At 50.9% G+C, this 57,671-nt stretch carries 41 protein-coding genes (2 of these 41 cut by a window edge); 22 read left to right on the top strand and 19 right to left on the bottom strand.

Annotated elements, in window-relative coordinates:
* Positions 1–1,792, top strand: partial view of a S9 family peptidase gene (locus J0A65_RS10570; RefSeq protein WP_206594142.1) — the 3' portion only. Its footprint begins 539 nt before the window's first position; the window shows 1,792 of its 2,331 coding nt (coding positions 540–2,331); its start codon lies beyond the left edge, outside the window; the stop codon is at positions 1,790–1,792.
* Positions 1,793–2,182: 390 nt separating this feature from the next.
* Positions 2,183–3,145 (top strand): hypothetical protein, encoded by a 963-nt coding sequence (locus tag J0A65_RS10565; RefSeq protein ID WP_206594141.1) that lies wholly within the window; start codon positions 2,183–2,185, stop codon positions 3,143–3,145.
* A gap of 123 nt (positions 3,146–3,268) precedes the next feature.
* On the opposite strand, the gene J0A65_RS10560 is transcribed toward J0A65_RS10565, so the two are convergent.
* The 3 genes from J0A65_RS10560 to J0A65_RS10550 form a co-directional block, all read right to left on the bottom strand.
* Entirely contained in the window at positions 3,269–3,751 is a 483-nt protein-coding gene (locus tag J0A65_RS10560) for a cupin domain-containing protein (RefSeq protein ID WP_206594140.1), read from the bottom strand.
* Between the two features lie 10 nt (positions 3,752–3,761).
* The gene (locus tag J0A65_RS10555) at positions 3,762–4,244 is read right to left on the bottom strand and encodes a DUF2267 domain-containing protein (protein ID WP_206594139.1); all 483 of its coding nucleotides are present in this window, start codon (positions 4,242–4,244) and stop codon (positions 3,762–3,764) included.
* Between the two features lie 168 nt (positions 4,245–4,412).
* Entirely contained in the window at positions 4,413–5,534 is a 1,122-nt protein-coding gene (locus J0A65_RS10550) for an FAD-dependent monooxygenase (protein ID WP_206594138.1), read from the bottom strand.
* 100 nt (positions 5,535–5,634) lie between these two features.
* On the opposite strand from J0A65_RS10550, the gene J0A65_RS10545 reads away from it, so the two are divergent.
* A complete protein-coding gene (locus J0A65_RS10545) occupies positions 5,635–6,576 on the top strand; it encodes a LysR family transcriptional regulator (RefSeq protein WP_232849873.1) in 942 nt (313 codons plus the stop codon).
* 213 nt (positions 6,577–6,789) lie between these two features.
* Here the strand turns inward: J0A65_RS10545 and J0A65_RS10540 are convergent, their stop codons facing one another.
* The 8 genes from J0A65_RS10540 to J0A65_RS10505 form a co-directional block, all read right to left on the bottom strand.
* Positions 6,790–7,974 (bottom strand): ABC transporter permease, encoded by a 1,185-nt coding sequence (locus J0A65_RS10540; protein WP_206594137.1) that lies wholly within the window; start codon positions 7,972–7,974, stop codon positions 6,790–6,792.
* Position 7,975: 1 nt separating this feature from the next.
* Positions 7,976–9,133: an ABC transporter permease gene (locus J0A65_RS10535; protein ID WP_206594136.1), complete on the bottom strand. Its 1,158-nt coding sequence runs from the start codon at positions 9,131–9,133 to the stop codon at positions 7,976–7,978.
* Positions 9,130–9,843, bottom strand: a complete 714-nt coding sequence (locus J0A65_RS10530) for an ABC transporter ATP-binding protein (protein WP_206594135.1) — start codon at positions 9,841–9,843, stop codon at positions 9,130–9,132. Before J0A65_RS10530 ends, J0A65_RS10535 begins: the two co-directional genes overlap by 4 nt.
* A 59-nt stretch (positions 9,844–9,902) precedes the next feature.
* Entirely contained in the window at positions 9,903–10,916 is a 1,014-nt protein-coding gene (locus J0A65_RS10525; protein WP_206594134.1) for an efflux RND transporter periplasmic adaptor subunit, read from the bottom strand.
* A 185-nt stretch (positions 10,917–11,101) separates the two neighbouring features.
* The gene (locus J0A65_RS10520; protein WP_206594133.1) at positions 11,102–13,171 is read right to left on the bottom strand and encodes a S9 family peptidase; all 2,070 of its coding nucleotides are present in this window, start codon (positions 13,169–13,171) and stop codon (positions 11,102–11,104) included.
* Positions 13,172–13,337: 166 nt separating this feature from the next.
* Positions 13,338–15,302 carry a glucans biosynthesis glucosyltransferase MdoH gene (gene mdoH, locus J0A65_RS10515; RefSeq protein ID WP_206594132.1) on the bottom strand — a complete coding sequence of 655 codons (1,965 nt, stop codon included), beginning with the start codon at positions 15,300–15,302 and terminating at the stop codon, positions 13,338–13,340.
* Complete coding sequence (locus tag J0A65_RS10510; RefSeq protein WP_232849872.1) at positions 15,274–16,875, bottom strand: OpgD/OpgG family glucan biosynthesis protein; 1,602 nt, start codon at positions 16,873–16,875, stop codon at positions 15,274–15,276. The genes mdoH and J0A65_RS10510 overlap by 29 nt, the downstream gene beginning before the upstream one ends.
* A gap of 429 nt (positions 16,876–17,304) precedes the next feature.
* Entirely contained in the window at positions 17,305–18,240 is a 936-nt protein-coding gene (locus J0A65_RS10505; RefSeq protein ID WP_206594131.1) for a LysR family transcriptional regulator, read from the bottom strand.
* A 122-nt stretch (positions 18,241–18,362) separates the two neighbouring features.
* Here J0A65_RS10505 and J0A65_RS10500 point away from each other — a divergent pair, with 122 nt between their 5' ends.
* From J0A65_RS10500 to J0A65_RS10485, 4 genes are all read left to right on the top strand, one after another.
* Positions 18,363–21,086, top strand: coding sequence for a TonB-dependent receptor (locus J0A65_RS10500; protein WP_206594130.1), 2,724 nt, complete (start codon positions 18,363–18,365; stop codon positions 21,084–21,086).
* Between the two features lie 43 nt (positions 21,087–21,129).
* Positions 21,130–21,990, top strand: coding sequence for an N-formylglutamate amidohydrolase (locus J0A65_RS10495; protein ID WP_206594129.1), 861 nt, complete (start codon positions 21,130–21,132; stop codon positions 21,988–21,990).
* On the top strand, positions 21,983–23,371 hold the full coding sequence (locus J0A65_RS10490; RefSeq protein ID WP_206594128.1) for a YfcC family protein: 1,389 nt from the start codon (positions 21,983–21,985) through the stop codon (positions 23,369–23,371). Before J0A65_RS10495 ends, J0A65_RS10490 begins: the two co-directional genes overlap by 8 nt.
* Before the next feature lie 210 nt (positions 23,372–23,581).
* The gene (locus J0A65_RS10485; RefSeq protein ID WP_206594127.1) at positions 23,582–24,778 is read left to right on the top strand and encodes a serine hydrolase domain-containing protein; all 1,197 of its coding nucleotides are present in this window, start codon (positions 23,582–23,584) and stop codon (positions 24,776–24,778) included.
* 107 nt (positions 24,779–24,885) lie between these two features.
* Here J0A65_RS10485 and J0A65_RS10480 read toward each other — a convergent pair whose 3' ends face one another.
* A complete protein-coding gene (locus J0A65_RS10480) occupies positions 24,886–27,231 on the bottom strand; it encodes a TonB-dependent receptor (protein ID WP_206594126.1) in 2,346 nt (781 codons plus the stop codon).
* Between the two features lie 279 nt (positions 27,232–27,510).
* Positions 27,511–27,975: an Lrp/AsnC family transcriptional regulator gene (locus J0A65_RS10475; protein WP_206594125.1), complete on the bottom strand. Its 465-nt coding sequence runs from the start codon at positions 27,973–27,975 to the stop codon at positions 27,511–27,513.
* A gap of 115 nt (positions 27,976–28,090) precedes the next feature.
* On the opposite strand from J0A65_RS10475, the gene J0A65_RS10470 reads away from it, so the two are divergent.
* The gene (locus J0A65_RS10470; RefSeq protein WP_232849871.1) at positions 28,091–29,059 is read left to right on the top strand and encodes a nucleoside recognition domain-containing protein; all 969 of its coding nucleotides are present in this window, start codon (positions 28,091–28,093) and stop codon (positions 29,057–29,059) included.
* A 115-nt stretch (positions 29,060–29,174) separates the two neighbouring features.
* On the opposite strand, the gene J0A65_RS10465 is transcribed toward J0A65_RS10470, so the two are convergent.
* From J0A65_RS10465 to J0A65_RS10455, 3 genes are all read right to left on the bottom strand, one after another.
* Positions 29,175–32,366 carry a DEAD/DEAH box helicase gene (locus tag J0A65_RS10465; RefSeq protein ID WP_206594124.1) on the bottom strand — a complete coding sequence of 1,064 codons (3,192 nt, stop codon included), beginning with the start codon at positions 32,364–32,366 and terminating at the stop codon, positions 29,175–29,177.
* Between the two features lie 103 nt (positions 32,367–32,469).
* Positions 32,470–33,225 carry a type 2 periplasmic-binding domain-containing protein gene (locus J0A65_RS10460; protein WP_206594123.1) on the bottom strand — a complete coding sequence of 252 codons (756 nt, stop codon included), beginning with the start codon at positions 33,223–33,225 and terminating at the stop codon, positions 32,470–32,472.
* Positions 33,226–33,297: 72 nt separating this feature from the next.
* Positions 33,298–33,735 (bottom strand): nucleoside deaminase, encoded by a 438-nt coding sequence (locus tag J0A65_RS10455; protein WP_206594122.1) that lies wholly within the window; start codon positions 33,733–33,735, stop codon positions 33,298–33,300.
* Between the two features lie 157 nt (positions 33,736–33,892).
* On the opposite strand from J0A65_RS10455, the gene J0A65_RS10450 reads away from it, so the two are divergent.
* Together J0A65_RS10450 and J0A65_RS10445 are read left to right on the top strand one after the other, a co-directional pair.
* Positions 33,893–34,096 (top strand): hypothetical protein, encoded by a 204-nt coding sequence (locus J0A65_RS10450; protein WP_206594121.1) that lies wholly within the window; start codon positions 33,893–33,895, stop codon positions 34,094–34,096.
* Positions 34,097–34,103: 7 nt separating this feature from the next.
* A complete protein-coding gene (locus J0A65_RS10445) occupies positions 34,104–34,898 on the top strand; it encodes a hypothetical protein (RefSeq protein ID WP_206594120.1) in 795 nt (264 codons plus the stop codon).
* 2 nt (positions 34,899–34,900) lie between these two features.
* Here J0A65_RS10445 and J0A65_RS10440 read toward each other — a convergent pair whose 3' ends face one another.
* Entirely contained in the window at positions 34,901–36,121 is a 1,221-nt protein-coding gene (locus J0A65_RS10440; protein WP_206594119.1) for a M24 family metallopeptidase, read from the bottom strand.
* A gap of 244 nt (positions 36,122–36,365) precedes the next feature.
* Here J0A65_RS10440 and J0A65_RS10435 point away from each other — a divergent pair, with 244 nt between their 5' ends.
* From J0A65_RS10435 to J0A65_RS10395, 9 genes are all read left to right on the top strand, one after another.
* A complete protein-coding gene (locus tag J0A65_RS10435; protein ID WP_206594118.1) occupies positions 36,366–37,031 on the top strand; it encodes a GntR family transcriptional regulator in 666 nt (221 codons plus the stop codon).
* 99 nt (positions 37,032–37,130) lie between these two features.
* On the top strand, positions 37,131–39,869 hold the full coding sequence (gene prsT, locus J0A65_RS10430; protein ID WP_206594117.1) for an XrtA/PEP-CTERM system TPR-repeat protein PrsT: 2,739 nt from the start codon (positions 37,131–37,133) through the stop codon (positions 39,867–39,869).
* Positions 39,870–39,967: 98 nt separating this feature from the next.
* Positions 39,968–41,053 carry a collagen-binding domain-containing protein gene (locus J0A65_RS10425; RefSeq protein WP_206594116.1) on the top strand — a complete coding sequence of 362 codons (1,086 nt, stop codon included), beginning with the start codon at positions 39,968–39,970 and terminating at the stop codon, positions 41,051–41,053.
* A gap of 173 nt (positions 41,054–41,226) precedes the next feature.
* Positions 41,227–41,514: a hypothetical protein gene (locus tag J0A65_RS10420; protein ID WP_206594115.1), complete on the top strand. Its 288-nt coding sequence runs from the start codon at positions 41,227–41,229 to the stop codon at positions 41,512–41,514.
* The gene (locus tag J0A65_RS10415; protein WP_206594114.1) at positions 41,511–43,094 is read left to right on the top strand and encodes a PepSY-associated TM helix domain-containing protein; all 1,584 of its coding nucleotides are present in this window, start codon (positions 41,511–41,513) and stop codon (positions 43,092–43,094) included. Before J0A65_RS10420 ends, J0A65_RS10415 begins: the two co-directional genes overlap by 4 nt.
* Positions 43,094–43,426, top strand: coding sequence for a DUF3325 domain-containing protein (locus J0A65_RS10410; protein ID WP_206594113.1), 333 nt, complete (start codon positions 43,094–43,096; stop codon positions 43,424–43,426). The genes J0A65_RS10415 and J0A65_RS10410 overlap by 1 nt, the downstream gene beginning before the upstream one ends.
* 63 nt (positions 43,427–43,489) lie before the next feature.
* The gene (selD, locus tag J0A65_RS10405) at positions 43,490–44,527 is read left to right on the top strand and encodes a selenide, water dikinase SelD (protein WP_206594112.1); all 1,038 of its coding nucleotides are present in this window, start codon (positions 43,490–43,492) and stop codon (positions 44,525–44,527) included.
* Positions 44,528–45,610, top strand: a complete 1,083-nt coding sequence (mnmH, locus tag J0A65_RS10400; protein WP_206594111.1) for a tRNA 2-selenouridine(34) synthase MnmH — start codon at positions 44,528–44,530, stop codon at positions 45,608–45,610.
* Positions 45,611–45,747: 137 nt separating this feature from the next.
* The gene (locus J0A65_RS10395; RefSeq protein ID WP_206594110.1) at positions 45,748–48,480 is read left to right on the top strand and encodes an insulinase family protein; all 2,733 of its coding nucleotides are present in this window, start codon (positions 45,748–45,750) and stop codon (positions 48,478–48,480) included.
* Here the strand turns inward: J0A65_RS10395 and J0A65_RS10390 are convergent.
* The gene (locus tag J0A65_RS10390; protein WP_206594109.1) at positions 48,458–50,581 is read right to left on the bottom strand and encodes a winged helix-turn-helix domain-containing protein; all 2,124 of its coding nucleotides are present in this window, start codon (positions 50,579–50,581) and stop codon (positions 48,458–48,460) included. The two genes, J0A65_RS10395 and J0A65_RS10390, sit on opposite strands and share 23 nt — an antisense overlap.
* Before the next feature lie 310 nt (positions 50,582–50,891).
* Here J0A65_RS10390 and J0A65_RS10385 point away from each other — a divergent pair, with 310 nt between their 5' ends.
* Together J0A65_RS10385 and J0A65_RS10380 are read left to right on the top strand one after the other, a co-directional pair.
* Positions 50,892–53,903 (top strand): TonB-dependent receptor domain-containing protein, encoded by a 3,012-nt coding sequence (locus tag J0A65_RS10385; protein ID WP_206594108.1) that lies wholly within the window; start codon positions 50,892–50,894, stop codon positions 53,901–53,903.
* A gap of 103 nt (positions 53,904–54,006) precedes the next feature.
* Positions 54,007–55,071, top strand: a complete 1,065-nt coding sequence (locus J0A65_RS10380; protein WP_206594107.1) for a metallophosphoesterase — start codon at positions 54,007–54,009, stop codon at positions 55,069–55,071.
* A gap of 26 nt (positions 55,072–55,097) precedes the next feature.
* On the opposite strand, the gene J0A65_RS10375 is transcribed toward J0A65_RS10380, so the two are convergent.
* On the bottom strand, positions 55,098–56,300 hold the full coding sequence (locus tag J0A65_RS10375; protein WP_206594106.1) for an anhydro-N-acetylmuramic acid kinase: 1,203 nt from the start codon (positions 56,298–56,300) through the stop codon (positions 55,098–55,100).
* A 227-nt stretch (positions 56,301–56,527) separates the two neighbouring features.
* Between J0A65_RS10375 and J0A65_RS10370 the strand changes: the two genes are divergently transcribed.
* Positions 56,528–57,671, top strand: partial view of a TonB-dependent receptor domain-containing protein gene (locus tag J0A65_RS10370; protein ID WP_206594105.1) — the beginning only. It continues 1,580 nt past the right edge of the window; only the first 1,144 of its 2,724 coding nucleotides appear in the window; its start codon is at positions 56,528–56,530; the stop codon falls past the right edge of the window.

The raw sequence follows: 57,671 nt of genomic DNA, 5'->3' as shown, positions 1-57,671 counted from the left end.
AAAGCTGATGTTTGCTAAGTTCTCTCCCGACAGCAGCAAAGTGGCTTATGTACGAGACAACAATATCTACATGGAGCAGGTGGGCAATAAAGCCGTTACCGCACTTACCACCGATGGCAATGACACCCTGGTAAACGGTAACTTTGACTGGGTGTATGAGGAAGAGTTTTCTATCCGTGACGGTTTTCGCTGGAGCCCGGACAATCGCGCTATTGCATACTGGCAGTTGGATACCAGCGAGGTGAAGTACTTCACCATGCTGAACAACACCGAGGCCTCGTATCCTACTTTGACTCGCTTTCCTTACCCCAAAGCTGGAGAAACCAATTCAGCGGTGAAAGTTGGGGTGGTCAGTATCGAGGATGGTAAAACCCGCTGGGCAGAGCTTGGGGGGGACAACAGAGATCGCTATATTCCGCGTATCAGTTGGGCAGGAAACGGCAACACTTTGTTGATTCAGGATGTGAACCGCCCGCAAAGCCAGAACAAGGTTTGGCTGTTTGACTGGCGGCAGAATCAATTAAACAAGATTCTGGAAGACAAAGACGAAGCCTTTCTGGAATGGTTCTATGAAGCCAAATGGTCCAAAGACGGCTCGTTCTTTATCTGGCATAGCGAGCGGGATGGCTGGCGCCATCTGTATCGGGTCTCTCGGGATGGAAAACAGATTATCGACCTGACTCCCTGTCAGTTTGATATTGTCGATATGCTGGCTCTGAATGAAGCGCAAAATGTGCTGTACTTCACCGCTTCACCGGATAATCCCTCACAGCGTTACTTGTATCGCACCAAGCTGGATGGTTCCAGCAAACCGCAACGCGTTACCCCTGCCGAGTTTGAAGGCAGCAACAGTTACTATATGTCTGATGATGCGTCATGGGCCATGCATTCCTATTCCAAATTTGGTCAGCCGCCGGTTAAGCAGATTATCAAGGTGGCCGAGCATGCTCCTGTGATTACCCTGGTAGATAATCAGGAGCTAAATGCCAAACTGGCAGAGCAAAGCTTGCCCCGCCATGAATTTTTCAAAGTGAATGCCCGCGATGGTTTGGAACTGGACGGCTACATTCTGTTCCCGGCCAATATGGATCCCAGCAAAAAGTACCCTATTGTGTTTTATGTCTATGGTGAACCCTGGGGATCCACAGTGCAGGACCGTTGGGGTGGCAGTGGTTACTTGTATCAATCGCTGCTGACGCAGCGCGGCTTTATTGTCGCCTCGGTAGACAACCGCGGCACCCGCGCACCTAAAGGGCGTGACTGGCGTAAGTCGATTTACAAGAAGATTGGCTCAGTGACAGTACGTGACCAGGTAGACGCCCTGGATGCCATGGCCAAGCGTTGGTCGGTAATTGATAGCAACAGAGTTGGCGTTTGGGGGCATTCTGGGGGCGGTAGCTCTACCCTGAATCTGTTGTTCCGCCATGGCGACAAGTTCCATGTGGGCATTGCCTCAGCACCCGTGCCGGATATTCGTCTGTATGACACTATCTACCAGGAACGTTATTCAGGTAATCCCAATACCGATCCTGACAGTTATGACAATACCTCGCCTATTACCTTTGCCAAGGATTTGAGCGGCAAGTTGTTGCTGATTCATGGCACAGGTGACGACAATGTGCATTATCAGGGCTCGGAAAAACTGATTAATGAATTGGTGAAACACAATAAACAGTTTGAGTTTTTCGCCTATCCAAACCGTACCCACCATATTGGTGCGGATAAGGCCACGGCCCTGCATTACTACAGCATGATGGCGGCCTTTCTGGAAAAGCACTTACTGATTAAATAAGGTGCTGGCGGGTATGTCGTTAACTAGACGGCATACCCGCATACTTAGTCAATATCAGGACGCGAGCACGCCAACATAGATACCATTTTCAAGTAACAGATCTTTTTCAGAGTCGAACAACAAGTGTTGCTTGTCTCTTACTTTGTCAAACAGCTTGGTAATACGCTGATCTTCACTTCGATACTGGTTTAAGTATAAAAGCCTGGCGCACAGCTCCGATTAATGAATGGTATTATTTTTTTAAGTTAGCGGTGCTAAATTGCTAAGCAAAACGTAATCAAGGGAAAGGAATAACAAGATTACGAAAACGTCATTTGACGGTCAGATGTTTTTTTATAAATTCTTGATTCCCTAGCGAGAGGGATTTAGTAAAATTTAGAAGGAACTTTTATGAAAAAAATAATTTTTTGTTTGGCGTTTAGTATTTTACCCCTAGTGTTTTTTTCTTCGAATGCAAGTGCATTGGGAACTGAGTTTGATTTCCTTAAAGTATGTGATGATTGTGCTAACCCTGCTGCTATAGCTAAATCCGTTGCACCTAGATATTCAGGTCGAGGTGGGGATGAGCTGGGGAATGAAGAAGAACCAGGAGAAGCTGAAGAATACAGTGTTATTGTTGTCGACGGTGTGCGGAATAAATATTTCACCTATGAACTTAGTGTTACATACGATCGTGTGGTAGCAACAGAAATAGAAGTCTTTAACTATCAAAAATCAGCTGCAGAAAAAGCACTTAGATATTTTAATATAAAGCACAAGTTGTTGGCCGCGCTGCATCGCAACTATACACCAAGTGCTGTTGCCTCCAACTCTCTATCCTCTTCTAGTTCTGCACCAGAACGAGATTGCTTAAGCCCAGGGGACATATACAGCAGTATGATGTGTCAAAGCCTCTATATTGATGATATTAAGGCAAACATACTTCAAGGAGAAGTCAGTACTTGGCAGAGTATTGTTAGACAGCTAAAGACCGAAGTTGAAGTAGCAATTGGTACACTGAAAGTCACTGCAAAGTATGAAAAAGATACCAATACTGTTTTTTATCATTTGCCGAACGGAGCAATTGTAGCCTTTACTCTGAATGATTCCGGTACGGGAGTTATTGCTATGGATACCGCAAACAGTGTTTATTCCTCAGGAAAAACTCTGGATTTCTGGCTTAGACAGGATGGGGTTAAAGAAGGGAGAGCTGTGGATGTTGAGGAATGGCTGGAGACTCATGATTGCAGTGTAACTGGGGGGGGACTGATTGCTAACTATATTTACACTGTCCATGTTGACTCCAATGGCGGTATTTATATTGATACTCACTCAGAATTTGAAGAAGTTGAGTTGGAAGTAGAATGTAACTGATAGTTGAGATCTCATTTTCCAATTAAAGCTATCTATTAGCGAAGGCTGAGCTGATAGATAGCTTTTCTATATCAAGGTATGCAGTTATTGGACGGCATACCCGCTGTTTCTAGTTGTTTACCGTTATACTTTCTTACCCGCTATCGGTTCACTGATCGCCTGCATATCCACCAGATTCCATGGCATATCCTTATTGCGATAAATGCGCTTTTGCTGATGGGGGTAGTCGGCCACATCATGATCGGTGCGCTGTCCTGCCACAATGCATTTCAAGGTGCTGTTGCCATTATTTATCAGCTTATGCGGCTTGCCGCCGGCCCGGTAGCCGATAAAGTCGCCTGGGTAGACATTATGGCGTTCCTCACCAATCCAGGCCTCGGCCTGCCCTTCAAGAATGTAAACGCACTCATCTTCATAATAGTGGACATGAAACTCCGTGGTTTCATGGCCAGGTTGCACTTGGATAATATGAAACCCCAAGCCGGTCAGGCCGGTTAAATCCCCCAGCGACTTATTCACCCGCTGCGCGTTTTTATTTAGAAAATGGGTTTTATCAATACCCTGGAAGGCATCAATTTCCTGTTTGGTGAGCAGGTATTTATCCATGATGTCGCTCCTATTCATCCCGACATTGAATTAGCAAAGGGCGTTTGCATAGTGATTTTTTCATCGTATCAGCATCGACAAACCAGAATTGGTAAGCCTGTACACTGATTTGTTTAAGAAATTCATCCAACTTATGTTCATCCACATTCTTGCGTAGCGCTATAGCAACAGCCTGGTGGGCAGTCTCGGGAGAGAAGTTATGCACTCTGCGTACACTTCTAATTTCATCGATCAGATTTTCTTGATCTGTGAACTTTCGAAGAGGTTGTTCAGCGTCCCAGTCGGCGACAAACAAAGCACGAATTCCAGGAGGCAGTATATTTGCAAAGCGAAGCGCGTCTGTAATGGTTAGGCGGCACCTAAACGCATTTAGCACGCCTACCACCATATTCCAGGCCATATTAGTGGTAGGCAGGTCTGCTGCATCTCGAGCATCCAGCATAAAACGTTCAAATTGTTGATTAGCATGAAAATAATCAGGGGGAATTGGCATAACGAGTTCCTTATGTAATGCAACGCGAAACATCCTTAAGGCTGGCGCGCTATTTTAATTCCAGCCTCAAGGTAGCATGTTTTTGGGGCAGCATACTAATGGCCCAGGAAGCTAAACATTTCCACCAGGAATCTCCGTCAACTGTGCAGTGCGAAATGAGCGTTAGTGTCAGCTAATTGGCAAACCCGACATCCATACACTGACAATATCCTGCAATGACTGCTTTACCAGGCCGGCCTGAGTATTGGCGGTGGCTGGGTTAAAAATCAAATTGGCCAGGGCCCGGCCGCTTAGCTGAATACGGCCGGTTTTATCTTGTCGTCTTAGCTGAAACTGTTGCAGCAGGCTTTGGGTGTCGGGTATTGCCGTCATGCATTCTGCCAAATGCCAGGCATCTTCCAAGGCCTGACAAGCACCTTGGCCTGAGGTGGGGAGCGAGGCATGGGCAGCATCACCAATCAACAAGACATTCTGTCGATACCAGCAAGGAAGGGGGTCTAAATCATGCACAAATATGGAGCGGATAGATTGCGGTTCTGCATATTCCTGCATGAACTGCACAGCGGCGGGCCAGTGGGCAAAACGCGCTTTTAACCGGGGAAGCGCAAAGGCTGGGGCATCAATGTCCCCAAGCGGCATTTGCCAGGCCGCAGCCCAGTAGGCGCAGGTATCGCTGACCGGCACAATGCCAAAGCGCTGCCCGTCGCCACAATAATCTAAGATGGCTGAGGGGCTAAAGGTCTGTTGGTGATAGTGGCTGATACCAATGATATTGATAAAGCCCTGATAAACGGGGCGGGCATGCGGCGCAACATAATAACGGGCGGCAGACTGCATACGGCCGTCCGCGCCAATCACCAAATCATAGTGTTGGCGTAGCATTGCCAGTCGGGATTGGTCGATGGGTTGGTTATCGGTCAGCGCAATATTGGCCTGTTTGCAGGCCTCAATTAACACCGCCATTAAATCCTGACGCAGAATAGTCAAACTGGGGAAACCGCTGAGTTGCTTAAGCTCAGCGATGGGCAGTGCGGTCATTTCATTATTGTCAGGACTTATACGTCGCATCCAGCCGGGCTTACCACTTCTGGCTTCAATCGCGGACAGCAGGTCCATTTTTGCCAGTACAAAGGTGGCATTGGGCCACAAGGTAACGCCAGCACCCATTTGCGCGTCTAGTCTTTTACGTTCAAACACCTGCACCTTATGGCCCTGACGACAGGCCAGTAAAGCAAAGGCAAGACCGGCGACGCCGGCACCAATAATGGCGATTTTTTTAGGTTGTTGCATATGGAGCAGCTCTTAAGTGAATAGCAGGGTATAGTATTCATGCTGATTTTTATGGGATAAATTGGCGGTAATTGAATTGATAATCCCGTTTGGTGGGTTAATGCTGCTTGAGAAAATAGAACTGGCCTGGCTGTTTAGTTTTAAGCAGGTATTCGAACATAAAAGCTTTAAGCAGGCGGCTTTCGCACTGAATCTGCCGTCGTCCAATGTCAGCCGTCATGTGGCGCTGCTGGAAGAGGCGTTAGGTTTGCGCTTACTTGAACGCACCACCCGCAGAATGTCAGCCACCGAAGCGGGTAGCGCCTTGTACGAGCAAGTGCTGCCTATGTTGGATGCCATGGATAGCCGCCTGGTGGAGATTAGCGCGCAAGGTAATGAGGTGGCCGGGCACCTTAAGCTGTTAATGCCGGACTTGCCGCTATTGGCCAAGTGGCTGGCAGAGTTCTGTGTGCGACATCCCAGGCTTAGCTTAAGCTGCGATACCAATCTGGCGCCTACTCAGGGGCTGGAAGATGGTGTGGATCTTCTACTACAATACGGCCGCGGCCCCTTACCGGATAGCGCCTGGGTAGCCAAGGAACTTGCGCGCTGGCCAAGCAGGGTGGTAGGGGCTCCGCATCTGGTGGCCCGCTATAGCCCCCAGCTCAGCCTTGGCCGGTTTAAGCAGCTACCCTGTATTACCAGTTTAAGCGCGTTAAACGGCACGCCCTGGATATTCAAAGATGGCCGCGCGACTTTCACGCTGCCGGTATATTCTGCCTACCGGGTAAACAGCGCGCACCTAGCTAAGGAAGCGGCGCTAGCTGGTCTGGGATTTGCCATCTTGCCGGCGATAAGTTGTCAGAATGAGTGCCAGCAGGGGCAGCTACAAGAAGTGGTGCTGGAAAAAGATCCCGAAGATCTGGTGTTGTACGCAGTCTTTAATGGCCGCCATAAAACCGCTCGTAAGGTCACAGCTCTGTTGGACTTTCTCACCGACAAAACCAGCGCGTTACCACCATCCGCCTGGACGTCCTGGTCTGCACAAGTACAAAAGGGCTAGTGCGCCTGACAGTGTCCACCAGCACCTGTTTTGGGGTTTTTTAACGGTCATTATATTGTGCCCAGGAACAGAAGGAACTAAACACCGCTGAGGTGGAAGCCTTCCTGACGAGTTTGTTTACCTGTGAGCGCGAAGATTCTTTGGATGAACTAAAAAAGCCAGTTTGGTGACAAATGTGAGGGGTAGGGCGGGTAAAACCCGCCCCTGGTTTTTTTATCCTCTTGATTGAAAAGCTACCGCCACCGGTACGCTAGTGGCTCGCCAGGCAGGGAAAAAGCCGCTGATAAAGCCGATAAACAGCGCCAGCCAAATGCCCTGCATAACCAACTGACCTGTCATCTCAAAGCTGAACACCACTTGGGTAAAGCTGCCTCCCAGGGTGGAGGCACTTAAACCGTCAAACAGCAAGAATGCCGCCAGTGCCCCCAGCACTCCGCCAAACAGCGCCAGTACCAGGGCTTCTGCCATGGTGCCGATAAAAGCCGACAGGTTGGAAAATCCAATGGCCCGCAAGGTGGCAATTTCCTTGGCCCGGTCGGATACCGAGGTATACATGGTATTCAGCGCGCCAGCTAAAGCGCCTAACGCCATCACCGCACTGATAACCCGCCCGAAAATCGCCATATAGCTTAGGCCCTCGCCTTGTACGGCAAAGTAGTTGGCTTCTGTTTGTACTTCCTGATTCAGGCGTGGCTCATTTTTGATATAGGCTTGGATGTCTTCCAATCTGGCATCCGCCGTCAGTTTCGCCCGCACCGATTGATAGCTGCTACCGCGGTTATACAGGGTTTGGATAACCTTGGCGTCAGCCCACAGTTCACTTTCAAAAACATTTCCGCCGGTGCTGAATACCCCAACCACAGTCCAGCGGTTTTTGCCAAAACGCACTTCTTTGCCTAGTTCAAAGCCTTCAAACTGACGCAGTACCCCTTCACCGACAATCAGTTCATCGGTACCAGGCGTAAACAATCGCCCCTGCACTATCTTGAAGTTATTGCGCAGTGCCAGCCCTTGTTGCTCTATACCCCGCAAGGGAATATTGGCATCTGTGCCGCTGCTTCTTTTGGTGCCGTCGACTATCACATACAGCTCGGGTGAGACCAGTTTACCGTTTTCGTCGCTGGCAATGCCTGGTGCTTCACGTAGTAGATCCACCTGTTCCTTCATCACTGAGCTATTCAGTTCCGCGGCAGAGCCAGTACGGATAAAAAAGGCCACATCTTCCTGACCAGCGCTTTGCAAGGTGGCTTCAAAACCCTTAGCCATGGCCAGAAAGGCGAGCAGTACGGCAACCACTACGGCACTGGCCAAAACCATGGCCAGTGACATCCATAAACGGCGGGGCAGGCTTTTAATATTCATGCCGATCACGGCACTGGATTGTGCAAGTAAACTCATATTACCCCCTGGCAAATGCGGTGATGATGTTAAGGCGCAGCGCCTGGTACGCCGGCGCAATACCGGTAATCAAACCAAGCAGTAGCATGTAGCCTAAAGCCTGCAGCACTATATCCGGCCCCAAAACCAGGTTAGGTAAAAAACGTGCCATCATCTGTGAGAGCGCACCCACCACTAGATAAGCCGCGCCAAGACCTAACAAACCGCCGATAAAGGCCAGCAGGCAGGACTCGGTGAGGATCATGCGAAAGATTCGTGGTGAAGAAAATCCCAGGGTTTTCAGCACGGCAATCTCGCCGGTGCGCTCACGGATGGCCAGTACCATGGTATTGCCGACCAGCACCAGAATGGTAAAGAAGGCCATAAACACCACGCCAAAGATAATCAGGCCGATATTGCCAATTTGTTCAATAAAGGCCTTGTTAAAGGCTTTTTCCGTGCTGGTATCTGTCTCTGCCTGGGAGTTAGCGAAGCTTTCATCTATGGCGTTTGCCACTTGCTCATTAAGCGCCGGGTCATCGGTGGTCAGGACTATCCAGCCCACATAATCCCCACCCCAGCTTTGAGTCTCCATAAAGTACTTGTAGTGAAAGACCATATAGCCGGTATCGACTTGTGGGTCGCTGGCGGTAAAAATGCCTTCTACTACTAAATCCCAGGTTTGACCGCCGTTCTTGTTAGAGAAGATATTCGAGGACACCGGAATACGATCACCTATCTGCCAGTTATTAACCTTAGCCAGACGCTCGCCTACCATTACCCCAGCTTGATTTTGCAGCCAGTTGGCTTTTTGCTCCGGGGCTACCACTAGCTCTGAATACACCTCGAAGTAGCTGTCAGGATCCACGGCCATAGTCACGACCTGATTAGCGGGTTCCTGGTAATAACCGCCAAACCAGTTAGCAAATGTCACCTGGTTTACGCCTTCTATGCCACTGACTTTATTGACATAGGCGTAGGGCAGGGACTGAGTAAAGTTGATTTTATTAAACACCACCAAACGGTTATCCGCCGACATCTCTACCCCGGAATTCAGTGCGCCCTGCAAAGCCGTGACCGCACCGAAAATCAGGAAGGCGATAAAGATGGCGAAGCTGGTGAGAAACAGCCGCAATTTCTTGCGGGTCAGGTTTTTGTACACCAGATAGAGATCCTTCATGCGGATTTCTCCTGCAACTCCGGTTCGTCTTTACCCACAAACTGACCTTTATCCAGGTGCAAGGTATGGGTGGCATGGCGGGCAGCGGCCGGATCGTGGGTGACCATGATGATAGTCTTGCCAAACTCTCGGTTGAGCAGTTGCAGCATTTCCAGAATTTCATCGGCGGTTTGGCGATCCAGATCCCCGGTGGGCTCGTCACACAGCAGTAACTTGGGGTCAGAAACCACGGCGCGGGCAATGGCTACCCGTTGTAGCTGCCCACCGGACATCTCGCTTGGCATATGCTTAGCCCTGTCTGCCAGGCCAACCAGTTGCAGTGCGGTGTCTACCCGTTGCTGTCGTTGCTTGCTGCTTAGGCTGGTGAGTAGCAGTGGTAGTTCGACGTTTTTGGCGGCGTTGAGCATCGGCATCAGGTTGTAAAACTGAAAGATAAAGCCGATGTTGTTGGCCCGCCATTTGGCCAGGTCGCCTTCGCTCAGGCCGTCAATACGCGCGCCGTCAAACACAATTTCGCCGCCTGTGGGCTGGTCAACTCCGCCAAGCAGGTTGAGCAGGGTGGTCTTCCCCGAGCCAGACGGGCCCATAATGGCCAGGAAGTCGCCGCGCTTGATGGTCATATTCAGGTCATCAAAAATACTGATGGTTTCCTTACCTTTTTTGAAACGCTTAGCGACCGCTTTTAATTCAAATAGATTGTCGTCACTCATGCTGTTGTCCTGTTTTTGCTGTGTATTTATTGGTCGTTTGATAGGCGTCGCTATCGACATCAACTTTTCATAAAAGCCACTTTAACGCCCATATCCGGCAGGATTCTGGGGTCTTTCTCTTCAATACGGATACGCACCTGCACTGTGGCTTTGGCTCTGTCGGCTGTTGGTATGATGGCAATCACCGAAGCGGGGATGCGCCAGTCAGGGTAAGCATCCAAAGTGGCTTCAACCTGCTGACCGGCGCTAATCCTGCCAATAAAGGCTTCATTAACATCCACTTCTATCTCCAGAGAGTCCATATCCACTATGGTGCAAATACCAGTGCGGGTGAAACCACCGCCGGCTGATGTGGGGGCAACAATTTCACCAGGCTGGGCATTTTTGACCGTCACTACGCCGGAAAACGGCGCGCGTATGGTGTGGTCTTCCAAGCGTTCCCGCTGGCTTTGACTTTGTAGTTTGGCCACTTCAATTTCAGCCGCCGCGCTTTGCAGATTGGCCGCCAGGCTTTGCACCCGGGTTGCTGCACCGGTGCGTTCGGCCTCACTGGAATAACTGTTGTTATTGATACGCAACTGATTGCGCTTGGCTTCTTCCAGGTCAGCTGCCAAGGCGTTACGTCTGGCTATCAACGCCTGCACTTGTGCCTCCGCCAACTTAAGTGCTGTGCTGGCAAGAGCGCTGTCTAATCGGGCCAGTACATCACCTTGCTGCACTGCCATGCCTTCTTCCACATTTACTTCGGTGATAAGACCCATTACCTCGGCGGAAACCGTGGCCATACGGCGGGCGGTAATGTAGCCGGAAGAGTTCAGTATGCTGTTGCTTTCAACCTTGGCCTTCGCGGCCGGTGGGGCTTTTAGGTCTTCGGCCTGAGCCGGAGTAACGGCTGTCGTGGCGCTTTGTACCGGCGCGGGCTGAGCCTGGCCAAACAGGCTCGTCAGCCAGAAGGTCAGGGCGGAGCTGGCCAATATCGCCAGCAGCAAATGCCAGAGGCTGAGACCTTTTTCTGAGTGCTTGTCTTGTGGATCAATCTGTAACTGTTTTAGAAGCGCGCTTTTATCGTTCACCTGCAGTCCCGGTGTTTTTTTGTACATCCTGTGTGCAATGATTGCACAGTTAAAAACAAAGAAAAAATAGGCCAGAAGTCACTTTTTACATTTTGTCTGTTCAACAGGGCTTACGAAGGCGGGATTGGCGGGGCTATAGGACTGAAACGAGCAATAAAAAAGACGCCATAGGCGCCTTTTACGAATTAGGCCTTGTCGGCCGGTTTTTGTTTGTCTTTGACTGCCTTGAGCTTGGCAGCATGGTCAATCTCGTAGTCAGGCATCTGAGTTTTGCCATCGATTAGATAGTTATCCATCCAGCGCATCAGGCGCAGACTGTAGTCGTACTGCGCAGCCGCTTTGCGGTTACCATGGCCTTCACCCGGGTAGTACACCAGGCGCACATCCTTGCCTTGCACTTTCATATAGCGATATAACTCCATAGACTGTGCAGGGTGAACACGTGGGTCATCCTTACCATGCATAATCAGCAGCGGAGTCTTGGACTGGCCGGCCCAGTAAATAGGGCTGCGCTCCAGGTAATATTGCCACTTATCCCAGGGGTAAGAGCGCGCATGAACCAGGAACATCTCATTGGAAATATCTGTAGTACCGAACTTGGATAGCTGGTTGGTCACGCCAACAAACATCACGCTGGCGGCAAAATGCTCAGTCAGCTTAGTGGCAGCCCAGGCAGAAGCATAACCACCGTAAGAACCACCGGTGATGCCGACGCGTTTGCTGTCAACCAGGCCCATGCCAACCAGATGCTGCTTAAAGCGCACCAGGTCGTTAAATTCCTCACCGGCATAGTCGTTCTGACCCAGCTTGGAGTAGTCCACGCCTTTGCCGGTTGATCCGCGGTAGTTAGGGTAGAACACCGCGTAGCCACGGGCTGCACCCATTTGGCCGGGGCGCGAGTAGTTGGTCAGCCAACCGTCTTTGTCATGGCTTTCCGGGCCGCCGTGTACCGACATAATCAGTGGGTAGCGGGTGCCTTTCTGATAGTCCAGGGGGTAGATCAGCACGCCGTCCAGTTCCACGCCATCTTCGGCGGTAAAGCGGATCGTCTCCTGCTTAGCCAGACGCTTTTCCGCCAACCAGGGATTGGAGTCTGACAGGCGTTTGGCCTTGCCGGAACGGATCACAAAAACTTCATTTGGGTGGGCATAGCTGTTGGCGCGCAGGGCAATACTCTTGTCTGAGTCAGAGATACTCAGGCCGGAGGCAATAAACTGACCTTCCTTCACCAGCTTTTTGTACTTGTTGCTACCGGGTTTGATAGTGGCAACAAAGTTCTGAGTGCCGACTTCAGCGATGAAGTTCAGGGTCTGGGTCTTGTGTGACCATTCGATATCGCTGATATGGCCTTTAAAGTCGGGCAGCCAGTCTTGCACTTTGCCGCTTTTAGCATCGGCCAGGTACAAACGGCCGGTAGCCGGGTCATGTTTGTCCTGGGCACCTAAGATAGCGATATAGCGGCCGTCGGCAGACAGTTCTGCTTCGCCTAATTTACCTTCGGTAGCGAAAGACAGGCTGACTGTCTGTTTGGCCAGATCAAACAAATGCCATTGCGACTTCATATACTGGTCATCAATCAGCGCGCTGGGCTGAGTTTTAACCAGCAAAGACTGACTATCTGCGGCCCAGTTTACATCGCCCACATAGTCCTGGATGGCCAAGGCGTCGGGATTAAGGTTGTCGCCAGCTTTGTCCAAGGACAACACAAACAACTGTTGATTGGTCAGGCCCAGCTCATAAACTTCAGCCATAAAACCGAGCTTTTTCAGCTCCTTTTCAGACTTGTCAGCCGCTGGCTTGGCTAGCAGTGCAATCTGTTTGTTATTCGGAGCGAGCTTATAGCTGCTGATGTTGCGGTCTTTCAAACTCAGCACACGTTGGGCCTGACCGCCATCAACCGGAATCTGATACAGGCTGGTGAACTTGTCGTCGCCCATCTTGGCCAGAAAATAAATCTGTTTACCGTCGGCAGACCACTGCAACTTACCGATATTTACCTTACCGGTGATAAAAGCGCGTTCCTGGCCTTTGTCATCTACCAGATACAGCTCGGCGTAGTTACTGCCGTTTTCTTCCACGTACAACTCGCGGGGCACGGAACGGGTAAAGGCAATCTGTTCACCATCAGGGCTGATGCTGGTTTGCAGCACGGATTGCAGGGTGGGAATATCGTCGATGCTGATGCGATCTTCGGCCAGTGCACAGGCACTGCCCAGGCCCAGAGTCAGGGCCAGCAGGGATTGAGTTATTTTCATTGTTAACCTTTTATTGGCTTCTGCGTTAGCGGCGGCAAGTTTACTCACCGCGCTGGGTGAACTCCAGTTTTTGCGGCCAGGGACTCGACTGGGCAGACCAATTGATCAAAGGTCAACAGGCTCTGGTTAAAATAAAAACGCCGCTAACTAGCGGCGTCTGTTTGAACTAGCGGTTTACACTGACCAATACCTCGGGGGTATCGGCCGTATCGAAGCTTTGCATCGGCATATCGCGCCATTGTTCGGTGGGGAGTATTGGCGTAAAAGCGATTTGCGACGGCTGCTGTGGCATATTGGCCAAACGCAGGCGCAACTGCTTTAGTTCTGAGGGTTCCACTGCTTCGCTGGGGCTGATAAACAGGCCATGCAATCTGGCCCAGCGACCAAGCTCCAGGCTGCTGGAATAGCGCACAATAGGCGCAGCCAGAATCACCCCGGTAAATACCGGCACCATCCACCAGAACATCAGCGGCGCAAACAGGTAAGTGACCACTGCCCACAGCACCGCAATTGCACTTGCTAATGCGGTACGTTTAAAGGCTTCATGCCAGCTTAGCATGCGCCCTTCACGTTCCTGGGCATTCCAACTGACCTGATAGCCCAGGAATACACTGAGGACGAAAAACGCATGATAAACCATCATCAGTGGGGCAATCAGCAGGGCAAACAAGGCTTCCGCCAAGGCACCGGACAACAGTGCGCGGGCACCGCCAAACTCTGCGCGGCGCTGTTTTAAGGCCAGTAACACACCTAGTACTTTAGGAAACATCAACAACACCACTGTACACATCAGCAAAGCGTTAATCAGGCCGGTTTCGGCCACTTGCCAGTTGGGGAACAGTTGATAGGTCTGCGTGAAATAATCATTGTCTGTGGTGGCACGAATCAGCGCATCTGCCGAGCTTAAACTTAACATCAGCATCCATAGCAACGAGGAAATGTAGGCCAGTGCACCAAACAGAAAATGCAAACGGTTGGTCAGATGCAGACCGCTGCCGGTCAGAAGACCCAAATGTTGAATATTACCTTGTACCCAACGACGGTCGCGGGTGGCGTAATCAAGGATGTTGCAGGGCACTTCCTCAAAGCTGCCGCGTACTTCGGTCAGCAGGAATACATCCCACCCTGCACGGCGCAGTAACGCGGCTTCGACAAAGTCGTGGCTGAGAATATCGCCGCCAAAGGGCGCCGGACCGTTTAAACGGGGCAAACCACAATGCTGCATAAAGGCGTCCATGCGGATGATGGCATTGTGACCCCAGTAGTTGGCACTGTCGGTTTGCCAGAAGGACAAGCCGGTGGCCAGCATTGGGCAGTAGAGCTCGGAAGCGAACTGCAGAAAGCGACCAAACAAGGTGGTTTGGCGAACCGGAATAGGCACGGTTTGGATCAGACCCACCTTAGGGTTTTGTTCCATGCTGTGCACCAGCTGTAACATGGCCTGGCCGCTCATCACGCTATCCGCGTCCAGTACAATCATATGCTCATAGCGATAGCCGAAACGCTGGCAGAACTCTTTGAGGTTACCCACCTTACGCTCGCTATTTTTCTCGCGGCGACGGTAAAAGGCGTGTTTGCCCAGCTCGCCCAGACGCTGCTGCATGGCATGCCAATGGTCCAGCTCGGCTTGGGCCATATCCACATTGCGGGTGTCACTGAGCATGTACATATCAAACTGCGCCAGATGCCCGGTTTGTGCCAGTTGGCGCAGGCAGGTTTCAAAACCGGCCATAATCCGGCGGGTATCTTCGTTGTAAACCGGCATCACCAAGGCAGTGCGCTGCATAGGGGCGCCGCAGTCTTCAGGCAGCGCTAGGTTGCGTTTGAGACTGAGCGGGTCAATACGTAGCCATTGCAAGGCAAAGCCTATTACCGCGCTCCAAAAAGCGCAGACAATCCAGCTAAAGACGATGGCAAACAGCACCAGCAGGGTGGTTTCCAATCCAGTCAGGCCATTGGCCTTAAGGATGTGAGTCATCATACTGATACCGGCCACCGCACTGGTGCTGACCAGCAGGAAGAACAACCATTGGCGCAGCGCCTTGTGGTTAAGCAAAATCTGCCAGGGGGCTGACGAGTTACCGACCTTGGCGGCCTCAGACTTATTTGAGGTCAGTTGGATTCCAGACATAGTTCCATACCTCGCTTAGGGTTTCGTTACGTAGTTTCAGTTGCAGGCGCATATCCACCGGTTTTTGGTCGGCAGGCTTAAGTTTGAACGACACGCGCCACTGGCCGTTTGGCAGCTTGTGTACTGTCAGGTCGCGATGGCTGCCGGCCGACAGTTGCAAGGCGGCATCAATGGGCTGCGCGCTGTCCAGTTTGGCGAGAATCGGGGCGGCAAAGTCCACCACAAACTGCCGCTCGGCCTTGGTTGGTGCATTGTGTTCGCCGGGCAAGGCTGACCAGCCTATGCGGGTACTGACCACTTGCGCCAGATGGTGTTCCGGGCGCTGACTGTCGAAGGTCGACAGGCGGTAGCTGAACTCGCGCTGTTCACCGGCTTTCAGCGGAGTTTCCGGCACCCAGTAGGTGACAATATTGTCATTGGTTTCGTTGTTAGTGGGGATCTCCGCTATTTCCAGGCGGCCCTTGCCCCAGTTGCCTTGTGGCGCTATCCACATGCTAGGGCGCTGGTGGTATTTGGCTTCGCTGTCCTGGTAATTAACAAAGTCACGGTCACGTTGCAGCAAACCAAAGCCCTTTGGATTTTCATCCGCCAGGCTGGTTACCTGCAGATGACGTGGGTTTTTCAATGCGCGCCAGATCCACTCGCCGTGGGCGGTTTGCATCAGCACGCCGTCGGAGTCATGGATTTCGGGACGAAAGTCATCCACATGGCGAACTTTGTTCTCACCATAAAAGAACATACTGGTCAGCGGGGCAATGCCGAGCTTCTTGACATCCTGACGGGCAAACAGACGCGCAGTCACTTGCATATGAGTGTCGCTACCTGGCGACAATTCAAAGCGGTAAGCACCGGTAACTGCTGGACTGTCCAGCAAGGCAAAGAACACCAGCTTAGTGTCATTGGGCTCAGGTTTAACCAACCAGAAGCGCTTAAAGTGCGGGAACTGCTCGCCGCTGGTTTCGGCGGTATCAATGGCCAGGCCGCGGGCCGACAGGCCATAAACTTGGTTAGGACCTACCAGACGAAAATATGAAGCGCCTTGGAATACGGCCACCTCATCTTTGTAATCAGGGCGGTTCAGTGGGTAGTGTACTCTGAAACCCGCATAGCCTTTCCTGTTAGTGCTCTGGCTGGCCAGCGGTGCAGCTTCGGCATCGTAATTAAACTGACTGGCACTAAACGGCAGCAGTTTGTTCATGCCGTCGTTATTCACTTCTTCAATTTCTACCGGCTGTTGATAAAGAAAGCCGGGGTGGAAGAATTGTACTTCGAATAATGACTGTTCATTCCATAGCGCCTGGTCGGGCTTGAAGCGAATAGCCCGGTACTGCCGATAGCTCATGGTTTTCCAGCTTTCTGGTAGGTCGGGCTCATCCCGGCTGTAGCTTTGTGCCGCGAGATTTTGAGCACGCTTGCTCATCAGGTCAAACAGCACTTGTTCGTTGCTTTTGCCCTGGTTGGTGGTGGCCTGTTGAGCGCGCACACTGGTGGTAAGTATCAGCAAAATTGCCACAACCAGCCCAACGCTGAGAAAGGCGCGATTTCGCAATTCATTAAATTTTGGCTTACTCAAGTTAACTACCCCCGAGTCGTTAATAAGGCCCTGAATCCGGACCGAAAGAAGAAAAAAATGCAGTTGGCAGAGATAGAGCAAGAAAAGATCCAACTATGAAAACAGGTCTGAATATCAGCCCCTTTATGCTGATTTATCCATCTATTTATTAGTTATGTGACTGTAATTTATGAAGAATAATATTTCTGGGTGATGGAGGGTATCCGCTGCTGGACGTGCTGGCGAGGCCCGCTGGGCAAAAATGACTGTGTAATTCTGTCGTCTGGTTGAGACAGAATTACACACTGCTTGTTAGATACCTCGAAAGTGGTCTGTTAGCTGGCTCGCCGTCATACCTCACTAGCGCGACGCACTAGCCTTACAGACCAATGAGTCATTGGCTGGCAGCTATTGTCGGGTTGTCTCAAAAAAGCGACAGTTTCTCAGCTGTTAAAGCGTGGCCAGGTAATCGGCCTGCATGTCACTGAATGCGCGCTGGCAGTGTTCAAAAAAGGCCTGGCTAAGACGGCTCATAGGCGCATGAGCCGAGGTAATAAAACCATATTCGTAAATCAGCGTTGGCTTAAAGGGGATAAGCAGCAGATTGCTGTCCGCATATTGTCTGGCCAGCATATCGTTAACTATGGCCACGCCCAGATTACGTTTGGCAAAAGTGCAGGCGATGGCCACGGTGTGGGTTTCCAGTTTGACCTTCATCGGCACTTTGGCCTGCCGGAAGATATCGTCGATCTGTAATCTGGAGTAGCGGCCCTTGCCCAGCAGGATCAGGTTTTCACCTTGTAAATCCTGCACTTCAATATAACTGCGGGTAGCCAGTGGATGGGCCGGTGACAAAGCGCACATGGTATGGCTTCTGAGCATAGGCTCAACCCGCAAACCGGGATGGTTCTCGGGTAATTGGATAAAGCCGCAGTCGGCGCTGCGATGCGCCACCATTTCCCGGGCCGAGGCCGGACTATGAGTATCCAGAGAAATGTTTACCCTGGGGTGCTGACGCAAAAAATCCGCCACCACATCGGCCAGAGGTCCGGCGATAAAGGAATTGGGCGCGACAATTTTCAACCAACCCAGATCTGAATTAAAGATATTACGAGCCAATAAGCTGATGCGCTCTGCGCCCTGTAAGGTCAGTTCTACTTCCTTAAACAGCGCTAATGCCTCATCGGTAGGAAACAAGCGGCTCTTTTCCCGGTAAAACAGGGCAAAGCCCACATGCTCTTCAAATGCTGCTAGCAGGCGGCTGATGGCTGGCTGGGTTACGCCCAGCGCGTTGGCTGCGGCGGTGGCCGAGCCGGTTTGAATAATGGCGCGAAAGGCTTCCAGGCTCTTTAGGCTTAAGGGGCTTTGGGCATGCAATTCTGACATGTTAATAACAAAATGTGATGGACTGATGATTATTTGCCATAATATTGCATGAGTTTGGCGAGTTAATAAACTGTTAATCAAAACAGAGCATCGCAATGCCTAACTCAGCCGGAGACCAGTTTATGCCACGCTTTCGTCAATCCTTAATTGTCTTGTCTGTCAGTGCCGCTTGTATGGGCACCAGCCTTTCTGCTTATGCCCAGCAAACCGCAGGGGCAGAGGCTGATAGCGGGACCGAGATTATTGCCATCACGGGCTCGCGCATTAAGCGCCAGGGCGATACGCCAAGCCCGGTTCAGGAACTAGATTTAGATGCCCTCAATCAGACCGGTTCGGTATCCCTTGGTGAAGTACTGCAGGAACTGCCCTCCGTGGGGGCCAGTTTAAACAGCAATGGCTCGGCGGGTACCAGCCATGGCAGCAGCAGCATGAATTTACGAAATCTGGGCGAGAACCGCTCCTTGGTACTAGTCAATGGCCATCGCTGGGTGAATGGTGCCGGTACCCGCGGTTTTCGTGACTTTGTGGATTTGAATACGATTCCGCAAGCCATAGTTAAACGGGTGGAGGTACTGCAGGACGGCGCCACTGCCATTTACGGCGCAGATGCCATTGCCGGGGTAGTGAATATTTACACTCACAATGACTTTGTTGGTACCAGCGCCAAAGCCTATTACGGGCAAAGTAGCGAAGGTGACCGGGAAACCGTTAATCTCGATCTGTTATTTGGCCGGGATATCGGCGATAGCAATCTGATGGTGGCCGCCAGTTATTCTGACCAAAAACCTATTTATACCCAGGATCGTGATATTACAGCTGTGCCGTTAAATGGATTGTCAGCGGGGACTCCTGAAGGCTTGTTCCGGGAGAGCAACTTATCCTCGGTGCTGGACTTCAGCATACCCAGCGCCGGGATAACTCGCGACCCAGGTGCTGACGGAGACGATCTGGACAGTTGGCGCGGCGTAACCGGTGACGACCAGTTTAACCGTTACTATAACAACTATGTCGTGGGACCAAGCCAGCGTTTTGCCTTGTATGCTCAGGCACTGGTGCCTTTTGATAATGTGAATTTGCGCTTTGAGGCGTTGTACAACAGTCGCGAGTCCGACCAGCAGTTTTCCTCGGTACTTTCTGCCGTAAGAGGTGGCAGCCGTGGTTTTGTGATTGCTAACGATCCGCGTGTAAATCCTTTTGGGGTGGAATTCAGCGGCAGTGATTTTCGTCATACCGCCTTTATCGAGGAGAATGGTTATCGGGTTAACGAGCAGCAGGTCGAGACCACCCGTTTAGGTGTGGGTCTGGATGGCGAGTTGCCCTTTGGTAATGGCTGGAGTTGGGATGGCTTTTTATCCTGGGCGAAAAACGCGGGGACTTTTACCTCAAACAACCAGATGCATCTGGATAAGCTGGCGCTTGGTTTGCGGGCCTGTGATAGCAGCGGTATCAGTGTGGATGTATCGGATCTAGCCGCGGGCTGCGTGCCGGTCAACCTGTTTAAGCCACTGACCCAAGAGATGGTGGATTACGTTAATTTTACCGGCAAGGATGAGAATGAGGCCAGTCAGGTCGATTTTACCTTCAACCTGACCGGCAGTCTGTTTGAACTGCCAGCTGGTGATCTGGCGATGGCCGCCGGTATCGAATACCGTAAAGAGCGCGGTCTGGATACCTCGGATGACATTATCAACTCTGCCCCCAGAGTGAATACTTACCAGACCACCAGTTCAGCACCCCGCACTGGCACCGATGGCGAGTACGATCTAAAAGAAGCCTACGTGGAACTGAGTATTCCACTTTTGGGTGAGGCACCGCTGGCCCACCGGCTTGAGATGAGCCTGGCTACCCGTTTCTCTGATTACAGTACCTTTGGCAGCACCACCAACAGCAAGGCCGGCGTACTTTATTCGCCGGTCGAAGGCCTGTCGCTGCGTGCCACCTGGGCCGAAGGCTTCAGGGCTCCGTCTATTCTGGAGTTGTTTGAAGGGCAAAGGCAAAGCTTTGCGCCTGTAATTGACCCTTGCTCAGCAAACAAGTCCCTGCCTGGCTGCGCTGGTGTACCTTCAGGTTATTCGCAAGGTGAAAGCAATGTGCAGCTCACCACGGGCGGCAACCGGATGTTGCAGCCGGAAACCTCGGAAAACCTGTCCTTTGGTGTGGTGTTTATTCCCACTTTTATGGACGATTTCAGCCTAACCCTGGATTGGTATGACATTGAAATTGATAACACCATCTCTACCTTTGGGGCGCAGAATCTACTGGATCTATGTGCCAGCCAGGCGCGTAACTGTGAGGTTATCACCCGCGCCTCCAGTGGCGAGATAGACAATATTCTGGACGGCCCGGTTAACCTTAACAGCACCAAAACGGCTGGAATGGATCTGATGATGCGTTATGGCCTTGAAACCGAGCAAGGCGAATGGGATTTCAGCCTGAATCTCTCTAAGCTGCGTGAGTTTGAAACGTCGACGACCTTGTCTGATGGCACGGTGCAGGTGGAAGACAAAGTGGGCAATGCCTATCTGCGTGAAGCCTTCCCTGAATGGCGTGGTAGCTTCTCAAGCAAATGGCAACAAGGACCCTGGGCAGTGAATTACAATCTACGTCATATCGGTGACAGCACCGAAACCTTCCAGGACGAAGCCCGCCATATAGGCACTGTGGTCTATCACAACGCCTCGGTAAGTTATGACATTGACGATGCCATGCGGGTGAAGTTCGGTATCAATAATCTGGCTGACAAACAGCCGCCGATATCGCTGACTAACCCCAATATCAACTTTGATCAGAACACCTACAATCCAGTAGGACGTTTCTTCTATCTGCAGCTTAGCTACGATATGTAAGTAACAGGCCCCTGCGGGGGCCGGTATTTTTGGAAGTGTTTTGATGATATCAACCTATTCTCTGGCCGAGCCCAGCCAGCACAAGCCGCTGCCGTTGCTGCTGGACTCGCCACACAGCGGCAGCTTGTTTCCTAAAGACTTTGTTTGTAATGCCACTGAGACTCAGCTAAAAACCGGTTGGGATGCTTTTGTAGAGGAACTGTGGCAACCGGTACTGGCGGTGGGGGGCAGCCTGCTCAGTGCGAAATATTCACGCATGTTTATTGACCTTAACCGAGCACCGGATGATATCGACCCGGCGATGCTCAGTCTTCCCTGGGCAGGGTGTAATCCCACTCGTTACAGCGACAGGGGCATGGGGCTAATACGCCGCTTGGCGCTGCCGGATGTGCCTATGTATAACCAGCCCTTGGCGGTTGAGGAGGTTACCACTCGTATACGGGATTTTTATCTGCCTTACCACCAGGCGTTACAAAGCCAGTTGGATAAATTGCATCAGGCCTTCGGGGCGGTATGGCATGTGGACTGCCACTCCATGAAGTCCACCGGCAATCGTATGAATGTGGATAGTGGTCAGCAGCGCCCGGATGTGGTGCTAGGTGATAACGATGGTCTGTGTAGTGATGGCGGATTTATTCAGGTCGTAGAAGATGCCTTCATCCGGCTTGGCTACTCTGTGGTGCGTAATCAGCCGTATAAAGGCGGTTACTTGGTCACTCACTATGCTAATCCAGCCGTGCGACGTTACAGTATGCAGATTGAAATAAACCGGGCTTTGTATATGGACGAAGCACAGTTTGCGCCAAGCCATCATTTTGCAGCCTTTCAGCAGGATCTTGCCGAGGTATCCCGCAGAATGGCGGACTATGTGCAATCGCAATGTGGGGAGACGCGCCATGGCTGAAAACGCTAGTGAGCGTAAAACCCTAAATCCGCTGATTATTTTGCTTGGCATTTTAGTGCTGGCCGGTGCCATGAGTTACTTTGTTGAGTCCGGGCGCTATGAGCGAAATGGACGTTTGGTGGTGCCAGGTTCTTATCAGGTATTAGATAAACAGCCACAAGTGGCCCACTTATTCAGAGCGACCGCGGGGGATGCAGAGCAGGCTTATCCGGTAAGCATTACCGAATTGTTGATGAGTATTCCGCTGGGTCTTGAACGGGGCGCCGGGCTGATTTTTATGGTGCTGATTATCGGTGGTATGTTTGGCATTCTGACCAAAGGCGGCGCAGTAGACGCCGGGCTTGAGCGCTTGCTTAGTCTGGTGAAAGGCAATATCTATGTGCTGGTGATTGCCTTGATGCTGGTGTTTTCCGCTGGCAGTACCTTCCTGGGGCTGGCGTCGGAATACCTGCTGGTGATCCCGCTGATGGTGGCCATGGCCCAGCGCCTGGGTATGGCACCCATTATCGGCTTTGCCATAGTCACAGTGTCGGTCAAAGTGGGGTATTTATCTTCGGTATCCAACCCCTTGCCACTGACCATTGCCCAGCCGCTGGTGGGACTACAAATATTCAGTGGTGCCGGTTTTCGCTTTGCCTGTTATTTGGTGTTTTTGCTGATTGGTATCGGCTTTATGCTGTGGGTGATCCGCCGCCAGGCAAAAGGTGAGCAGGTCGAACTGGTGCTGAATCACAGCCGCCTATCCTGGCGCCATAGCTTGATGCTGGTGGTGCTAATGGCCAGTATCGGTTTTTTGGTTTATGCCTCAAATGCATGGCATTGGAAGCATGAAGCCCTCTCTGCCTACTATATCGGTATCAGTTTATTGCTGGCCGTTATCAGCGGTCTGGGAGCCAATGGTGCCGCCGATGCCTTTGTCAGCGGTATGAAAAAAGTGCTGTTGGCCAGTTTTTTAATAGGTGTGGCTTCAGCTGTGGCTGTGACCCTGGAACAAGGACAAATTCTCGATTCCGTGGTGCATAGTCTGGTGGGATTGATTGGAGAGGGCAGTCCTATGGTGGCTGCTAGCGGCATGTTTATGGCGCAGCTGTTGCTGGACTTTCTGATCCCTTCCACCTCAGGGCAAGCCGCCGTCAGCATGCCAATTATGGGGCCAATAGGGCAGCTTTCCGGGGTATCAGGGCAAACCACGGTATTGGCCTTTTTATTCGGTAACGGTATTACCAATATGCTCACACCTACCTCTGGCACCTTACTGGCCTATTTGGCCACCGCCAATGTTGGTTGGGCGCAATGGGCGAGGTTTGTGTTGCCGCTGTGGGCGATATTTATTGTGACTGCTTTGGTGTTGTTAGCCGTTGCGGTACAGATTGGGTTTTAACGCTATGCCGGGGGAAACCCGGCGCAATCCTCGAGTTTTATCTGCGGCTTTCTGAAATGTGAAGAGCAGACATCAACTGCACACCTCGTCAGCGCAAAGTCACGACAAATTCATCAGGACGTCAGCCTTTTTAACGTCACCTGCCTTAGATTGATAGCCGGTTTGTTAGAGATGCACCGACCAGGTGCGGTTATCAGTTTAAGGATTGTTATGACGACACATTTGAAATGCTTACTGGCCTGTGCGCTGTTTGGTGCCGCTTTTCAAGTAAGTGCAGAATACCATAACAAGGTCGCGCCAGAAGCTACTGCTGCTGAAACCTCCTTGTCATTCCGAGAAATACCACTGCTAGACTCAGCCTTTATCAGTACCGCGCCGACGGATAGATACGACGGCTTGGTGGTTGGAGAACTGGGTGCTGATGGTGGCAAGCAGGATTTGATAGTTAAGCTGGCAGAGGAAATCGCGGCGGGGAAGCATGGTAAATATGACAGCTTGCTGATAGCCCACAAAGGTAAATTATTGTTTGAATCTTACTATTTGCGTGGGCGAGTTAATTTAGCCCATTTTCAGGCATCAGCGACCAAAACTTATACAAGTCTGGCATTGGGGCGGGCTATCCAGCTTGGCTATCTGAGCATGACAGACCTAGACAAACCCGTGATGAGTTTTTTACCTGATCTAGACCCGACGAAATTTGTGCAAGGGGTAGAGCGGATCACGCTGAATAATGCCCTGACCATGACCACCGGCATTCGCATTTCCAGAGAGAAGTGGCAAGAGCTTGAGAAAAATCCCGGTCAACTAAAAGGTCAGGGTTATATTCAAACTATGTTTGAGCACAGTGCGCCTATTACCGAAGTGTCTCAGCAGTTCCTATATGGCACAGGTCCAGATCTGGTGATGCAGGTGATTGAAGTTGTGGTACCGGGCGGTGCCGAAGCCTTTATTAAAAGGGAACTGCTCGACAAGCTGGGTATCAGCAATTATCACTGGCAAACGCACCCAAGCGGTTTGCCGGAAGCGGGGTGGCGTGTTCGAATGACATCAAGGGATATGGCCAAGTGGGGCAGTTTGGCGATAAATAAAGGCAAATGGCAAGGGCAACAATTGATTCCACAAGCCTATTTGGCCAAAGCCACCAGTCGTATCCTGTTAACCGGTGATGAGGACTTCCACTATGGTGGTAAAGATACGTCCAGTCAGGGCTATGGTTATTTCTGGTGGGGTGCTGATTTAAAGGTAGGGGACAAAAGTTATTATGCGGTGAGTGCCCAAGGCGGGCATGGTCAGTTTATTACGCTGATTGAGGCGCTGGATTTGATGATAGTGCATACCGCCCATGACAATGACGCCAGTTATCTGCAAATCACCGCTGAGCGAATTTTACCGGCTTTTATTGATTAAATCGGCTGGCATTTTTAAGCCCTATGACGTGCTAGAAATGCAAAAGGCGGTACGCAATGCGCACCGCCTTTTTACTTATCTTAAGGTCCTAAGTATCTTAGGCGACCTTAGAAGTTCATCATAAAGTTAACACCAAAGGTTCGAGGCGCGCCTTTTAAGAAGGTGTCAGGAGTTAAGCCTGTGGTTGGGAAATAACCTACGTTGTAGTCTTTATCCGCCAGGTTACGTACCCACAATGCCACTTCCCAGTCTTCAGCTTCTAGTGCAATACGCGCGTTAGTCACGGTATAGCCGTCAACCAGATCATTGTTATCAATGGTCTGGTAGTGCTCACCGGTGTTGCTGGCATCTAACTGTGTACGCAAGGTGAATTGCTCGCTGATAGGCGTGGCATAGACTACTGCCAGGTTCCACGACAGATCCGGCGAGAACGGCAGATCATTGCCCTCGATGGTGGCGTCTTCACCCTGGAAGTTATCAATTTCAGAGGAAATAAACGAGCCGCCGGCGCGGATATCCAGACCCTCAAGTGGGCTTAAGGTAAAGGCCAGTTCTGCACCTTTAATAGTGGCGTCGGCAACGTTTGCACGCACGTTAGTGCTGGCACCGGCGACCATCAGCTTGGCGGTGGATTGATAGTCCTCAAAGTCGTAGTTGAATAGATTCACTTCTGCGCTCAGCAGGCCGTCGTCTGAACGGTACTTGGCACCCAACTCGTAGGCTACCAGTGTTTCAGAGTCGATAGGCAGGGCTTCCTGCGGAGTCAGGATTGTCGAACCATCGAAGCCGCCGGCCTTGTAGCCGGTACTAACGGTGGCATATAAGCGCCACTGCTTGGCAGGGGTAAAGATGCTGCTGACTTTCCAGGTGAATTCGCTGTCATCTAAAGACTCGTCAAACAACAAAGGCGCTTTAGGGGCGATAGGGACACCGATATAGACTTCACCAACTGGGAAGAACTTAGGCGGCGTGCCGTATACACCATAAGGGTCAAGGTTTTTGGTCTGACCCTTGAAGGTGACTTCGTCGCTTGAGTAGCGGATACCAGTTTCCAGGGTAAACCAGTCTACCGGTGTCCAGTCAGAAGAGGCGAACAAACCGAAAGAGTCACGCTCTTGCTGATAGTCGGTACGTACATCGGTTTGCCATAAACCGGAGTTTAAAAAGCGCAGGTTAGTGCCAAAGTCGATATCGTCTTTGAGCATAAAGGCGCCCACTAACCAGCCGATGTTATCGGCCAGGTCACCGGCCAGACGGGCTTCGACAGTGAACTGTGAAAAGTCATTTTCAAAGCCATAGTCGGCCATCGCAATAGGCATGTTGTCTGAGGTTTCGTATTGGCGATCAAGGGCTTCATAGCCTACCAACAGCGTTCCTGTCATACCGGATTCGAAGTCATGATCTACCTGCAGGTTCAGTGCTTGTTGGTCTGAATCCAACTTAGGCAGCATGTTGGAATACACAGTGAAAGGATCATTATCCAATGCTTTGGCAAATTCGATCAGGGCCGGGTCCTGCGGGTTCAGGAAAAAGGCATCTGATTGAGCATATTCAGCCCAGTTGTCAGCACTGACATCGGGAATGGCCAGCTCGCTGTCGTCTTTACCCACTGTCAAACGCGCACTGACCAGCGTATCGGCCGAGGCTTCCCACTCTGCGGTAATACGTGCAGATTGTCTGTCAGCACCGCCCCAGTCACCTTGTGCGGCGATGTCTTCTTGGGCTGCAATGACGCCAGGTGCATAGCTAAAGCCTGTCAATGGTCCGGTGCCCAAGTGCTCGTAAAAACCATCCGAGCTTTCATACATGCCGGCTACGCGGACCAGGAAAGTTTCAGATATAGGCAGATCCACAGCGCCTTCGCCGCGATAGGTGCCGTAGTTGCCGATATCTAGATCGAGGTAACCGCCAAACTCAATGCCGGGGTGCTTGCTGAGGATGTTGACTGCACCAGCCGTGGCATTACGGCCATACAGGGTGCCCTGCGGACCTTTTAACACTTCTACGCGGTCGATATCAAAATACTGGCCGTTTAACAGGCCATTGGTACCCTGATAAACACCATTAACGTGAATGGCGGCTGAGGCAGAGCCGTTAGGGTTAAAGTCGTCATCACCTACACCACGAATGGTGATACGCGGAGAGGAAGCACCAGCGTAGGTTTCGCTATACACCACCCCAGGGGTATTCAGGGCCAAAGACTCGGCATCGCCGGTACCGTTGGCTCTTAGTTGCTTTCTGCTTAGTACATTAACCACGCCCGGAATGTCCTGAATAGTCTCGACTTTTTTACGGGCCGTAACAGTGACGGTTTCGATATCGGCAGCAGTCTGCTCTTGTGTCTGAGCCTGGGCGGCAAGACTTGTTAAACCTGAGGCTGCAACAAAGGCACTGGCCACGGCTAAAGCTAGGGCTTTTTTTCCAAAGTGGCTGGTGGGGGCTCCGTTCTTCATTATGGTTCCTGTTTTGTGTGTTAAAAGCTTCGCTAAAGGCCGGCACTATAAGAATTAATTATTACAATTGTGGGATTTGCTGCTACGACCAGTGGTATAAACGGCGTGACTGCTGGTTTTGTGAGCATGGTGGCTGAAATTTGCACTCAATCAGTCCGCATGAATAATGAATGGCGGAGTTGGTAACCTTAGGCTGCAGTCGTCGGCGGCTGACCATATTGATAGCAAACCTATCGAGGTATTGGTGGCTGTTTTTGCGTAGTTTTGGGATAGAACGCGCTAATCTGCAATGGTCAGACTGGTGTCATATTTAATCCGATTCATAGAGATCAGGGTGGTAAAGGCTTTCATATTGGGGTTGCTGTATAACAGCGCTTCACAGAACTGCTGGTAAGAAGGCATATCCGGCACTTGCACCAGCAAAACAAAGTCCACTTCACCTGTCACTTCGTAGCATTGCTTAACCTGCGGCATGTGTTTGAGCTTTTGGATAAAGGCCGCATTCAGTTCACGCCGGTCGCTTTGCATGGTGACTTCCACCAGAATATGCAGACAGGGTCCAAAGCTGTCCGGATTAAGCAGGGCAACCTGGCGCTGAATGACTCCTTCTTTTTGCAACCGCTTCACCCGTTTCAGACAGGCAGGTGCCGACAGACCAACAATTTCAGCCAGTTGCAAGTTGGTTATGGCGGCATCCCGCTGAAGCTGTCTTAAAATGGCTTTATCTATGCGATCAAGAAACATTAATGCTATTCCGAGATTAAAAAAGAAATATAAGTTAACTTGTGGCTGAAAGAATAGAAATATAAGTTCTTAACTCCTTCTAGAATATGCCATCCCAAGCCGTTATGGAGATGCTATGTTGTCCCGCTTTCCTCAGTTACACACCAGTTTGCAAGGTATTGTCAGCGATATTGCCAGAGCTTATTGGACGCTGATCAAGATTATGGTACCGGCAACGCTGGTGGTGAAATTACTGGATACGCTGGGATTTACCCAGTGGTTAGGTGTGGCTTTGGGTCCGGTAGTCGAACTGCTGGGACTGCCCAGCGAGCTCGGACTGGTCTGGGCGGTGACTATGCTGACCAACATCTACACCGGTATGGCGGCGTTTTATACCTTGTCAGTTGGGCAGGAATATACCGTGGCGCAGATCAGTATTCTGGGCTTACTGATGCTGGTGGCCCACTCCTTGGTCATCGAAGGGGCAGTGGCCAAAGCTACCGGGGTTCGTTGGCGTCTGACCTTGGCGATTCGAATAGGTAGCGGCTTGTTTCTGGCGGCGCTGTTCAGCCAGCTATTCAGTTATTTTGGGCTGTTGCAGCAACCTGCCGAGCTTTTGTGGCAACCTCAGGCCAGTGAACCCGGCTGGTTGGGTTGGGGGATTGCCCAGTTAAGACTATTGGCTTGGATCCTGGTGATTTTATCCAGCCTGGTGGTGATGATGCGTATTCTGCGCTGGCTTGGTGTTGAGCAGGTGCTGCAGCAATTGCTGTCGCCACTGATGCGTTGCCTGACTATAGGTAAGGAAGCCTCCAATATCACTATTGTTGGTATGTTGCTGGGGCTGTCTTACGGTGCCGGGTTATTGATTAACGAAGTGCGCAGTGGCCATATCAATAAGCGCGATACTTTGCTGGTGGTGTGTTTTTTGGGCCTGACCCACAGTCTGATTGAAGACACTTTGCTGATTTTGCTGCTTGGTGCTGATCTAAGCACCATTCTCTGGGGCCGACTGGTGTTCGCCATCGTCCTGATAACGGCCATGGGCCGTATTTGGCTTAAATCGCGCCACTGCCCTAATCCTTTGCCTAATTCTGATAGTTAGCTAATTTCCATCATTTGTTTACCGCCGAGGCGCAGATAACGCTGATTTTTCAACAATATACATTGAAAAATATCCTGCATTTCTCCGTGCCCTCTGTGGTGAAAATCACCTGCCCTCAGCCAACACCTTGCAAAGGTTGCAGCAGGGCCTGCAGACTGTCGGCGTTCAGGTCACTGCTGTTATCGGCCAGTTCGTCGGCCAGAATGGCCTTTGCCAGGCGTTTTTTTTGTTCCTGTAATGACTGAATGCGTTCTTCAATGGAGCCTTCAACAATCAGCTTATACACGAATACCGGCTTGTCCTGGCTGATACGATGGACGCGATCGGTGGCCTGGTTTTCCACCGCCGGATTCCACCAAGGATCGTAATGGATCACAGTATCGGCTTCGGTCAGATTCAGGCCAGTACCACCGGCTTTAAGGCTGATCAGAAACAGCGGCGCATCGCCTTGCTTAAACTGGTCGATAACCTGCTGGCGCTGGCGGGTAGCGCCGGTTAGCTTTACATAGCCTATGCCTTGTTTTTGCAGCTGCTGCTCAATAATCTCCAGCATTGAAGTGAACTGGGAAAACAGCAAAATGCGCCGCCCTTCACTGACCAGTTCCGGCAGCATTTCCATCAGCAGTTCCAGCTTGGCCGATTGCTTGACCTTCTGTGCCGAGGCAAGCGACAGCAACTGCGGATGACAACACACCTGACGCAGTTTCAGCATGGCATCGAGAATTTCTATCTGACTGCGGGCCAGACCTTTGTTGGCAATCACTTCGCGCAGCGTATCATCCACCGTCAGTCGCACCGACTCATAAAGTTCAGCCTGTTTTCCTTCAATTCTGACCTTGCTGATAATCTCGGTTTTGGCCGGTAATTCCTGGGCGATTTTGTCTTTGCTGCGTCGCAGGACAAAGGGACGGATACGTTCGCTGAGCAATTGCCGACGCGCGCCATCCTGCTGCTTTTCAATGGGGGTACGGAACAATTTGCTGAAGTGACTATGGCTACCCAGCAGGCCCGGCAGCAATAAATTAAACTGGGCCCACAGCTCGCCCAGGTGGTTTTCCATCGGCGTGCCGGTCAGGCACAGCTTGTGGCTGGCTTTAAGACCTGAAACGGCTTCATATAACTTGGCGCCGGGGTTTTTCAGGGTCTGGGCTTCGTCCATCACCAGATAATGCCAGTGCTGCTCGGCCAGAATCTGACTGTCGCGCTGTACCAGCGGATAGCTGGTGATCACCACATCGGCAGCAGCTATTTCGGCCAGGTGCTGGTGTCGGTTCGGCCCGTATAACAGTATGCTGTGCAGATGCGGGGCAAAGCGGGAAAGTTCGGCCTGCCAGTTAAAAATCACACTGGTGGGGGCTAGGATCAGGGCGGGCTGGGTGAGTCTGCCGGTCTGTTTTTCCACACACAGGTTGGCAATGCTTTGCAATGTCTTACCCAGCCCCATGTCGTCAGCAAGAATGCCAGCCAGCCCGTACTCACGTAAAAACTGCATCCAGTTCAGGCCCTGATGCTGGTATGGGCGCAGTTGTGCCTGCAGGGTATCCGGCACCTCTACCTGTTTGATACCGTCAAAATGGCGCAGCTTTTCTGCGGTCTGGCGCAATAGGTCCAGGCCCTTGCCGATGGCCTGGTGATTGTCCAGTATGGCCAGTGTCTGATGGCTCTGAAAGCGGGATAGTTTAAGGCTGCCGTCCGGATTCAGATTGCCCGGCATAAATAGCTCAACAAACTGGTTTAACAGCGGGCGGATCAGGCTTAGTGGCAACGGCAAGGCCTGCGTGTCACTAAGCTCAATAAACAGATGGCTGTGCTCATCCTGACTGCTGTCCTGCAGGCTGGCCTTTGGCAGTTGCTGCAAGGCGCTGCGCAATATCGGGAACAACGGCAGTTTATGCCCGCCCACATCAATCATCATGGCCAGGGAAAAATAATCCCCTTCCTGATAGTCTATCTGAGTTTCAATATTGGCCTCAGTGGCAGCCACCTGATATGGGAAGCCGTCTTCTATTTCGATCACCCATCCGGCTTGCTTAAGGCTGGGCAGCAGATTATGCAGCAGGGCAAACCAGGTCTGATTGTCACCTTTTAAGTCAAACTGGGGGGCCGACCAATAGTTAAAGTTGGCCTGGGCCAGTGTCAGACCGTTTGCACGGAGCTTATCGATGGCCTGCTTTTCAAACTGCTTATCACGGGGAATAGCCTTGCCATCCGGGTCGTACAATAGGGTTTCGGCGGCATAAGGGCTGATGCGCTGGCCTTGATAATCAAAACTCAGCCGTGCCACGCAGCTTTCAGGGTGACGGCTGAGTTTTTTCAGCAGCAGATGCGGCACCGGCGGCTGAATAGCCAGGCTTTGCGCCACAGGTGGGGCCGGGACTTTGTTGGTTTGTTCACCTAGCAACTGCTGCATCATCGGCCAGGCCCAGACCAGTTGCTGTTCCTGCATTGGCGGGCCGTCAATAAGTGCCAGGGCCTGTTTGGCATCCAGACCAAAATCCACCGGCACCAGTTGCTGATGAACCTCATCCAGATAGCAAAGGGGATTGGTCGGCACCAGCTCCACTGCACCGGCAGGGGTGCCCGCTACAATGGGATGCAGACTGTGATTCTTACCTTGCTGTAGCCACTTAAGCTCGCCAGCCAGTGGCTCGGCCAAAGATAAGGGCAAATCACCCATATGCTGCCAGTAGCTGCGGCCGCTTGCCAGTATCGGGCGTAGCGCATCCAACTCGCGCACAATTCCCCAGGGGTCGCGATGAGCCAGCAGGCTGGCCAGTAACTGGCGGTCCGGTTCCTGCACCTGGCGCAGCAGTTGCTCTGACAGATAGGTATTGCGCAGACTTTTACTCAGATTGCCGCTTTTCAGTAACCTGGACAGGCGCACTTCAACCCGGATACCGCTGCTGTCACGGACTCGTGCTGGTGACAGCAAATACACAGGAACATCCTGCTTGGCGGAAGACTGGCGTGGACTCGATGATTTGAGGCTTTCCAGCCAGTCGGCCACCACCTGATCCGGGGTATCCAGCATGGGGTTGTTATTATCCAGTACCGCATGCACCAGCGCCGCAGCATGTTTGCAGAAACGCCCCACCGGGCAACTGCAATCACAGATAACTTTTTTCAGGCCCCAATCGATAAATGCATCATAACTACCACGGCCACGTTCGCTGGTGACATCGCCGCTTAGCATCTTGTCTTCCGGGTCGTAATTCAGGCTGTCGATATGGCCTTGCAGGTAAAGAGAGCGACCTTTCTCCCAGTCGCGGGTGGTAAAAAGCTTTTCCAGCTCTTTAATCGAACGCATAAAACAGGCTGTGCTCCGCCAGGGCCCTAATCAGGGCCGCTATAATGTCACAGCCAACATCGAATTCACAGGTAAAGGCGGGGGAATCTGCGTCTAAACGCGCTCACTTGGCTTGGTGGGCGGCCAGCAGGTGATGTTTGCGCCAAAGACGTTGCAATTGCTGGCTTTGTTGCAGCTCGGTGAATACTCCATTTAGCCAATGGATCTCAATTTTGGCACCCCGGCGTAGCAGTGCCCCATGCTGGTATTGCTGGTCGAAGCTTTGTGATATCAGTAATGTGGACTTGAGTTCAGGATGAAGATACAGATAGCGATTGATAAAAGAGTTTGCCACTAAGCCCATGTCGGCGCGCTTCTGCAACAGCAATCCAATAACCTTATCCTGGCTGTCCACCAGTTGCATGCCGAAGCGTTGACGCAGACTGTCTGGATTGGCGTCCAAACCCGCAAAACCGTAATGATAGCCCAGCACACCAATTAACCTTTTACCTTCAAACTGCGTGAAATAACGCTGATCGCGGTCCAGGGATGCCAAAGCAACCCATACCTCTCCACCGGTAAAAAACGTGATAGAGGCATCCAGAGGGTAACCCCGCCAGCCCCAGTCCAGGCTCTCAAACAGCAACATATCAAACTTGCCGTCCTGGAAATCCTTATACCGACGTCGAGCAGTTGTGATGTATAAGGTAAATTCAACCTTATCCTGGGCTTGATTGAGAAGTCGCAAAAGATCGGGGATAACCCCGCGGGATTGTTGCTCCTCCAGAGCAAAGAAGGGGGGATACTCATAGACTCCGACTGCGATTTTTTCCTTGGCCTGAATAGCTGGGCTTAAAAACAGGGAGACAAGACATAGCATCAGAGCCCTGAGTATCTGTCGCAAGCGGTTTGGCATAGCTATGGATGTTGCTGGCATGCCGGATTAAGGCGATTACTCGCCGATGTCCTCGTTCCAAAGCTCTGGGTGTTGGGTAATAAAGTCTTCCATCATGGCGATGCAGTCATGATCCTGCAGCACGCTGAGCTCCACGCCTCGTTCCCGAAGCAGATCTTCCTCGCCCATAAAGGTTTTATTTTCGCCGATAATCACTTTGGGTATGCCGTATAGCAAGATGGCACCGCTACACATTGAGCAAGGTGACAGGGTGGTGTAAAGCACGGACTCGCGATACACGCTGGCTGGTAGGCGTCCAGCCTGTTCCAGGGCATCCATCTCTCCATGCAAAATGGCGCTACCTTGTTGTACACGCCGATTGTGCCCGGCACCCAGAATTTTACCGTTGTGCACCAGCACAGAACCTATGGGGATCCCTCCCTCTGCCTGACCTAATCTGGCCTGCTCAATTGCCGCCTGAAGAAATGCATCCATATTCTTACCTTGAATTTATACTTTCGATGTAATGCCAGCATAAGACAAATTGTGGTTTATTTCTCCTGAGGTGATGAAGTTTGAACAATCAAGGTTATAATCGCTTTGCAGGTAATATGTTTCACGATGAATAAGACAACATATTCAGGGGGAATTTATGAGCTGGTTGAGTAAGTGCCTTGATAAATTTTTGGCCATTGACAGTGTTAATAGCACTGTACTGCCGGTTAAACGTTACAGTAAGGTTGAGTACGTCGGACGAGGAACCGTTGAGATTGACTCTGAAGAGATCCGTAATGCCTTAAAAGAGCATGAGGTCGTTAAGTACGCGCAGAGACAGGCCCATCTATATCGGGATTAGGTGAGCAATGTTTGCTTTGCTTATCATCCCCATTCTCTTAGCCGGTTATACGGTTTGTAGCACCCACCCCGTTATCAGACAAAAGCTTTATCGTTTTGAAGGTCAGCACCTTTACCTCAAGGTTGTGTGTCAGGGGGTATTTCAGGTTCTCATTGCTACTACGCTACTGCTTATTATAAATAGCCTAGTTTTGTTCTTGGCGAGTTTTTGCCCACCCCTCCATCAATGGTTGTTGGATGATCCTTTCACGCAACCCCTGCAAGACTTTTTCAATGTTAGCCCAGAGATTTCTCGACAGATATTGTGTTTTTTGGTTCTAACTATCTTCAGCTTTCTGGTAGCACGTAGCTTTTCGGGCATTGCAACGAAAAGGCTGAAAAAGGAGCACGGAGACGATTGGAAAAGCCAGGTATCGCTGGAGGTTTTAAGGGATAGCCCATTAGATTTCTTACTTCTGGAGTCCGCATTGACACAGGGAACCTTGCTTATTTTGTCGATGGAAAATAGAAAGGTCTACGTCTGTGCTATTCAAAGGGGAGCAGAACCTGGAGAACATGACAAACATGGCGAAGATCAGGAAGTGAGCGTAATTCCGGTTAAGAGTGGCTATAGAGATAAAGATACACTGGAAGTGTATTGGACCACTTACTATGACGCCATTGCGGAAAAAGTCACCATTGTTCTGAGACAAGCCGATATTGTCTCCGCCAGCCGATATGACGATAGAATGCATGAAGAGTTAGTTCGCAGCAAAAAGGTGCAAGGAGATAAAAACAAATCAACCCCCCTGCAATATTGTTAAGTTTAAGCCTTAAGGCCAAAAGGATCGTCAATGCTATGACTGGGTTGGGTAAACCAGTGAGGACCATGTTCGGTCATATAAAAATGATCTTCCAGACGCACCCCGAATTCCTCCGGGGCGACTATCATCGGCTCGTTGGAAAAACACATACCGGGTGCCAGAGGCAGCCTGTTGCCGCCTACCAAGTAGGGCCACTCATGAATATCCATACCGATACCATGACCAGTGCGATGAGGCAGGCCAGGAAGCTGATAATCCGGCCCTAAGCCACTTTGCATCAAAGACTGTCTGGCGGCCTTGTCGACCTCTTCACAGGCCACACCCAACCGGGCTGCCTCAAAGGCGGCAGCTTGCGCCTGTTTTTCGGCCTGCCACAGTTCTCGCTGGCGAGCAGTGGCCTGGCCGAATACGTAGCTGCGGGTAATGTCGGACAGATAGTCATGTACCTTACAGCCGGTGTCGATTAGTACCATGTCACCGGATTTCAGTTGCTGGGCATGTTTTACGCCGTGCGGGAAAGATGTCGCCACACCAAAAAGCACGATACAAAAATAGGAGCCGCTGGCCCCCACTTTTTGATGCGCTTGCTGGATAAACTGTTCCACTTCAGTGGTACTGATACCTTCATGCAAAATACTGGCTGCGGCTTTATGTACGGCGAGGGTCATGTCCATAGCGCGCTGCATTAAGGCCAATTCAGATGCTGATTTATGCATACGACAATGGGCTGTGACTTCCTTGGCGTTGATTAAGCTAAAGCCCTGTTGAAGTTGATTGATGCCATCGAAGATAAAAAACTGGGCACTTTCATCTATACCGATTCGCGCCGGAGCCTCTATTCCCATATTGGCTAGCACGTTGAGAAACAGTGCATAAGGTGACTCATGTTCATGCCAGGCGTTAACTTTGCCGGGTACCAGCATGTAATCGTTCAATGTGCCGATTTCAAAATGCGGAGCGATGAATTCCAGGTCGCCCTGAGCTGGCAGAACCGCGCCTACCATGCGTTCACTGGCATACCAGCGCAGGCCGCTGAAATAGGCCAAGTTCGTTCCGGCATTCAGATAAATGGCCGCAATATTATTGGCCTGCATGTAGGCCTGGGCTTTTGCTATTCTGGCACGATGTTCATCAAGGCCAATTGGCTGCAGGTCGTTGGTCATTTCCGACAGTAGGGCTAATGCCTGTTCTGGGGTTTTGCCACCTATACCTAGGGTGCTCATATCTGTTTCTCCAACAAGAACGCTCAGTGCCAGACTGAGGCGGTAGGGTTGTATTTTGGCCTAATGCCTTTATTTGTGTGCCCGAGGCTGACAAAAGTCATCTTCGCAAGCCTTGCCCGACGTGGTTTTCAGCAACCAACTATGCTGTCAGGGTATAGTGCAAAGTTTTATGACTATAGGGGTGCCACTGGTACTCAGATCCGGGATCAGTATAATGTATGCGATATGCAATCAGGGAGCCATCATGGCGATAGAACATAAAACCCGCACTCAACTTGTGGTTGAAGCGATACGAGAAAAGATTCTCAGCGGCGACATTAAGGCTGGCGATCCGCTTCGTCAAGCGGCCTTGGCAGAAGAATTGAATGTCAGCCGGATCCCGATTCGTGAAGCGCTGCTGCAGTTGGAAGGTGAAGGATTGGTTGAGTTTGAAGCCCATAAAGGGGCGACTGCGACAGAGCTCTCTGCTGCCCAGGTGGATGAAATCTTTGAATTGCGGGCATTGTTAGAAGCCGAACTACTTAAACATTCAATCCACAAATTGACTGAACAGGACTTTGCTGAGGCTCAAGCTTTGCTCAATGAGCTGGAAACCGCTGCCGCTGCAGGTGATAGCTACCTAACAACAGGTACACTTAACAGTCGTTTTCATGCCAAGCTATACAGCCGTGCAGAGCGCCCGCATACCGAAGAGCTGGTGAATATGCTCAACAAGAACTCTGAGCGCTATGCCCGTATGCATATTATGCAGTCAGGTGGCGTGGATCGTGCCCCGGATGGCCACCAGGAACTGTTGGATTTGTGCCGCAGCGGCAACAGTTCAAAAGCCTGTGCATTTCTGCAGGAGCATATTGTCAGCGCAAAAGATGATATCAAAGCATTACTGTTGAAGATGGAAGCCGAGGCCTGAGCCACATTTTAATACCAGGTCTATTCTGACAACCTTTGTTGTCTCCTGACATTTCTGCGTTTACCCTTGCGCCATCAAATCCTCGGATCCTGGAAAGCCATGAAACGACTTCTATATGCAGCGCTTTTGCTTTGCTGTTTGCCGGCGTCAGCCAATGAGGCCTCAGCTTATTACGAAGCGGCAGTTAAGTATCAACTGCAAGGCAAAACGGATGCTGCCATTATTGAGCTGAAAAACTGCTTAGGTTTACAGCCGGATTATTTGCCAGCCAGGGTACTGATGGGACAGGTGTTGCTAGAGTCTGGCAATGCTGCCGCCGCAGATAAAGAGTTGACGCTGGCGCTGGAGATGCAAGCCGACGCGCGGGCTGTGGTGCTCAATTTGGTCAGGGCCAAGCTTTTACAGAATTACTTCACCGACGCTGAAGACCTATTGCAGCGGTACGCTTCTCTGCAAAATATGCCGGATTATGTCTATTTACGGGGCGTAGTAGAAAAATCACAGGGCAATCGAGAGGCGGCACAAGCTTCTTTTCAACAAACCCTGAACCTCGCACCAGCCCATCTTGAAGCCTTGACGGCCTTAGCTGAGATGGCGCTGCAACGGGATGAGATGGTGGGTGTATCTGAATTGCTTGCAAAGGTGTTTAGCGTCGACCCTGATTACTTCCCCGCCTTGATTTTACAAGCGCATGTATACCGTATCGAAGAACGCTTTGAGCTGGCTGAACAAACTTATGACCGCGCATTGCGCCTAAAACCTGGAAGCGAGCAGGCAATGTTAGGTAAGGCCGGATTGCTTGTGGAACACGAGCAATTGGGGCAAGCCTTGCAACTGGTACTGGCTTTTCGTGAGAAGAATCCGGGTAATCCCTATGCCAAGCTAATGCATTCGGCGCTGGTCGCTCAGCAAGGCCAAGAGCGTGAAGCGCGACAACTGTTGACCGATATTCAGCATCAGCTATCTGGTGTGGACGACTCTGTGCGCAAAATGCGTGAAGTGAGCTTTCTGAGTGCCGTTGTAGACTACGCCAGCGGCAAGTTAGATTCGGCGCGTCTCAAGTTCGACAACTTTATTCATGAATACGGTCCGACTGCTTCAGCGCATCGCTATCTGGCGATGATAGCGCTGCAACAACGTAACTGGCGCGAGGCCAAGCGCCAGGTGGAACGCTCTTTGGCAATATCAAGGCAGGATCCAGAGGTGTTTGTACTGGCCGCCACCATCGAACAGGGCTTGGGGCAGCTATCAGCAGCTCTATCGCTACTGGAAGAAGCGCAACAGCGTTTTCCCGCTCATGCAGGTGTGCGTCAGGCTCTGATTCAAGCCTGGGTCACCAGTGGTCAATATACCAAAGCCATGACACAACTTGAGAAGATGCAAGGTGATGATCTTGCCAGTCGCACCTTATTGGGCTTTTTACAATTGCAGCATGGACAACTGGCCGATGCCAGTAAAACCACTCAGGCCCTTTTGGATGAGCATCCTGGCAAAGTAGAAATACTGCAGTTGGCCGGTGAGTTGTCACTGAAGCTGGGTCAACCAGACAACGCTGAGCGCTTTTTTACCGAGATCATTCGTCTGGCACCGGAATTTAAGGTGGCACATTTGGCTTTGGCCGGTATGTATCTGAATCAAAAACAGTTGGAGAAGGTAGAAGCACAATATCAGCAGGTGCTGGCAAAGGATCCTAAGGATCTTGCGACTAACAAGCTGTATGCCGATTTGGCGATGACTATCGGCGATACAGGTAAAGCCATTTATTTGCTGGAGCAAGTGCGGGAAAGTGACGATATCGAGGCTAATCGGGCGCTGCTGGAACTCTATTTGCAGACAGAGCGCTGGACGGATGCTCAAGGGGTACTTGAGCAGATCCTAAAGCGTCGTAATTTGGATGAGGCTTTATTGTTCACCCGCGCCAAGCTGGAAGAGGCGCAAGGCTTTAAAGACAAAGCGGTTAGTACCCTGAAGGCCTTGTATGGTCTGGCTTATGACGACCTGGTTAAACTGCATTCGGTAGCGCACAAGCAGTTGGATTTGGGGGATCTGCCCGGGGCAGAAAAATCGCTGGCCAGATTGCATAGCTTAGATGCTGCCCGGATAGACATTTATTTATTGGCCCGCGTGGCGCTGGCCCAGGGTAATAGCCAGTCTGCGCTGTCAATCCTGGATAATGGCTTAAAAAGCATGCCTGACAACCCCCGCTGGCAAGAACTCAGGGTTCATGCCCTGATTGCTGATGGTCAGATGGAAGTGGCACTCAATCAAGCTGAACGTCTTTATCTAGCAGAACCAAAACGTGCCAATATGCAGATGCTGGCGTCGCTCTATAGCCAGTATGAGCAGGTTGATAAAGCCTTAGAGTTACTACAGACATGGTTAAAGAGTAACCCTATGGACAGCTGGGCAGTGGCACAACTGTCCAGCTTAGCAGCTCAGCAAAATGCATCGGAATTGGCGGTCGCCACCTTAAAGGCCTATCCCAAGCTTGCAGAAAACCCGATATTTCTCAATAACTTGGCCTACTACCTGATGGAAAGTGACTTAGTGGCCGCGCAGCAGTATGCCGAGCAAGCCAATCAATTGGCACCACAAGTTGCGCAATTTAACGATACCTTAGGGTGGATATATGCCAGACAGGGGCAGACTGGCAAAGGGCTGACCTTACTCAGGGAAGCGCAGATGCGCGACAGCAGCAACCCGATGATTATGTATCATTTAGCTTACACCTTGCATTCGTTGGGTGAAAATGAGCAGGCCAGTAGAATGCTGCAACGGGCCGTGATTCATGGCCTACAACAAGATTTAGCTGATGAGTTACGCGGCAAGATAAAGTGAGTCGTATTAAATTCTGGGAGGCAACTGGTCTGAACTGACAGCGTTGTCAATCCACCAAGTTGCTGTATAATTGAGCGAATTTTAACAGGGGATGGCTTATGAAGTTCCTAACAGCCGCGGTTACTTTGTTATGCAGTATGTCTGTTTTTGCAGGCCCTGTAGACTTTGGCCAGGCCGCTGATTACAACCTGTTTCTCAAGCAAAACTTTAACGTTTCCGGTTCTGACACTCAGGGACGCATTGCTGTAGGTGGCAATGTGGTGGTTAATGGTGGCCACGACGTGGGTTTTAAGATTGATGCATTTGGCATGGGCAGCGGCCCCAGCCTGGTTGTCGGCGGCAGTGTGCTTAAATCGGGCTCAGGTCATCTTAACGTCTATGAAGACGGCGCCCATTTGGCACCGCATTCTGGTGACCTTGTGTATGCTGGCTCGGTCTCTGGCAGCAATATTGAAGCTAATCTGATTAAGGTCAACGCTAACCAGCTTCCTGTTGATTTCGATAGTGCTTTTGCTCATCTCAATCAGCTTTCACAGGACTTGGCGGAACGCACTGTGTCGGCTGTGACAGAGCATCAATGGAGCCGACTGGACTTTAATCCGACCAGCACTCCTGAAGACAACGTTTATGTGTTTAATGTCACACAAGAGCAAATTAATGCCAGTACTGATTGGTTTGTGAATGGTGTAGCAGATAACGCCACTATTATTTTTAATGTTAGTAACCCTAACGGTATTGCAGCCGGTCAGGGAAACTGGACAGGCTATGATTGTGATGCTGGTCAAACTGGCTGCGTGCATTTAAAGCAGCATAGCGTGATTATTAACGGTCAACGGACTGGCGACCATTACGAAGAGCATAATTTGGAGGGGCGCCTAGCCAGCCAGGTGCTGTACAACTTTGCTGGCGCGACACAGGTAAATCTGGCCACTGATTTATATGGCTCAGTATTGGCGCCCAATGCAGCTATTTACGCTAACCCATCGGTGATATGGGGGCAAGTTATGGCGAATTCCTGGGAAGGGAATATGCAGATCAACTACGATCCCTTCACGCCTGTCGGCTCCAATCCGCCAGGTCAGGTGAGCGAACCTTCTTTGTTTGGATTTTTCGCATTGTTGGCCGGGCTGTTAATGTGGCAGCGAGGCAGACCGATGACCACCAGACGAGTCGCGCTGGCGTAAATTTGTGATTAGATAAGAAGCCGCTCTCTCCGAGCGGTTTTTTTTGCTTAGTGCTGACGCACAGTGGCAGGGATCGCTATATCCACGGCTGGTTTAGCTCAATGAGGGGCTTAGCTCTTGAGTTTTTAGTTCTTTTTGATAATAATTCTCGTTTTTAAATTCAGGGAATGAAATTGTCTGTTGTATCCCTCTATTCTTTTGGGGTGTTATTGCGTGTCATCAGTGCGGCTGTGGTTGGCTATCTGGCAACCTCGGAGTTGGCGGTACTGTGCGCCCGAATTCTGCCTTTAGCGCCACTGGAATCTGTGCTCAGTGTCATGCTGTTTTCATTTGTGCTCTACGCTGGCCTGGTTATGTGGGCATTTTATGTTCGACATCATTGGCGGGCACTGACTGATCTCGGTGGTTTATGGCTGTTGGCCTGGGTCTTTAACTACGGATTAGCTGGGGGGGTAGCATGAGGGGCTCGTTTTTCCGCTCTATGACCTGGCTACACACCTGGGCAGGACTGTTGACCTGTTGGTTGCTTTTCCTGGTGTTTTTCGCCGGAACCCTGAGTTATTTTCGTCACGAAATTACTTGGTGGATGCAGCCAAAAAGCCATGGGCTGAAGCCGGTTGACTATACCCAGCATACAGCGGGGCTTAGCCGTGTACTCAACTTGCTAAATGAGCGTGCGCCGGATGCAACAAGTTGGGTAATTGACTTACCTACCGAACGTCAGCCCTTGCTGCATTGGCGCTACCGAGAGGCAACGCAGCCAGGTGAACGACGAGCCAGTGTCGTGAAAGGTTATCTTAGTGTGGACGGCGATACACAATGGGCGGCTCTGCTGGATACTAAAGGGGGAGAGTTCTTTTACCGATTGCACTTCGATTTGCACTACATCTCGCCCATGACGGCTCGTTGGGTAGTGGGTGCCGCCGCGATGGTGATGCTGGTTGGATTAATTACAGGCCTGGTGATTCATCGGCGTATCTTTGCAGATTTTTTTACTTTTAGAGCCGGAAAAGGGGCCAAAACCTGGCTGGATTTACATAACCTAAGTGCTGTGTTTGCCTTGCCTTTTCATTTAATGATCACCTATACCGGTTTGCTCACTTTAATGTTTATGTATATGCCCGCGCCAGTGGAAAAGGTCTATCCCGGCGGTATGGCCGGCTTTTTTAGCGACCAGAATCCAACTTTCAAACCTGTCGCCAGCGCAGGGCGGCCACTTTCCCAGCCAGTTGACTGGCAACAACTTATCGGACATTTCAAGGATAACAAAGAGTTAGCAGCGATAAGCCGTATCAGCATAGATAACCCGGCAGATATCAATGCCCGCATTACCTTGTACGGTAAAGCCGACGGTGTGATTGCGCATTACGCCAGAGCCAGCTTGTATGACGCCTCAGGAGAGGTATTGGGCACAACCCGAGAAGCGCAGTTTTATGCGGCAGAAAGGACAGCCAATACCATGATTGCCCTGCATACGGCGCAATTCTCGCCCTGGTCTTTGCGTTGGTTGTTTGTGGTTGGTGGCATATTGGGCTGTGTGATGGTCGCCTCAGGCGGGATATTATGGGCCAGACGTTTGGTTGAGAAAAACCTCCGGCTAGGACGCCCTCCAGGTTGGAATCTGCGCTTGGTACAAGGCATGAATCTGGCGACTGTCGTTGGTCTGCCATTGTCCGCTATGGTGTATTTGTATCTTAACCGCCTATTGCCAGCCGGGCTCGACGTCCGTGCTGAATGGGAAATAAATGGGTTCTTTATCAGTTTCGCCCTGACCTTGGTATTGGCGCTGATTCGCGCGGACTATAAAAGCTGGGCCTTGGGCTGGTTGCTGGTGGCGGCCATGGCGCTGGCGTTGCCCATGGTGAATGCCATGACCACGAATTATCACCTTATTGCTTATCTGCAATCCAGACAGTGGCCCCTGGCAGCACTGGAGTTGTGCGTGATGCTGGCCGGCATCCTCGCACTGTGGGGAGCCGCACGCTGTGCCAAGTCGGCTTCATCAGCATCTGGCCAATCGCTTAGTCAGGCGTACTGCTGATGAGCTATTTATTGGTGATGGCGCTGAATGTACTGGCCATGAGTTTTTTTGCCACTAGCCGGCATGTTCAGTTTCGACGTCTTTATGGCAAAGAACCCGGAGCGAACCAGAGGCGCTGGATGCTTATCGGCGCTTGGTGCCTGTTGGCAGTGGCGCTATTAAGTGCCTGGGTTTGGCAAGGGGCAGCATACGCCGTGTTAATCTGGTTAGGTACTATGACAGCGGCCGCATTGATTGTGCTTGTCACTTTGCTGGCAAGTTCAGGGAAGTTTCGGTATCTGCAATTTGGGGCTTTAGTGGTTTGTATTGTCAGTGGTCTGTATGTGAACTGACACTTCACAGTGCGGAATAAAAGCCTTATGTTGGGGAATTGAAAATCCCTTAATCGACAGGCTATGCAGAACAAGATCAAACTAACCCAATTCAGTCATGGCGCAGGATGTGGCTGTAAGATTGCGCCTGGGGTGCTCGATGAGATCCTGAGCAGTCAGCTCGTTATTCCCGACAATCCTTTGCTGTTGGTTGGTAACAGCAGTAAAGACGATGCCGCTGCCTATGATTTGGGGAACGGTATGGCTGTGTTGTCCACCACCGATTTCTTTATGCCCATAGTCGATGACCCCTTTGACTTTGGCCGTATCGCTGCCACCAATGCCATCAGTGATATCTATGCCATGGGCGGAACCCCTCTGATGGCTATTGCCATTCTCGGCTGGCCAGTCAATCTGCTGGGAGCCGATGTCGCCAGGCAGGTGGTAGATGGTGGTCGTCAGGCTTGTCTTGATGCCGGCATTTTATTGGCCGGCGGACACAGCATAGACGCGCCTGAACCTATTTTTGGTCTGGCGGTGACAGGCCAGGTACCAATTTCTCAGCTAAAGCAAAACAATACCGCTAAAGCCGGGCATGAACTCTATCTGACCAAGCCACTTGGCGTGGGCGTGCTCAGCACCGCACAAAAGCAGGGAAAACTGCTGGTTGAACACCAGTTTTTGGCCAGGGATCAGATGTGTAAATTGAACAAAGTGGGGGCAAAACTGGCCACGTTGCCAGACGTCAGTGCCATTACCGATGTTACCGGATTTGGACTACTCGGCCATTTGTTGGAAGTTTGCGAAGGCAGTAACCTAGCGGCCAGGCTCTGGTTTGATGCCATCCCCAGGCTTGACCCAGTCGAATATTATCTGCAACAAGGCTGCATCCCCGGCGGCACCCGGCGCAATTTTGACAGCTACGGGCATAAGGTAGTGCTACAAAACCTCTTACAGCAGCACTTATTGTGCGACCCGCAAACCAGCGGTGGCCTGCTGATTGCCGCTGCGAAGGCTAGTCGCGAGAGTGTGCAGAGTCTGTTGGCGGATGAGGGCTTATATGCACAGCCCATAGGCGAGCTGATTGAGCTGCACTCGCCGATGTGGATTGAGGTGTGCTGAATGGCGATTGAGTGTGATGATTACCGGCAGGTGTTTATCAGCGATGCGGCGCTGATGGATCTCAGGGCGCCGGCTGAATTTGCTAAAGGGGCTTTTCCCACCGCCATAAGTTTACCGCTGATGACAGATGCTGAGCGGGCCAAAGTTGGTACTTGTTACAAACAACAAGGTCAGCAGGCTGCTATCAACCTGGGGCATAAGCTAGTTAGTGGGGAGATAAAAGCAGAGCGACTCCGGCGTTGGTGTGAGTTCGCGAAAAACCACCCTCAAGGTTACCTGTATTGTTGGCGGGGAGGGCTGCGCTCGCAAATTACCCAGAGCTGGATGCAGGAAGCCGGAGTAAGTTATCCGCGCATCAAAGGCGGTTACAAGGCGCTGCGTCAGTTTTTGCTAAATGAATTGGAACTGCAAGTGGCCAGACAGAATATCATTTTGCTGGCAGGGCGCACCGGTTCGGGTAAAACGCTGTTATTACAGGAACTTGGCAATGCCGTTGATCTGGAATCGCTGGCCAGGCACCGGGGCTCAAGCTTTGGCGCAGGTTTAATGCCGCAGCCGACCCAGATCAGCTTTGAAAACCAGTTGGCGATCAGTCTGTTGAAGCTCGGTGAAAAGGCGACGCAGACCACCATTATGGAGGATGAGTGCGGCCACATAGGGTCGCTTATGCTGCCGCTATCCCTACGCGAGAAAATGGCGCAGGCACCCGTCATCATACTTGACTCGTCGTTGGATGAACGGGTGGAGTGCATCTTTGATGAATATATACAACAGCGTTTCGCAGCCAGCTTAGTGCATTATGTGGATGACGCATTTGCGCAATTTTCTGTCTACTTGCAGGGAAGTTTGTTCCGTATCCGCCGTCGTCTTGGCGGTGAAGCCTATCAGCAACTGAATACTCTGATGCAGCAGGCCTTGGTTCAACAAGCAAATACCGGCGATGCCAATTTGCATCGCGCTTGGATTACCCGCTTGCTGCGCGACTATTATGATCCTATGTATGATTACCAACTGAGTAAGCGACCTAGGCGGATATTGTTCCGCGGCAATGCATTACAACTTAAGGCCTGGTTAGCCGCGTAAAAGCACGAAATTGGCGGTAATACAGGCGGATAGAGAAAGAATAGAGGTAAAAAGGAGATCCCCTGCATTGAGCCTGTTTGGGGCTGGCGTTTAGGGTTTGCACTGTTACACCAACATGCAGACCGGGAGAAAATGCCATGCCAAAGTGGCTTGTGTCGCTTACCTTACTGATACCCCTCAGCGCTTGTCAGTTATCCCCTCAGGGAGCCAGAAATACTGATATAGTTAAAGGCCAACAGGATCCAGCCAGTTACCAATATCTGCAATTGGATAACGGTTTGAAAGTGCTGCTCCTAAGCGATACCGCACTGGCAAAAGCTTATGCCTCCCTGACCGTTAAAGCTGGCTATTATCAGGATCCTGAGCAAATGCCGGGTCTTGCGCACTTATACGAGCATATGCTGTCAAAGGGCTCTCAGAAATACCCGGATGCCGCTGAATACAAACAGTTTCTCGCTGATCAGGGCGGCCGCTCCAACGCCTCCACATCCGCGCAGGCAACCAATTACTATTTTGAAACCGCAGGAGATGGCTTTGAGCCTGCGCTGGACAGGTTCGCCTGGCAATTTATCGGACCTTTGTTGCCTGCCGAGTTGGTCTACAAAGAGCGTCATGCGGTCAATGCAGAGTTCAGCATGAAATTTCAGGATGCCTTCAGGCGTAAGCGCGAAGTGATGCGCACGCTGTTTAACCCTGAACACGGCTATAGGAAGTTTTCCACCGGTAATCTGGATACCCTGCAAGACAGTGAAAACCTGACCCTGCACAAGGCAATGACCGACTTCGGCCAGGATTATTATTGCAGTTCCCGCATGAGTTTGGTGTTGGCTGGGCCTCAGTCCTTGGCTGCACTTGAACAACAGGCCAAAGACAAGTTCAGCGCCATAGCCGATAATTGCAGAAAAGCGCTGGTATCCCAACCCGCTCCTTTGCTCGCCGATGAGCCTCGTCAGGTGGATATCAAAACCCTGCGTAAGCGTCAGCGGCTAACCTTGTCCTTCCCAATGCCTTCCAGCCAGGCTGGTCGGGACGCGATGGTGGATGAGTACACCGAATGGTTGCTGGAAAGTTTTAACCCCAATGGTCTGAAAAATTACTTGCGCGAGCAAGGCTGGGTTCAAAGTCTCTCGGCTTCTATTTCTTATCTGGACGATAAGCACGAACTGCTAAGCATAGAGTTTGTGTTAACTAATTCAGGTAAGGACCAACAGAGCGCTATCATCGCAGCGACCCATGCCTATTTTCAAATGCTGCGTGAACAGGCATTAAACCCTTCGGTTTTTAAGCTGTTTGCCAGGCTATCGGCGACCCGTTTTGATAATTCACCTGAGCATGTGGGGGCCGATGAGGTTCGTCAGCTATCCAGACGCTTACTGGAATACCCGGCCAGCCAGGTGCTGAGCCAGGGATATCTGTCGTCAGGCTTTAATCCAAGCGCTTTAGCTGCGTATTGGGCTGCCATTAAGCCCGAGAATATGCTGGTGGTCAGGGAAGGGCGCAAGCTCAGCACACAAAGCCGGGAACCGATTTATCAGACCGAATATCAGCGCGCCTTGATACCTGATTGGACCTTAGCTGAGTTGGATTTTGTGCCGCCTTCTGTCTCCCCATATTTTGCTGAAACCGAGAGTCGCACTGTTGCTAAGGCCTTGCAGCATCAGTCGCTGGTGGGTCTGGATGTCTGGGGTCTACCACCGCGCCGGTCCGCAGACAGTTATACCGCCATCACCTTGTATATTGATAGCCATTCGAATGGCGCTGACTTTGATGCCCTCAATGCCTTGTGGGAAAAGCGCCTGGAACAACAATTGGAACCCATCCTGGAACAGGCGTCGGCGGCAGACATACAAGCCGGAATTAGCGCAACAAGTACCGGGATGCGCCTGCAGATAAAAGGCCAAAGCGGTAATTGGTCTGCGCTGTTTTCGGATTTGCTTGGTGGCCTGGAAAAGCAAACGCTGTCAGATGAGGCAAAAAAGCAGACTCTGGTACGCCGAATAAATGCACTTGAGGGATTTGAGCGTGAACGACTGACGGTGCAAAGCAGCCGTCTGCTTGACCACCAGTTAGGTTTGGCAAGTCTGCCAAGCGAGGATTTGTTGACGCTGCGCGATTTACAGGAAAGTGACTACAACCAGTTTGTTGAGCATTACCTGGACAATGCCAGGATGACCTTAGTGGTTTACGGGCCTGTGCCATCTGCCACTGTCGATGCACTTAGCCAACATGTGTTGGCACTGCAAAGGAGTATTCAGGAGCAAGCAAATGCCTCGACCATGTGGGATGGAAAGTGGCCCACTCCATTGCAGACTCGCATGATTGAGGGCTCGGACAGCGCGGTGCGATTGGTTCTGCAACCAAAGGCTCAAACGCTGGATGACATCGCTTTGGTTGAACTGTTGGGAAGTATGCTAAAAGCGCCGTTTTTCCATCAACTACGCACTCAGGAACAGCTAGGCTATACCGTCAGAGCCGGAGCCGAACAGCGCAGGGGCATTCATTATCTGGGTTATTTCGTCCAATCTCCGGTAGCCAGTGCCACACAATTGCATGGGCGGATTGCCCGGTTTAATCAGGACTTTGTACCTAGCCTGCAGGCACTTACCCAGATGGAGTTCGATGCATTGAAGGCAAACCTGTTGGATGCCCTGCGTCAGGGGCGTTTAAACAGTGCTGATATGGAAGCTGAGCTGCGCACCCATATTCGCTATGGGCGGACGCTGGACTGGCAGGAGCAACTTGAGTTGGCCATTCAAAACTTGTCTCTTGAGACTTTCCAGCGCGAGGCAGCGTCTTTATTGGCCTTACCTTTGAATGGCTTGCTATTGGACGCGGCTAAAGCCGAGGCTAGTTCAGCTCAAGATGCTTAAGACGTTTTATATCTGACTGATACTTGATGGTATTGCTGAACAGCAGGCGTTGCCGCTTGCTGTCCAGGCTAAATGAACTCTCTGTAACGACCTCGGGCACCGGCAGGCGCAGAATCGGCTTAATTTCGCCGCTTCGGGCGTCATAGCGTTTTATGTCCTTGTAACGAGTACCTGGATCGGTGAAATAGATAATGCCGTCGTCGGCTAAGGTCCAGGAGTAGCGAGTTCCAAATTGTTCTGCGCTGATCAGCAACTCACTTTGTTCTGAGCCCGGTGACAGTCTGTACAGGCCCGGCTCGGAGCGAGTGTAGAGCAAGCTGCCGTCTTCAAGCAGTACACCATGTCTTCCGCCGTCATAAGTTAACTGGGTCACAGGGCTGCCATCCAAGGGCAGCAGAAAGAGCTCCCGCTCACGCTCTTCGGTGTCTTCATTCATGTAAATAGACCCGACTAAAGCGCTGTCATCGGCTGTCCAGGTGACCCGGTAATGGCCATTGTAAGGGCTGGGTACCCGGGATATGCGCTTGGTTGCGACCTCAACCACCATCAAAGAGTCACCACTGCCATCGGCGTTTGCTGCCAGAAAGGCAATACGTTTGCCGTCATGGGACCATTTAGGAAAAAGCACAGGGCGCTTTAATTCAGTCAGTTGCTGGCGCTGATTGCCATCGGCGTCGGCTATCCATATTTCATAGTTGCCTGACTCGTTGGACAGATAGGCAATGCTGTCACTGGCATTTGAGTAGTCTGGATACTTATGGTTGTAGTCTGACTGCAAAAACGGAAATGGGCTGGAAGGCAGGTCGTTTGCCAGCGGCAGGTAGGCAATCTGATAAAACTCGCTGCGTGTCTGGAAATACAACCAGGGTGTTTTCTTGGCAAATGACGGGTAGCTGAATCCTTCAATATTCAAGGGCGTTAAGCGCCCGGTAACGACATTCAACAGATAACCAGAACGTGAATCTGCTCTTTGCACACCGTATACCAGGTGCTTGCCATCCGGGTGCCAGGTTATGCCGACAATATCGGACTCGCCCTCAATCATCAGTCTTTCCTGACCAGTAGTCAGGTCATGCAGATAAATATTTTCTGAGAAGCGGCTAAGACGGCGACTAATGGCCAGATACTGTCCATTAGGGGAAAAAGCCATATCCCGGTCGCGCATATCACATTCAGTCAGACATACCGGTGTTTGACTGGATTCACTGTTTATTCGGCGGCGATAAACCGCCGGTTTGTCAGCAACCCCTTCCAGGCCCCAGTAAGCCAGCGTGCTGTTATCCGGGGTGATATCCAGATAATGCAAGTCGCCCCCCAGCGGACATTTTCCAATAATTTGTTCCTGCAGGCTTTGTACATCTAGTTTGATCATGTTGCAGGTTTCAAGATCATCATTTTTACGCCTGAAATACAGCACCTTACCTGTCATATCCCAGACCGCACGCCCTTCATTTTCTTCGTCAAAGGTTAACTGCTTGGGAGACAGATTGGGCTGCTGGGTGTCCTGCATGTATAAGTCCATGCTGCCGTCCGGCCGACGCCATTTATACACCACATGCCTGCCGTCAGGAGTTGGCGCGGGGAAGAGTTCCATCCCCGGTTGGGTGGTGATAACTTCGATACCGCTAATGGGGCTCAGCTCCTCTGTCTGCAGCCACCAAAACACTAAGAGCAGTAATGGCAGAGGGAGTACCCATAACCACAACGGACGGTGTCGTCGGCGCTGGCTTGTCGAAGAAGTTTCTGACGCCGTTGGTGCAAGCGTCTTGGGGGGGGACAGATACTCAGGTTCGCGCAGCAACTGGTAACCACTTTTACGAATGGTCTGAATACTTTCACTGCCATCCGGGTGTTTAAGTGCCTGCCGCAGATGCCAGATGGCATTGGTTAATGCCTTCTCTCCTACGTAGCCGTTGCCTTGCCATATATGCTCAATCAGTTCCTGGCGTGGCACTACCCGAGGGTAATGAGAAGCCAGGTAACACAACACCTCGATAAACTTGGGCTGCAAGCTCTGCTTATCTGAATCCGACAGATAGATGGCGCATTCAAGCGGCTCAACTCTGAACTGACCTAATCTGAAGGGGGTTTGCTGAAGCATGGCGTTGTTTTTATGCTGTTTTTAACAGTGGTCGAACAGTGTGAAGGCAGAGTATCGAATTGCCGCATGGGCCGCAATCACAATAGCGTGAGCAAATGTTACCCTTGATTACAGTGGAATTCAACTTATTGTTATAGAAAGAAAAAAGCGCAAATAGAGATTAAATAGAGATATAACTGGGGAAGAATAGAGCCCAACTGTATTGTGCTTGTTAACCAGGTTAAATAAAAGGAAATATCCGCCAGTAGGTAGTCGCTGGCGCTGAGCAATAAACCCGTAAAAGTAAAATTATTTTAGGGATACACAACCAATGAAAAAGAAACTCTTAACCCTTGCTATTCAGGCAGCGGTATTTAGCAGTGCCTCAGCAATGGCGCAGCAAGTTGAGGTGTCAGCCACTCAAAGCAGCAATGCCGCACAGGTTGAGCAGCAGCAAGTTAAGGAAGTCGAAAAAATTGCTGTTACCGGTTCACGTATTAAACGTGACAGCTTCTCCATGTCCACCCCCATGATGTTGATGGGTAAAGAAGACTTGGTTGATAGCGGCCTGGGTGAACTGGCCGATATTCTGGTTGATGAAATTCCTTCTATCAGCGCTGGCTCAAGCAACACAAACACGCAAGGTAGTGTGCAAAATACTGGTTTGTCCACCATCGACCTGCGTGATTTGGGTACTGACCGCACCCTGACACTAATTGATGGGCGCCGTGCGGTATCCAACAGCTACAGTGGCAACTACATTAGTTTAGCCACTATTCCTGCAGCCATGGTCGACCGTGTAGAGGTTATCACTGGTGGTGCTTCTGCAGTGTACGGCTCTGACGCGATTGCCGGTGTTGTGAACATTATCACTGAAAATAATAAAACCGGTTTTGAGATCGATGTGCGCGGCGGTGAAACTACAGAAGGTGGTGGTCGTGAGTTCACTATCGATACGGGCTATGGCGCCAGCTTCGACGATGATCGTGGTTACATGCTTGCTGCAGTGACCTGGGATCGTCAGTTTGGCTTGTTGGCCTGGGATCGTGACCGTTCTCAGTACGAGTCAAGCTTTGACTATGATGCAGAGAAAATGTGTAACGCCAATAACACCATTGATGGCGACCAATGTATGCGTGACATCACCATGGATGACTGGCGTGAACGTAGTAATGATATCTCTGGTGGCCGTTTTGAAGGTAATGCCTGGTGGTATGACGCCGACAATAATTTAAAAGAAGGCTTTAAAGAAGAGCGTGACGGCTATGATACTTACGAGTGGGATATTCTGAAGATTCCCGTCGACAAACTGGCCAGCGCCATCAAAGTTAATTATGACCTGACTGATGATCTGCGTGGTACTTTCCAAATTCACTACGCAAAGAACAAGTCTGGCCGTACTAATCCGCCAGAAGGTCAGGATTACAACGATGATGAGCTGCGCATTAACCCGGAAACTGGTGCATCTGAGCTGATTATTCCTGGCACTATTAGCCCGAATAATCCATTTGTACCTGCGGTAATCGCAGAAATGGCTGGTAGAAGTGTGACGTGGGATCGTCGCTTCGACGAAGTGGGCAATGTTATCACCGAGAACACTCGTACTACTATTCGTTCCGCTGCTGGCCTGCAAGGTACCTTGTTTGATGGACAGTGGGATTGGGAAGCGTCTGTTGGTTACGGTAAGTTCAAACAAGAACAGCGTCGTTTTAATGAAATCAGTATCACCAAGCTGGCCTTAGGTCTGGATGCTGAATACGCGGCTGACGGTACGACTATTCAGTGTGCCGATGAGCAAGCTCGCGCCGAAGGGTGTGTACCGGTCAATATTTTTGGTATTAACAGCATCAGCCCTGAAGCGGCTGACTATATTCGTGCCAATCCCTATATCAACACCGATATTACTCAGTTTAATGCTCAGGCCTTTATGACTGGCGACCTGTTTGAGATGCCTGCGGGTATGGTTGCTTCTGCCTTTGGTATTGAATATCGCCGTGATACACAGAAAGTTGATACTGATGTTGCATTGCGTGGCCAGGCTATCACTTTTAACGACGTACCGCCTTTTTCCGGAGAGGTGAAGGTATGGGAAGCCTTCGGTGAGGCTACCCTGCCGTTGTTAAAAGACGCTACAGCCGCTAAACGTTTAGATCTTGATTTGTCTTTGCGTTTAGCTGACTACAGCCAGAAAAATATTGACCTGATGGCTTCCTATCGTGCTGGATTATTGTGGGAGCCGGCCGAAGGCTATGCTATCCGCGCTAACTATGCTCGTGCACAACGTGCGCCAAACATTACCGAGTTGGTATCTCCTCCTCGTGGCGACTACAACAGCTTCTCTGATATCTGTGACGGTGTAACCGCTACCTCTACTGGTGCTGGTCATGATGCATGTCGTCAGGAACCAGGAGTTGCTAACGCCATTGAACTGTACGGTCAGTTCACTGACGAAAATACCGGCTACTCACCCAACGCAGGTAACGAGAACCTGAAGGAAGAAACGGCAGATACCTATACCTTAGGTATTACCGCCGCGCCCAGCTTCCTGGAAAACTTCAATATCGCCTTGGACTACTATGACATTTCTATCGAGGATGCCATTACCTCCATTGGTAATGAGCAGATCCTGAAAGAGTGTTATGACTCATCTGTTCCATTTGGTGACGGTAATCCTTTCTGTGGCGAAATTACCCGTGACTCTGAAGGTAATATTACCCAGTTGATCCAGCGTCAGTTTAACCTGGCAGAAGAAAGTTCTCGTGGCTATGACATCTCCATGGCTTACAAGTATGAGACAGAAAGCTACGGCAACCTGTCCTTTAACCTTAATTTCACCCACGTTATCGAGCGTTCAGCAACCTATGAAGGTAACGATGGTCTGGAAACCGTAGAATACAAAGGCGAGTTAAGCTCGGGTGTCTTTACCGACAGGGCAACGGCCTCTGTGACCTGGCGCTATGATGATCTGCGTATTCGTTGGAAAACCAAGTATAAGAGCTCTGTGGTTGATGATTATGACCGCGTAGAAGCATGGAATGAATTGTACGCTGAGAACCAAGCTAAGCTTGATGCCGGTACCGGTGGTGTAGCTAACCCCGAAACACCCATGTACTTGTTCTACGGTTCTTACATTACCCATGATGTATCGGCTTCCTACAACCTGGATTTGGATGGTGGTATGGCGCTGAAACTATACGGTGGTGTTCGCAACGTATTTGGTAAGGAAAGCCCCTTTGTTCCTAATACCGGTGATGTAGTCGAAACTGGTGACGGAAACTATGAAGGTGAGTATGACGGTGGTGTAGGCCGCTTCGCTTACCTGGGTGCAGAACTGAAGTTCTAATTCCACTCTCGTTAAAACGGGCGCTGCGGCGCCCGTTTTATTTTTTACCAGGTTGTTTGTCCGCGCAGAGGAAGCCAAGTCTTTAACTAAACAGGGATGGGATATGTTGGTGGGAATAAATATGCGTCATTTGTTGATTTCAGCCGTTCTGGTATGTGCGTCAGGTATTATAAGTGCTGACACCTTGGATGATGGCCCTTATGTGTTTACCAGTTTGCCAAACTGGCAGGCACTATGGGTATGTGCCGGTGAAGCGAAAGCCAGGACACTTCCCGAAGTGAAAAGTGCCGTCACTATTGAAGAATGTGGCTTACAGGCACAGTTGCAACCGCAAGCGGCGAAACGCCCGGTACTGGAATATCCACAGCCTTCGAAACTGGCGGCCATCAGTGATATTCATGGCCAGTTTGAGCTATTCAAAACCTTGCTGACCGCACATGGCATCATGGATAAACAGGGTAACTGGCAGTTTGGCCAGGGCCATTTAGTGATTACCGGTGATATCTTTGACCGTGGGCCTCGTCAAACAGAAGCCCTGTGGTTGATATACCAGTTACAGCATCAGGCGCTGGAAGCGGGTGGCAAGTTGCATTTTCTGCTGGGTAATCATGAAATGATGGTACTCAATGGTGACCTTCGTTATCTAAATGAAAAGTATGAGAAAATTGCCACGTTGCTGAATCGGCCTTTCCCTGCTTTATATGGTGAAGACACGGTGCTTGGGCAATGGCTACGCAGTCGCAATGTACTGGTCAAAGTGGGGGAACTGCTGTTTTTGCATGGTGGCTTGCATCCGGATCTTGCCAAAGAAGGTAGGACTCTCGCTGAGATTAACCAGGTGTTCTCTGGCCAGTTGATAGAAGATAAAGACCATCCCAGGGAAGGTTTTACCCGTTACTTGCATAAGACCAATGGTCCTATCTGGTATCGTGGCTATTTTCGTTTTCCACAGGCTAGCAACGAAGACATTGATGCGTTGCGTAGCCACTTCGGGGTTAACAGCATAGTTGTCGGGCATACCACTCAGGAGCATGTTTCGAGCTTCTATGACGGCAAAATCATTGCCATCGACAGCGGCATTAAAAACGGCGAAAACGGTGAAATGCTACTGATTGAAAACGGCAAGCGCTACCGCGGCTTGCTGGATGGCAGCCGCGTTAGCCTGTAGTGATTCACATCAGCGTGTCAGGCTGATTAGTCTGGGAAACTGATTTTACCCATAGTGACGCTGGGGATCCCTTCTCTGGCGTTACCAAACTGGGCTTTACCGCCGGCTACGCATTCGTTGGCCAGCAGAGCAAACAGCACGGCTTCTTTGGCATCGGGGTTGATACCCAGCTCACTGGTTGAATGTACTTTAACCTGAGGGATCTGGCTGCGGATATTGTCCATCAGCAGCGGGTTATGCACACCACCGCCGCTGCCATACAAATGGTATTCACCCAGCGCCCCTGCACAGCGATTCAGGGCGTCCACAATCATATCGGCAGAAAAACGATTCAGGGTGGCCATGACATCTTCATGGCTGAGCTGTTGGGTATGGCTGGCGACTTGTGCGCGGGCCAGATAGTCCAGATTAAACAGCTCCGGCCCTGTGGTTTTGGGGAAGCCCTGGGTAAAAAAGTCATGGGCTTTTAATGCACCGAGGAGTGCGGGGTTAATCTTGCCCGCACGCGCAATAGCAGCATCGGCATCGTAGGTTTTTGGGGTAAAATGCTTTTGTACATACGCATCCATTAAGGTGTTACCCGTACCCACATCGGTGCTGAATACGGCCTGTGCATCCAAGCTGGCAGGCAGGAAAGTAAAGTTGGCGATGCCGCCCATATTCAGCATCACGCGGTTTTCCTGGTTGTCGGCAAAGATCAGAAAATCGCCGTACACCGCCAGTGGTGCGCCTTCGCCCCCGGCAGCAATGTGCTTCTGGCGGAAATCACTGATGGTAATAATACCAGTCTTCACCGCCACATGGTCGCCGTCACCTATCTGTAAGGTAGCATTTGGCATTGCTGTCACGCCATGCAGGGATTTAGGCGCATGGAAGATAGTCTGGCCGTGACTGGCGATGAGATCGATTTCCTGAGGCTGACGTTGCCAGGTCTTCAGGCAGTCGAGGATCATTTCTCCGTGCAGAGTGCCTATCCAGGGGTTGAGCAGGCAAACCTGTTGTAAGTCCACATCACGCCTGGAAAAGATATCGCGAATCAACCTACGGTAAGTGTCGTCATACGCAACTGTGGTGAATTCCAACAATTCCACTTTGCTTTGCAAGCCGTCACCATGGATTTTACACAGCGCAACGTCCAAACCATCCAGGGATGTGCCGCTCATCAAACCGATAATTAAGCGTTCTGGTTTGTTGGAAAGTTGCTGAAGTGTCTCGATATGGCGATGCATTGCGGTCTCCTGCCTGGAAATTGGTATTAACTTCGTACTCTACACTTTCCTGTTTGCTTGTACACAGCGGCAATCCGCCTTGTAAACTGGATTTACTCAGGTTTGCAAGAGATTTACTTACAAAACAAGAAAAGTAAAAGCGCCTATGGTTTGACTAATGGTATCTGATGTATCAAAATTTTTTAATACCAATTTAATACCATTGTCATAATCGCAGAGGACGTTAAATGAAGAAGAACAAAATTACCAGGCTGTTGGCCTGTACCGCTACAACTGCTTTTGTCTCACAGTTCGGCTTGCTGGCCAGTGCCCAGGCTCAGGAAAGTGCAGAAACAAGTGCCGAAATTATTCAGGTAACCGGCTCGCGTATTGCTCGCAGTGAGCTGACGGCAACCAGTCCGGTTGCTTCCATTGAGAAAACCCAGTTACAACTGGACCGTGCGGTAACGGTTGAAGATATCACCGTGAAGTTGCCCCAGGCGGCAGGCGGTGCCAACAGCACTGGTGCCACGGTAGGTGACTCTTTGGGTTCATCAACGCTGGATTTACGTGGTCTTGGACAAAACCGGACACTGGTGTTAATCAACGGTACCCGTGCCACACCTTTTAGCTTCCGTAACTCAGTTGACTTGAACAGCATTCCCGCTGGTCTGATCAAACGTGTTGACGTGCTAACCGGCGGTGCGGCCGCTATTTACGGTGCTGATGCGGTAGCCGGTGTGGTTAACTTTATTCTGGATGACCAGTATGAAGGACTGGAGCTATCCAGCAGCTACGAGATGCCAAGCGGTGGTGGTGAGCAATTTAATATGGATGCGATTTTTGGTGGTGACATCAATGACGGTCGTGGCCATGTTACGGGTTATCTGGGCTACTCCGAGCGCCAGGAGCTGTTGGCCGGTGAGCGTGATTTCACTTCTGCCACTAAAACATTGGTAGCCAGCCAGGGTGGCAATTTTACCGATGTAGCCAGTGGTAATTTCTTTGCCTTTGATGATGCAGGCAATTTTTCTACCACACGCCAAACTACGGATGTAACCAATGAACGTTTCCTGATCCAACCCTTGAAGCGCTTAAGCGCCGGTGTTTTCTTCAATTACGACCTGGCAGATAGCGTTGAAGCTTATGGCCGCGCTATGTTCACTCAGGTGCGCGTTACCGGCGCAGGTTCTACTGGCCAAACTCCTGTGGCGGTCAACGAGCAGGTGCGTATCAGTGCTGATAATGCATTTATCACTGACCAGTTCCGCGACCTGCTGACCTTTGATGCCAATGGCGAAGCCCTGGTTAATGTTGAGCGTAACCTGGGTTTTGGTATGCAGCACACCAAAACCACGCGCAATACCTTGCAATTCCAACTGGGCTTGCGCG

The sequence above is a fragment of the Bowmanella yangjiangensis genome, from assembly GCF_017255015.1.
In the GTDB taxonomy this organism is placed as follows: domain Bacteria; phylum Pseudomonadota; class Gammaproteobacteria; order Enterobacterales; family Alteromonadaceae; genus Bowmanella; species Bowmanella yangjiangensis.
Note: the sequence above shows the minus strand (reverse complement) of the source record. Positions and strands in the feature narration are given on the sequence as shown.

What these genes read in the sequence shown, in the direction of transcription:
- J0A65_RS10565 (WP_206594141.1), top strand. Translation starts at nt 2,183, where the DNA reads ATGAAAAAAATAATTTTTTGTTTGGCGTTTAGTATTTTACCCCTAGTG.
- J0A65_RS10560 (WP_206594140.1), bottom strand. Translation starts at nt 3,751, where the DNA reads ATGGATAAATACCTGCTCACCAAACAGGAAATTGATGCCTTCCAGGGT.
- J0A65_RS10555 (WP_206594139.1), bottom strand. Translation starts at nt 4,244, where the DNA reads ATGCCAATTCCCCCTGATTATTTTCATGCTAATCAACAATTTGAACGT.
- J0A65_RS10550 (WP_206594138.1), bottom strand. Translation starts at nt 5,534, where the DNA reads ATGCAACAACCTAAAAAAATCGCCATTATTGGTGCCGGCGTCGCCGGT.
- J0A65_RS10545 (WP_232849873.1), top strand. Translation starts at nt 5,635, where the DNA reads ATGCTGCTTGAGAAAATAGAACTGGCCTGGCTGTTTAGTTTTAAGCAG.
- J0A65_RS10540 (WP_206594137.1), bottom strand. Translation starts at nt 7,974, where the DNA reads ATGAGTTTACTTGCACAATCCAGTGCCGTGATCGGCATGAATATTAAA.
- J0A65_RS10535 (WP_206594136.1), bottom strand. Translation starts at nt 9,133, where the DNA reads ATGAAGGATCTCTATCTGGTGTACAAAAACCTGACCCGCAAGAAATTG.
- J0A65_RS10530 (WP_206594135.1), bottom strand. Translation starts at nt 9,843, where the DNA reads ATGAGTGACGACAATCTATTTGAATTAAAAGCGGTCGCTAAGCGTTTC.
- J0A65_RS10520 (WP_206594133.1), bottom strand. Translation starts at nt 13,171, where the DNA reads ATGAAAATAACTCAATCCCTGCTGGCCCTGACTCTGGGCCTGGGCAGT.
- mdoH (WP_206594132.1), bottom strand. Translation starts at nt 15,302, where the DNA reads ATGTCTGGAATCCAACTGACCTCAAATAAGTCTGAGGCCGCCAAGGTC.
- J0A65_RS10505 (WP_206594131.1), bottom strand. Translation starts at nt 18,240, where the DNA reads ATGTCAGAATTGCATGCCCAAAGCCCCTTAAGCCTAAAGAGCCTGGAA.
- J0A65_RS10500 (WP_206594130.1), top strand. Translation starts at nt 18,363, where the DNA reads ATGCCACGCTTTCGTCAATCCTTAATTGTCTTGTCTGTCAGTGCCGCT.
- J0A65_RS10495 (WP_206594129.1), top strand. Translation starts at nt 21,130, where the DNA reads ATGATATCAACCTATTCTCTGGCCGAGCCCAGCCAGCACAAGCCGCTG.
- J0A65_RS10490 (WP_206594128.1), top strand. Translation starts at nt 21,983, where the DNA reads ATGGCTGAAAACGCTAGTGAGCGTAAAACCCTAAATCCGCTGATTATT.
- J0A65_RS10485 (WP_206594127.1), top strand. Translation starts at nt 23,582, where the DNA reads ATGACGACACATTTGAAATGCTTACTGGCCTGTGCGCTGTTTGGTGCC.
- J0A65_RS10480 (WP_206594126.1), bottom strand. Translation starts at nt 27,231, where the DNA reads ATGAAGAACGGAGCCCCCACCAGCCACTTTGGAAAAAAAGCCCTAGCT.
- J0A65_RS10475 (WP_206594125.1), bottom strand. Translation starts at nt 27,975, where the DNA reads ATGTTTCTTGATCGCATAGATAAAGCCATTTTAAGACAGCTTCAGCGG.
- J0A65_RS10470 (WP_232849871.1), top strand. Translation starts at nt 28,091, where the DNA reads ATGTTGTCCCGCTTTCCTCAGTTACACACCAGTTTGCAAGGTATTGTC.
- J0A65_RS10465 (WP_206594124.1), bottom strand. Translation starts at nt 32,366, where the DNA reads ATGCGTTCGATTAAAGAGCTGGAAAAGCTTTTTACCACCCGCGACTGG.
- J0A65_RS10460 (WP_206594123.1), bottom strand. Translation starts at nt 33,225, where the DNA reads ATGCTATGTCTTGTCTCCCTGTTTTTAAGCCCAGCTATTCAGGCCAAG.
- J0A65_RS10455 (WP_206594122.1), bottom strand. Translation starts at nt 33,735, where the DNA reads ATGGATGCATTTCTTCAGGCGGCAATTGAGCAGGCCAGATTAGGTCAG.
- J0A65_RS10450 (WP_206594121.1), top strand. Translation starts at nt 33,893, where the DNA reads ATGAGCTGGTTGAGTAAGTGCCTTGATAAATTTTTGGCCATTGACAGT.
- J0A65_RS10445 (WP_206594120.1), top strand. Translation starts at nt 34,104, where the DNA reads ATGTTTGCTTTGCTTATCATCCCCATTCTCTTAGCCGGTTATACGGTT.
- J0A65_RS10440 (WP_206594119.1), bottom strand. Translation starts at nt 36,121, where the DNA reads ATGAGCACCCTAGGTATAGGTGGCAAAACCCCAGAACAGGCATTAGCC.
- J0A65_RS10435 (WP_206594118.1), top strand. Translation starts at nt 36,366, where the DNA reads ATGGCGATAGAACATAAAACCCGCACTCAACTTGTGGTTGAAGCGATA.
- prsT (WP_206594117.1), top strand. Translation starts at nt 37,131, where the DNA reads ATGAAACGACTTCTATATGCAGCGCTTTTGCTTTGCTGTTTGCCGGCG.
- J0A65_RS10425 (WP_206594116.1), top strand. Translation starts at nt 39,968, where the DNA reads ATGAAGTTCCTAACAGCCGCGGTTACTTTGTTATGCAGTATGTCTGTT.
- J0A65_RS10415 (WP_206594114.1), top strand. Translation starts at nt 41,511, where the DNA reads ATGAGGGGCTCGTTTTTCCGCTCTATGACCTGGCTACACACCTGGGCA.
- J0A65_RS10410 (WP_206594113.1), top strand. Translation starts at nt 43,094, where the DNA reads ATGAGCTATTTATTGGTGATGGCGCTGAATGTACTGGCCATGAGTTTT.
- selD (WP_206594112.1), top strand. Translation starts at nt 43,490, where the DNA reads ATGCAGAACAAGATCAAACTAACCCAATTCAGTCATGGCGCAGGATGT.
- mnmH (WP_206594111.1), top strand. Translation starts at nt 44,528, where the DNA reads ATGGCGATTGAGTGTGATGATTACCGGCAGGTGTTTATCAGCGATGCG.
- J0A65_RS10395 (WP_206594110.1), top strand. Translation starts at nt 45,748, where the DNA reads ATGCCAAAGTGGCTTGTGTCGCTTACCTTACTGATACCCCTCAGCGCT.
- J0A65_RS10390 (WP_206594109.1), bottom strand. Translation starts at nt 50,581, where the DNA reads ATGCTTCAGCAAACCCCCTTCAGATTAGGTCAGTTCAGAGTTGAGCCG.
- J0A65_RS10385 (WP_206594108.1), top strand. Translation starts at nt 50,892, where the DNA reads ATGAAAAAGAAACTCTTAACCCTTGCTATTCAGGCAGCGGTATTTAGC.
- J0A65_RS10380 (WP_206594107.1), top strand. Translation starts at nt 54,007, where the DNA reads ATGTTGGTGGGAATAAATATGCGTCATTTGTTGATTTCAGCCGTTCTG.
- J0A65_RS10375 (WP_206594106.1), bottom strand. Translation starts at nt 56,300, where the DNA reads ATGCATCGCCATATCGAGACACTTCAGCAACTTTCCAACAAACCAGAA.